This window comes from Solwaraspora sp. WMMD1047, assembly GCF_029626155.1.
Lineage (GTDB): Bacteria > Actinomycetota > Actinomycetes > Mycobacteriales > Micromonosporaceae > WMMD1047.
In genome coordinates this window covers 4,687,556-4,743,984 of sequence record NZ_JARUBL010000001.1, presented here as the reverse complement: position 1 = coordinate 4,743,984, position 56,429 = coordinate 4,687,556, and the positions used below count along the sequence as shown (strand labels likewise).

Genomic DNA, 56,429 nt, shown 5'->3' with positions numbered 1-56,429 from the left:
TGTGTCCCTCGCGTGGCCCCAGCCGGCACCCGGCAGCGCGTCAGCCCCCGCGCTTGCTCGGTACCCACCATCGCATCACGGATCGGCCGCCAGCGCAATAGGTCCACTTCGATGTTGCCGCGCTGGCTCCGACGGATCCGCCGGGGTCAGGCAGGATATGCACCGGAGGGTGAGGCGATGGAGGAGCCGATGGGATACGCGGTGGTGCTCGGCGAGGCGCTTGTCGACCTGCTCGACGGCGAGTGCGACGGGGAGCCGGTCTACCGGCAGGCGATCGGCGGGGCGCCCCTCAACGTCGCCGTCGGCGCGGCCCGACTCGGCGCCACCGTCGAGTTCGTCGGCTCGTTCGGCGACGACGCGCTCGCCGGCCGGCTCCGGGCCTTCCTGACCGGCGCGGGCGTCGGCCAGCGGGGAACCGTCACCGTCCGGGCGCCCACCACGCTCGGGGTGGCCACCTTCACCGGTGCCGAACCGGAGTTCCGCTTCTACGGCGAACCCCCCTCGTACGGGCTGCTCGACCCGGACGCCCTCGACGCCGACCTGGTCCGGGGCGCCGCGGTGCTCTACTGCGGATCCATCGCCCTGCTCCAGCCGCCGGTCCGGGCCGCCGCCCGGCGGGCCTGGTCGCTCGCCACCGGGCTGCGGGTCTTCGACCCGAACGTCCGGCCCCGGCTGCTCGACGGCCCGGACGCGGTGGCCGGCCTGCGGGCCGTGGTGGCCGAATTCGCCGCCCGCGCAGACCTGGTCAAGCTCAGCTCGGCCGACGCCGAGGTGCTCTACGACGGCGCGGCACCGGAGCGGGCCGCCGACCGGATCCGCGAGCTGGGCGCCCGTACCGTGGTGGTGACCTGTGGGGCGCGCGGCGCGCTGGTGGCCGACGACGCCGGCACCACGAGCGTGCCGGCGCCGCAGGTGCAGGCCGTGGACGCCACCGGCGCCGGTGACTCGGTGATGGCCGCCCTCATCGCCGACCTGCTCGCCGACGGCCTGCCGGACCGGGCCGGCTGGCCGGACCGGGTCGGGTACGCGCTGCGGGTCGCCGGGCTGGTCTGCGAGTCGCGCGGCGGCGCGGTGTCGATGCCGACCCGCGCCCAGGTCGCCGCCCGCTTCGACGGCTCCTGACCGCGGTCAACGCAGCAGGTAGCCGACGCCGCGCACCGTGTGCAGCAGCGGGGGCGGACCCAGCTTCCGCCGGAGCTGGGCGATCAGCACCTCCAGCACGTTCGAGTTCGGCGGCACCAGCTCGTCCCAGCCGGCCGCGATCAGCTCGGTGCGCGGCACCGGCGTACCGGCGTCGGCCAGCAGCCGGCCCAGCACGGCGAACTCCTTGGCGGTGAGCGGCAGCGGCGCGTCGCCCCGGCTGGCCTGGTGCCGGCCGGCGTCCAGGGTCAGGTCCCCGTGCCGCAGCACCGGCGGACGGTCCGCCCCGCCCCGGCGGCACAGACTGCCCACCCGGGCCGCCAGCTCCGCCACCGCGAACGGCTTGACCAGGTAGTCGTCGCCCCAGGTCAGCCCGTCGACCCGGTCGTGCAGCCCGTCCCGGCCGGTGAGGAAGAGGACCGGCACCCGCCAGCCGCCCCGACGTCGTGCCGCCACGTAGCGCAGCGCGTCCCCGCCGGGCAGAATCCGGTCGAAGACCGCGCAGTCGTACGCGTTGACGGCCAGCGCCTCGTCCGCCTCGTCCAGATCGACGGCGGTGTCCACGGCGAACCCGGCGTCGCGCAGTGCCACCGCCACCGCCAGCCGCAGGTTGTCGTCGTCCTCGGTGACCAGTACCCGCACGCACTCAAACTAGTGGCCGGACCGCCGCGGCGCGCGGCGGCAGGTGTTCGCGGCCCGCCCTGTCGTCCTGGCCCGTCCGTCGGGTCAGTCGGCCCGGTCAGTCGACCTGGTCGGTGAGCCAGCCGCGGTCGACGGCCTTGACGCCGGCCTGGAAGCGGCTGCGGGCGCCGAGCCGGTTCATGATGTCGGACATCATCCGGCGCACCGTCCGCACCGAGATGCCCAGCCGCGCCGCCGCCGACTCGTCGGTCCAGCCGGCCGAGAGCAGCCCCAGCAGTTCCCGCTCCCGCGCCGACAACCCCGGTCCGCGCGGGGCGGGCGCGGCCCGCAGCGGCACCGCCGCCGGCCACACCCGATCGAACAGCTCCCCGACGGTGGCAGCCACGCTGGGCAGCCGGAAGATGGCCACCCCGCCGGCCGGACCGCCGTCGCGGCCGCCGCCGGGCAGCACCGAGAAAGTCGCGTCCACGACGGTGGCGTCGATCGGCACCTCGTCCACGGTGCGGATCTCCGCGCCGGCGGCCGACAACTCGGTGAGCCGCGCCGCCAGCGTCGGCACGCACCGGGCCCGGTCCGGGAACAGCACCCGGTACCGCACCCCGCGGCGCAGCTTGCCCGGATCGATGTGCCGCAACATCGCGGCCGACTCGTCCAGACCGGTGCGCAGCGTCCGGGTCAGCAGGACGTCGTGGCCCGCGGTGGCGAGCAACGCGTCCACCGCGGCCAAGGTCGACAGGGCCACCGGCGGTCGGTTGCAGCTCGCCGGCATCGCCGGCCGGCCACGTCCGGGCGGCGCCGATCCGTCGGGTCGGGCGGGGGAGGTACGGGTGGTCATGACAGGTCCCCTCCGATCGGTGACGAGGCGGCCACGGCCGGGCCGTGCCGGCCGTCCAGTCGCTCCAGGTGCACGCCGAGTTCCCGGCCGAGCGGGCCGCACCGGTCCGCGGCCAGGTCGACGACCGGCGCGGTGCGGGCGGCCAGCCGGAGCACGCCGGTCAGCCCCGGCCGGTCGACGGCGACGGCGACGGTTGCCGCCGCCTGCGGTACCCCGGCGAGCAGCCGGTCCAGCAGCTCCGCCCGGCGTTCGGGCCGGACGTCCGGCCCGGACAGCGCCAGCCCGACCTGGGCCACCGGCCCGGCGTGCCAGTGCCGCCACTGTTCGTCGAGCCGGTCCCGGCCCGGGCCGGTGTGGGTGACCTCGGACAGCATCTGCAGCAGCTCCGCCGCCGGCAGCGGATGCAGGTCCAGCCCGGCCTGCCGGGACCGCCGCCGAAGCCGGCGGACGCCGTTGTCGAGCGCCGCCCGCAGCTCGTGGTCCTCGGCGCTGTCGGCGTCCCGCCGCACCCCGACCACAAGCCAGCACCGGGGCGCCCGCCCCTGGTCGCGGTGCAGCAGCAGGCGCAGCCCCGCCCGGGACGTCCGATCCTCCGGGTCGGGCCGCAGCGAGTCCGAGCACGCCAGGCGCATCAGGTCGCCGCCCCGGTCGGGGTCCGGTCGCAGCACCGTCAGCAGGCCCTCCGGCCGGCTGATCAAACCACCCGACGCCGCCAGGCCACCGCCTGCCCGGCCACCGCCCGCCGTGCTCCCGCTTGCCGTGCTCCCGATGGAAGTGCCCCCCGTGGACGCGCCCCCCGTGGACGCGCCCCCCGTGGACGCGCCCCCCGTGGACGCGCCCCCCGTGGACGTGTCCCCGATGGCCGGGTCGGCCGGGTCGCTGATCCGGGCGGCCGGTGCCAGCGCGGCCAGTAGTGCGGGCCGGTCGATGGTGCCCGGTAGCCGGTACCGGCGCCGCCGCCGCAGCAGCCGGGCACGCCGGACGGCCACGCTGGAGAGCCAGTGGCCGCGTACCCGGGCACCGGAGAGCGCGCCCAGCGCGGTGCCGGCGGCGACCAGCGGCACCGCGACCGGCCACGGCCGGCCGAGCGAGAGCAGCACCAGTACCGCGCAGAGCTGCCAGCAGGCGATCCTCGGCAGGTGGCCGATCAGACGGCGGGACAGCGGGACCGCGGCGACGCGCTGCTGCCGTCCTACCCGGGTCGCCGATCCGGGACGGACCGCGACCGCCGCCGGCCGCGCTGGGTGCGGAGCCGGCCGGGCCGGGTGCGGAGCTGCTGGGTGCGGAGCCAGCCGGGCGGCGGGCCGAGCCGGCTGAGCCGGCGGACGGCGAACGGGCGGGACCACCGGGCCGGGCCGGACCGCGGCCGTGACGATGTGCCGGGGCGCGGTCATGCGGCACCCTGCCGGACGGTCGGGTGCGCGCTCGCGGCGTTCGCGGCCGGCTCCTCGAACCGTCCGGCCAGCTCGCGGATCAGCACGTGGCTGCGGTACCGCCCCACCGGCCCGACCTCGAGCAACCCCTGGTCCACAAGCGCCTCCAACAGCGTCCGGGCCGCCGCCGGGCGCAGCCCGAGCACCCGCGCGGCGGCAGCCGGCCCGAACTCCTCCGGCAGGCCCGCGACGGCCCGCCAGGCCGCCAGCCCGCAGCTGTCGAGCGCGGCGACGGCGGCGCCGACCGACCGCCTCAGCCGGTCCGACAACACCCGGCAGGGATCGTCGGTCAGCTCCTCGACGAGCCGTGCCACCGGCCAACCCGGGCGGCTCAACAGCCGGCCGGCCGCGTCCCGCAGCGCGGCGGGCAGGCCACCGCAGTGCCGGACCACCGCGGCGACGGCCGCACCGTCGGCGTCGGTCACCCGGTCCACGGCCGCGGCGCGGAACAGGTCCGCGGCGGCCGGTTCGGCCAGCGGGGTCAACCCGATCCGCACCGCCGCGTCCGGATGCCAACCCCGGTAGCGGGTGGTGGCCAGGGTCAGGCAGCCCGGAGCCGCCGGCAGCAGCGCGGCGAGCTGCCCGCCGTCGCGCACGTCATCCAGGACCAGCAGAGCCCGACGACCGGCCAGGGCGGACCGCCACAACGCCGACCGGCCGGCCTGGTCGGCGGGGATCTCCGCCGCCGGTACGCCAAGTCCCCGCAGCAACCGCTCCAACACGGTCGCCGGCTCCGGACCGTCGCCGTGCCGGCCGGCCCGCAACGCCACGAAGAACTGGCCGTCGGGGTAGCGGGGCGCCAGCCGGTGCGCGGCGTGCACCACCAGGGCCGTCTTGCCGACGCCGGCCATCCCGTCGACGAGCACCACCGGCGCGGCGCCGGCAGCGGCCCGCCAGACCGCCCGCAGCGGTGTGCCGCGACCCACCAACGCCACGTCCCGGGGCAGCTCCCGCGCCGCCGACCGCCGGGCGGACGACCGCGGCCCGCCGCCGTACGACAGCCCGCCGGCGGCGTACGGGTGTCCGATGTCCACGCTGGTGCCGGCGGACGGCGGTCCGGTGTCGGTTGCCGGCCGGACCGGTCGGCACGGGCCGCGGCCGACCCCCAGCTCGGTCCGGATGATCTCCCGGGCCTTGCGCCGGGTCGCCAGCGCCGCCCCGGGCTGGCCGGCGGCGTGCAGGGCGCGTACCGTCAGCGCCCATGCGCTCTCCCGCAGCGGAGCGGTCGCCGTGACCGGCCGCAGGGCGGCCAGCGCCGGCCGGGGACGGCCCAGCGCCAGTTGCTGCTCGGCGAGCAGTTCCCGCAGGTCCAGGTGGAGTTGTTCCAGCCGGCCGATAGCCTCCGCGGCCCCGACGTGATCGGCCCAGTCGCCGGCTAGGTCCTCGAACGGGCGGCCCCGCCATAACCGCAGCGCCTGCTCACAGAGCGCGGCGGCGGTGCCGGCGTCACCGCCGTCCGCGGCCCGGCGCGCCCCACCGGCCAGCTCCTCGGCCAGCTCGGCGTCGAGCTCGCCGTCGGCGACCCGCAGCCGGTACGCGCCCGGCCGGCGTTCGATGCGGGCACCGCCGGGATGGGCCGGCAGACCGGTTCGGAGCTGCCAGACGTACGTCTTGAGGTTGGCCTGCGCCGACGCCGGCACCGGGCAGCCCGACCAGACGGCCGCGACCAGTCGGTCCCGGGCCACCCACGAGTTGGCGGCGAGCAGCAGGGCGGCCAACAGCCGGCCCGGTTTCCCGCCACTCACCCGCGTCGCCGGCGTGGCCGGGTGGTGGACGTCCAGCGGCCCCAGGATGTGGAAGAGCATGTCGATCTCCCCGTCGTCGGCGCCGGGTCAGCGACCCCGCGCGCCTCTACAATCCACACCCGTACCTGAGGTTTCGATGACACGTCCCGCGGGAGGACGCCGGTGCGGGTGATGGTGGTCGAGGACGACGCGGACCTGCGGCTGGCGTTGACCACCGAGCTCACCGGCGCGGGGCTGCGGGTCGACGCCGCCGCCGACCTCGCTGGCGCCGCCGAGGCGCTGGCCCGGGCCGACTACGACTGCGTGGTCTTCGACCGGATGCTGCCCGACGGGGACTCGGTGGTCGAGGTGCACCGGCGCCGGCAGCGGGGCTGGGCGGTGCCGGTGCTGTTCCTCACCGCGCGGGACAGCGTCGCCGACCGGCTGGCCGGCTTCGCGCACGGCGGCGACGACTACCTGGTGAAGCCGTTCGCGGTCGCCGAGCTGACCGCCCGGGTGCTGGCCCTGGCCCGGCGGGCCGGCACCGGGCGGCCCTCGGTGCTGCGCCACGCCGACCTGGAGGTCGACTCGGCGCGGCGGGAGGTACGCCGGGCCGGTGTGCTGCTGAGCCTGACCGCCAAGGAGTTCGCCGTGCTGGAGTATCTGATCGCCCGGCCGGACCAGGCCGTCGGCCGGGACGAGCTGATCGAGCACTGCTGGGACAGCAGCACCGATCCGATGTCCAACGTGGTCGACGTGGTGGTGCGGCGGCTGCGCGCCAAGCTGCGCGGACCGGAGCTGATCATCGCGGTCCGGGGCCGGGGCTACCGGCTCGCCGGGCCGGGGGAGGCGACCCGATGACGGTCCCGGCGGCCGCCCGACTGGAGGGGCTGCGCCGGCGGCTCACGATCGCGGTCGTCGTGCTGACGGCGGCCGGCTCGATCGGACTCGGCTGGCTGCTGGTGGACCGGGACGCCCGGCACCGGAACGAGGTGCTCGACGGGCAGCTCAGCCGGACCACCTGGACCGTCAAGCGGCTGCTCCAGTACGACACCGCCCTGATCACCAGGTACGTCAGCGGCGACGAGATCAACACCCAGTGTCCACAGTTCACGATCCTGCCCGGCGGCGGTGAGCCGTTCGCCGCCCACGTCAGCGCGAGGACCTGCGTGCCGGTGGACCGGGCCCGGCTGGACCAGCTGGCCGGTTGGGCGGTCGACAGCGGCAACGTGCTCAACACCGACCTGCGGGGCACCGGCGGGGAACTGGTCCGGGTGTCGGCCGACCCGTTCCGCAACACCAGCGGCCAGTACATCGGCGCCGTGGTCGCCGTCCTGGACGCCCGCCCGTCCCGGGCCGACCACCGCCAGCTGGTGTTGCTGGTGGTCGCCGCCGGGCTGGTGCAGGTGGCGGTCGCCGGCACCCTCACCAACCTGCTGTGCCGGCGGGCGATCCGGCCCGGCGTCACCGCGCTCGAACAGCAGGAGGTACTGCTCGCCGACACCGCGCACGACCTGCGGACCCCGGTGGCGGCGCTGCGGGCGCTGGCCGAGACCGCGTTGGGCAACCCGACCCGCAGCGCCGACCTGCTGCCCCGGACCGTCGCGTTGGCGGCCCGGATGGGGGGCGTCATCGACGCGCTGCTGGTCCGGGCCCGGCTGGCGGCCGGGGTCGAGCAGCTCGACATCCAGCCGGTCTGGCTGGACCAGCTCGTCAGCACGGTGGTGGAGGAGACCCCGACCGACGGCGCGCAGGTGACGGTCACCGCGGCGCCGAGCAAGGTCAACGTGGACGTCGGCCTGGTCCAGCGGGCGATCGGCAACCTGCTGGACAACGCCCTGCGGCACGGCCGCCGGCCGGGTGAGGCCGTCGCGGTCGTCCACATCACCGTGGCCGGCGGTCGGGTGATGGTGGCCGACCACGGGCCGGGCATCGATCCCGCGCTGGCCCCGGGCAGCTTCGACCGGTTCAGCAGCGGACCCGGCTCCACCGGCCTGGGACTGCCGATCGTGCGCTGGGTCGCCCAGGCGCACGGCGGGATGCTGCGGGTCTACAACGCCGAGTCCGGCGGGGCGATCTTCGAGCTGGTGCTGCCCGACGGCGGATCATGAGCCGGTTGTACCTTTCCTGTACTGGACTCCCTATTCTCGACGGTGTGTTCTCCATCCGGACTCCGGCCAGGCTGCGTACGCCGGGCCCGCTGAGCCGCCTGCGCGCGCTCGGCGGCCGGGCCTGGCGGCGACACCGCGCCGCCCCACCGGGTCGGCTGCCGCTGGCCCTGCTGCTCGGGGTCTGCCTGGTGGCGGTGACCGCGGCGGTCTCCGGCGCCAGCTCCTCCGTGCCGGGTCTGCGGTTCGCCCAGGCCGGGCACTGGGTGGCCAGTCCGGACCTGGGCGCGGTCTTCCACGTCAACGGCGCCGCCCGCCAGGTCGACGCGCAGTTCGCGCTCGACGAGATCGAGCCGGACAGCCAGGTGGTCCAGGGCGAGACGAGCGGGTACGTGGTGGGCCGGTCGCGGATCGTGGAGTTCGGCAAGTCCGATCTGTCCGTCGAGCGGACCATCACCGCACCGACAGGGGAACGGCCGGTGGCGATCGAGACCGTCGGCGGCCCGTACCTGATCTACCGGAACGCCGGCAGCGTGGTGCGGCTGGGCGCGGACGCCGCGGTCGTCCCGACCGGCGGGGCGGTCGGTGAACCGGTCGCCACCCCGGACGGCACCATCTGGCTGCACCGGCCCGACTCCGGCGCCATCTGCAGCCTGGCCCCCGGCGCCGACCGGATCTCCTGCCCGGCCGCCGCGCCGCCCGGGCACTCCGGCGCGCTCACCGTGGTGGGCGGACGCCCGGTCTTCGTCGACACCGTCGCCGACACGCTGACCCCGGTCGGCGCCACCGGCCTGGGCGAGGCGACGCCGGTCGGGGCGGACCTGCCGACCGGCGCCCGGGTGGCGCCGCAGGACGTCTCCGGCCGGGTGGCCATCCTGGACCCGGCGGCGGCCCGGATGTACCTGGCCGACGCCGCGGACCTCGGCGACCGGCGGGCGACGCCGCCGGTCGAGGTGGCACTGCCGCCCGGGGAGTACTCCGGGCCGGCTGCCACCGGCTCTTCCATCGTGCTGCTGGAACTGGAGCGCAACTCGGTGCTCACCTACAGCGGGACCGGTGCCCAGCAACGGGTCGCGAACGTCCCCAAGGAGATCGGTGAGCCCCGACTGCACCGCGGCGAGGACGGTCGGGTCTACGTCGACGGCGCCGAGGGACGGCACGTGCTGGTCATCGACCCCGGCGGCGGGGTCGGCTCGGTGCCGGTCGGCGGCGACCGCCCGACCCGCCCGGCGACGCCGGCACCGTCCGGCGCAGCGACGCCCGCACCGACCGGTACCGCCGAGGCCCCGGGCCGACCGGTGCGACCCGCCGGCGGCGGCGAGCAGCGCCCGCCGCGCGACCCGGACCCGCCGCGCCGACCCCCACCGGCCGCGGCGCCCGACCCGACGTCGGCCCCGCCGGTGCCGGCCAGCCCGCCCGGGATCCCCCGCAACCTGCGGGCCTCGGCCAGCGGCGCCAACCTGAACCTCAGCTGGGGGGCGGCCGCCGCCAACGGGGCCGCGGTGCGGGCGTACCGGGTCTCCTGGGTGCGGGTCTCCGGCGGCGGCGCCGGTTCGCTGAACCGGGCCGGCAGCGCCCGGTCGGCCACCCTGACCGGCCTGACCCGGGGCGTCGCCTACCAGGTGAGCGTGGTCGCCGAGAACAGCGCCGGACGCGGTGCGCCGGCCACCGTGCGGGCCACGGTGCCGGCGCCGACGCCGACGCGTACGGTCACCGTCAGCCGGGGCGCCGACACCACCCACGGCAGCGACTGCCGGGCGCCGGACTGCGCCTTCATGCGGGTGGTGCTGCGGGGCTTCGCCCCGAACACCACCTACAAGCTCCAGCCGTACGCCTCCGGCAACTACACGAACCCGGGTGCCCGGTTGAGCACCGACGGCAACGGCAATCTGACCACCGAGCGGTTCGCGTTCGGGTCGGCGGGCCAGACCGTCTGGGTCACCGTCGACGGGGTCACCTCCAACCGCTACCGCTGGCCGGCGGGATGACCGGGGTCGGGGCGGCGGAGGTCGCCGCGCGGATCGTGGCCAACGTGCAGCGGGTGCTGCACGGCAAGCCGGAGCTGGTCCGGCTCGCCGTGGCCGCCCTGCTGGTCGAGGGGCACGTGCTGATCGAGGACGTGCCCGGGCTCGGCAAGACCACGCTGGCCCGGTGCCTGGCCCGCAGCGTCGGCGGGCGGTGGAGCCGGATCCAGTTCACCCCGGACCTGCTGCCCGGCGACATCACCGGCGTCACCGTCTACCACCAGAGCCAGGAACGGTTCAGCTTCCACCCCGGCGCGGTCTTCGCGAACATCGTGGTGGCCGACGAGATCAACCGGGGTACGCCGAAGACCCAGTCGGCGCTGCTGGAGGTGATGTCCGAGCGCCGGGTCACCGCGGACTCGGCGACCCACGACGTCCCGCGACCGTTCATGGTGGTGGCGACCCAGAACCCGATCGAGATGGAGGGCACCTACCGGCTGCCCGAGGCACAGCTCGACCGGTTCCTGATCCGGCTGGCGGTCGGCTACCCGGACCTGGAGACCGAGATCGACGTGATCATCAACGACCGGGCCGGGGTGACCCCCGACGACCTGGCCCCGGTGGTGGAGCCGGCGGCGCTGCTCGCCGCCATCGCCGAGGTGCGGGCCTGCCACGTCGACCGGGCCGTCGTCGGGTACGCCGCCCGGCTCGCCGCGGCCACCCGCGAACACGCCGCCGTCCGGTTCGGCGCGAGCGTCCGCGGCAGCATCGCGCTGGTGCGGACCGCGCAGGCCGCGGCGGTGATGGCCGGGCGCGCCTTCGTCACCCCCGACGACATCAAGGACGTGGCCGCCGCGGTCCTCGGACACCGGCTGGTGCTCACCCCGGAGGCCGAGTTGAACCAGCGCGACGTGGCGGAGATCGTGGCCGGGGTGCTGGCCGCCACGCCCGCGCCGCTGGGCAGCCCGGGCCGCTGACCGTGCGCCTGACCGGGCGCGGGATCGCCGTCGCGGCGACCGGGGCGCTGCTGCTCGCCGCCGGCTGGTGGGCCGGCTACCCGCTGCTCTCCGCGCTCGGCGCCATCGGGCTCGGCGCGGTGCTGGCCGCGGTGGCGCGCACGGCGCCGGTCGCGCCGGTCGAGGTCGACCGGTCGGTGCACCCGGACCGGGTCGAGCGCGGTCGACCCGCCCTGGCCACCCTGCGGATCCGTAATCCGGGTGGCCGCCGCCGCGCCGGCTTCCTCGCCGTCGACCCGGCCGGGCCGACCAACCGGTCGGTCCGGGTCCGGGGCCTGCCCGCCGGCGGCGAGGCGACGCACCGCTACGAGCTACCCACCGGGGTCCGGGGCCGGCTGGTGGTGGGTCCACTCACCCTGGTTCGGGTCGACCCGTTCGGGCTGGCCGTCAACCGGGTCTGGGCCGGCCCCACGGCGACGCTGCGGGTGCATCCCCGGCGGTATCCGGTCCGGGTGGCGCCGGGTGCCTACCCACGGCATCACCACGAGGGCAGCGGCACCGACCGCGTCCTGCGCGGCTCGTCGGACCTGCAGGACGTACGCGAATACGTGCCCGGTGACGACCTGCGCCACCTGCACTGGAAGGCGACCGCCCGGACCGGGGCGCTGATGGTGCGCGAGCTGTCCGATCCGGACCAGCCCCGGTTCACCGTGCTGCTGGACACCCGCGCGGGGGTGCTCACCGTCGACGGTTTCGAGGAGGCGGTGGACCTGACGGCGTCGCTGCTGGGCGCGGCGGCCGGCGCCGGCCGCCGCAGCCGGCTGGCCACCTCCGCCGGGCTGGACCTGACCCTGGGCGGCGGCGCGGCGGCCACCCGACACCTGCTCGACCAGCTCTGCGAACTCGGCCAGGACGGGACGCCGGCCGATCCGGTGGTGCCGGGGGCGCTGGCCAGCGAGCGACCGGCGGGCGGAGCCCTAGCGCTGATCACCGCCGGTGCGGTGGGGCACGGCCCGCTGGCGCGACTGCGGCGGGCGTACCCGGAGGTGTTCCTGGTGGCGTTGGCGGGCGGACCCGGGCCGGACCTGCCGGCCGGCGTGCGGTTGATCACGGCCGACGGTGCCGGGCAGGCGGTCCGCCGGTGGAACGAGGCGATCCGGTGAGTCGGCGCACCGCGCCGGCGGTGCGGCCGGGGACCGCGGTCGGCATCGGCGCGCTGGTCGGCGCCGCGGCCGCCGCCGGGCTGTTCTTCGCGCCGGTGTTCGGCCTGCGGGCGCTGCTGGTGCCGGTCTGCGTACCGGCGGCGGTGCTGCTGGTGGCGGCGCTCGCCGGCACGTACCTGCGCGCGCTGGCCGGCTGGCGGCCGTGGCTGACCGCGGTGGCCGGGCTGGTGGCGGTGGTGCAGACCGCGCTCTGGTCCACCACGAAGGCCGGGCTGCCGACGGCGTCGACGCTGTCCGCGCTGGCCGCCGGGGTGACCGACTCGTGGCGGCTCGCGCTCCAGTCGACCTGGCCGGCCAGACCCGACCCGGACCTGATGCTGTTCGTCCCGTTGCTGGTGGTGGCCGCCGCCGTGCTCGGGGTGGAGCTGTGGCACCGCCGGTCGGCGCCGCTGCCGGCGCTGGTTCCGAGCTTCGCGGTCGCCCTCCTCAGTCAACTCTTCGCCCCGTTCGGCCCGGCACCGGCCGGGCTGGCCGCCCTCGGCTACGCCGCCCTCGCCGGGACCCTCGCCGCCGCGAGCGGCGTGGCCGGCGAGGACACCACGCCGGGCGGCGGCGCGGTGGTCGGTGCCCGGCCGGTCAGTGACCGGCCGCCCGGTGCGGGTGCCGGGTCGGGCTCGTCGGGGTGGCGGCGGGTCCCGGGTCTGCGGCCGGTCCTGCTGCCGGCGGCGGTCGCGGTGCTGGCCGCGGCGGGCGGTGGCCTGCTGCCGGCCGGGCCGCCCCGGTACGGGCTGGCGAAACAGCCGGCCGTGGTCACCATCGGACCGGTCAGCAACCCGCTGGACGAGATCGCCGACCGGCTCGCCCACCCCGCCCCGCCGGTGTTCCGGGTGTGGGGGGCGACCGACGTCGATCGCTGGCCGCTGGTGGTGCTGGACAACTTCGACGGAGCAAACTGGACCTCCGGTGACCGGTACCAGCGACTCGGCAGTTCGCTGCCGCCCGGCCCGCCGGTGACCGTCCGGGTCCAGCGGCGCACCGCCGAGATCGCCACCACCGGGGCCACCGGACCGTGGCTGCCCAGCCAGACCTGGCCGGCCGCGGTGCGGGGCGCCGAACCGCTGGTGGAGGTCGCCCACGGCACCCTGCTCCTGCCACCGGGCGCGGTCTCGGCCGCCCGCTACACCCTGACCTGGTGGCAGCCGCAGGTACCGGCCGAAGGACTGGCCGGGGCGGCGATCGACCCGGACGCGCCCGGTGGCCAGGGCGGAGTCGGGCCGGTGCCGCCGGGAGTGGCCGAGCTCGCCGCGGCGGCCGTCGGCCAGGTCCGACCCTCCTTCCAGGCGGCGCTGGCGCTGGAGCGGTTCCTCCGCGACAACTACCGGTTGGCGACCGGGCCACAACCGCCGACCGGGCACTCCTGGCCGCAGCTCACCGACTTCCTGCTGCACAGCAAGCGGGGCACCAGCGAGCAGTTCGCGGCCGGGTACGTGGCGCTGGCCCGGATCCTGGGCATCCCGGCCCGGCTCACCGTCGGCTACCGCACCCCGGCCGGGCCGGACCCGGACGGCGGCTACACGGTCCGCAACGGTGATGTGCTGGCCTGGCCGGAGGTGGCGGTGGCCGGCGTCGGCTGGGTGCCGCTGGACCCCGGCGGCCGACCGTCGACCGACCCGCCCGGTTCGGCCGGCTCGCTGGCCGCCGCGACCGCCCGGGAACGGGTCGACCTGCCCGCCCCGGAACGGCTGCGCGATCCGCCGGTCGCCGCGACGGCGCCGGACGGCCGGGACGGTGCCGCCGACCGGTTCCGGTTCCCGAGCTGGCCGCTGCTGGCGACCGGACTCGCCGTACCACTGTTTGGTTGGCTCGTGGGGGTGCCGACCGTCAGGGCCGCCCGAACCCGGCTGCGCCGGCGGCGGTCCGGCCCGGCCTCCATGATCGGCGCGGTCGACGAGGTGCGGGACCGGCTGCGGGCGTACGGCGTGCTGGTCTCGGCGGGGATGACGCCGCGCGACCTGGCGCGGGAGGCCGAGGCCGCAGCCGGCCCGGAGGCCGCGCGGGCCCTGCGCGAGCTCGGCACCGAGGTGGACCTGGCGCTCTGGTCCGGGCAGGCACCGGCGGGGACGACCGGGCGGGCCTGGGCGGCGGTCCGCGCGTTGTCGCGGGCACTGTCCCGCCGGGGCTGGCGGGCGCGGCTGCGGGCGGCGCTCGATCCGCGCGACCTGGTCCGGCCCGGCCGCTGATCAGCCGCCGACGCAGTTCGCGCCCCGGATCGGCTTGGGCGCGGTCTCGTAGACCCCGACGCCGTCGACGCCCTGGATCAGGAAGCAGTACCTGAGCACCGGATCCACCGGCAGCCGGTAGCTGGTGTTGCGGTGCACGAATACCGTCTCGGTGGGCTTGCCCTCGGCCGCGACGATGATGGCGAAGTCCAGCGGTTCGCTGCTGCGCCAGGAGAGCTCCACGACGTTGCCCCGGTCGACCGGGTCGATCAGCTCCAGTTGCACGGCCCGGGTCGGCGCGGGGGTGGGGCTGGTGCCACCGAACTGGGCCGGCGGGACGGCCGGCTCGGCCGGTTCGCGCAGCAGCAGCGCGGTGACGACAAGCGCGAGCAGGGCCAGGGCGCCGGCGGCGGCCGACACCAGCACCGGTCCGCGGAGCCAGGCCGGCCGCCGCCGCTCCGGCCCGAAGACCAGGATGGGTTCGCCGTCCGGCCGGGGCGCCGGCACCTCGACCGCCGACCCGGGCGCATCGTGGGGCCGGGCCTCCGCAACCGATTCGGCCAGCTCCTCCGACCCGCCCGGAGGCGGGGCGGTAGCGGCCGCCGGCTCGGCGGGGGCGGCGCGGGGCGCGATGCGGGCCAGCCGCCGGGCCACGGTCGCGGCGTCCTCGGGTCGTCCGGCCGGATCCTTGGCCAGCAACGCGGCCACCAGCCGGGCCAACTCCACCGGCAGGTCGGGCCGGTCCAGCGGCGGCACCGGCGTACCGAGCACCCGCAGCAGCCGGTCACCCTCCGGCTCACCGGGCGGCCCGTGATGCGGTGACCGACCGGAGAGCGCCAGGTACAGCACCGCGCCGAGCCCGTAGAGGTCGGTGCGTTCGTCGGCCGTCTGGTCGCGGACCGTCTCCGGCGCGAGGAAGTCCACCGCCGAGGCCGAACCGGGCGGAAACGCGTCCCGCAGGGTCCGACCGAAGTCGGCCAGCAGCGGCTCCCCGGAGGCCCGGAACAACACGTTGCCCGGGGTGACGGCGCCGTGCACCACGCCGGCCCGGTGCGCGGCGACCAGGGCCGCGCAGAGCGCGCTGCCCAGCTCCACCGCGTCCGAGACGGTGAGCGGCCCGAACGAGTCGACAAGCTCACGCAACGACTGCGCGCAGAGCTCCATCCGGAGCGCGCACCGGCCGTCGGCGAGCCGCTCCACCCGGTCGGCCACCAGCACCGGAGCGTCCACCCGCAGCGCCGCCAACCGGGCCAGCTCCCGGTCCAGGCCGGCCCGGCCACGCCGGTCCAGCCGGCCGGGAAAGACCTTGAGGGCGTACGCCTGCCCGGCCGGGTCGGTGCCCGCCAGCACGGTCGCCACCGGGCCCTCGCCCAGCGGTACGAGCTGTTCCTCGTCCGGGTTCGTCGTCATACCTCGGCCCGTCCTCGTGGTGGTGACGCGCCCGCCGGCCGCCCTGGGCACCCGCCGTCCACAGCGGATCGTGGCCGGTACCGGCCGTGCCGCTGGCCGCGACCGGGTCGCCGCCCCATCGTAGGGAGGTGCGCCGGACCGCCGCAGCCGGCGACAGGTTGCTGCCGCGCCGCGCGTCGCGTCCCGACGGCGCCAACGAGCGACCCGGCCGGGTCGGCGGGCGCGGCCAGGTCGGCCGGCACGGTCCGGTCGGCCGGCGCGGTCCGGTGGGCGCGACGAGGGTGGGGAAGGACCGGATGACGACCACAGCCCTGGTACGGGTGACCGTCGCGGCTCCGCAGCGGCGGATGGATCTGGCGCTGCCGGAACGCTCGCCGGTGGCGGAACTGCTGCCCGGGCTGCTGCGGCAGGCGGGCGAGAACCTGGCCGACGACGGGGTGACCGACGGGGGCTGGCTGCTGCGCCGCGCCGACGGGCGGGCCGTGGACGCCGCCCGCACTCTCGGCGGGCAGGCGGTCACCGACGGGGAGGTGCTGCACCTGGTGCCCCGCCGGCTCGACTGGCCGGAGCTGGAGTACGACGACCTGGTGGACGCGATCGCCGGCGGTGCCCGCCGGGCCGGTCGGGAGTGGGGACCGGCGCAGACCCGACTGTCGGGGTTGGCGGTGGCGGCCGGCGCGGTGCCGCTCGCGCTCGCCGCGTTGCTGCGGGCGGGTCCGCCCTGGCCGCTGCCCGCGCTGCTGGCGTTGGCGGTGGCCGGCGTGCTGCTGGTGGCGGCTACCGTGCTGGCCCGGGTGGTCGGTGACGCGCGGGCCGGGGCGGCGCTGGCCGCGCTCGCGTTGCCCTGCGCCGCCACCGGTGGCGCGCTGGCGTTCGGGGGCCGGCTGCCGCTCTCCGCGTTCGGCGCCCCGCACCTGCTGGGCGGCTGCGCGCTGCTGCTGGTCGTCGCCGGCCTCGGTTATCTCGCGGTGGCCGACCTGCTCGCCGTCTTCGCCGGCGCCGCCACCGCCGGGTTGCTCGGCGGGTCGGCCGGATGGGCGGTGACCGCCGGCCTGACCGACGGCACCGGCGCCGCGGCGGTGCTGGCCGGGGTCCTGCTCCTCTTCTCCCCGCTGTTCGGACCGCTGGCGGTAAGGCTGGGCCGGGTGCCGCTGCCGGTGCTGCCCCGCTCGGCCGCCGACCTGGTCCGGGACGACCCGCAACCGCCCCGCCGGGCGGTGTACGCCGCGGTGCTGCGCGCCGACGCTTGGCTGACCGGCCTGCTGACCGGCGCGGCGCTCGTGGCGGCCTGCTGCCAGGTGCTGTTGGCCCGGGCGCCCGGCTGGCCGGCGGTGCTGCTGCTCGGCGTACTCGCGTCGGGGTTCGGGGTTCGAGCCCGGCTCTATCCGGCGGTGCGGCACCGGGCTCCGCTGCTGGCGGCCGGCCTGACCGGGGCCGGTTGCCTGGCGGCCGGTCCGCTGATGGCCGATCCGGGCCGGGCGGTGGCCCTGGCGGTGCCGCTGCTGACGGTCGTCGCGGTGCTCGGCGTCCTGCTCGGCCTGCGCTACAGCGGTCGGCGCCCCGGCCCGGTGCTGGGCCGGTACGCGGAGGTGGCCGAGGTGCTGCTCGTGCTCGGCGCGGTGCCGGCGGTCTGCGCGGTGCTCGGCCTGTTCGCGCTGGTCCGCGGCCTGGGCGGCTGAGGTGGCGACCCGGCGGGACCAGGCCCAGTCCTGGCGGTTCCTCGGCCAGCGGGTGGTCTCGGCGCTGGTGATCCGGGACCCGGACCCGGAGCAGCCGCCGTTCCGGCGGCCGCTGGCCGCGGCCTTCGCCAGCCTGGCGATCACCGTGCTGCTGCTCGCCGGGGTCGGCGTCTACGGTCTGCTAGTGCCGGGCGGGAACCGGTCCTGGCGCGACGGTGACGCGGTCATCGTGGTGAAGGAGACCGGTGCCCGGTACGTCTTCGTGGACGGTCGGCTGCACCCGGTGCTCAACTACGCCTCCGCGTTGCTGGCGTTGGAACGGCACGCGCCGACCCGGACGGTGTCCCGCCGCTCCCTGCTCGACGTACCCCGGGGTCCCCGGCTCGGCATCCCGGACGCCCCGGACACGCTGCCGGGACCGGAGGCCGTTCTGGCCGACGGTTGGAGCCTCTGTTCCCGCCCGCCCGACGCCGGCATTCCCGCCGGCCGCAGCGTCCTGCTGGTCGGCGCGCCGGCGCGCGACGGTCAGCCCCTCGACGACCGGGCGCTGCTGGTGGAGGTGCCGGCCACCGGTGAGCGGCAGCTGATCTGGCGCGGCCACCGGCACGCGGTGGCGGAGCCCGAGACCGTCACCGCCGGCCTGGCGCTCGGCGTCGAGCCGTGGACCGCCGCCGACGCCGAGGTGGTCGACCAGATCCCGGCCGGGACCCCGATCGGGCCGATCCCGGTCGCCAAGGCCGGTCGACCGTCCACCGCCGTACCCGGGCGGTCCGATCTGCGGGCCGGGCAGCTCGTGGTGGCGAGCACCTCGGGCGGCGACAGCCAGCACTTCCTGGTGACCGCCGACGCGCTGCGCCCGATCACCGAACTCCAGTACGACATCCAGCTGGCGTACCCGCGCACCACGGCCGCGTACGGCGGAACCGAACCGGTCGGCATCGCCCTCGGACCGGCGCTGGCGTCGCGGGCGCGGCTGGCCCCGGCGGCCGATCCGGGGCCGGGCGCCCCGCCGGCCAGCCGGCCGGAGTTCGCCGCGCCGGGCCGCGGTCCGGCCGGGGTGTGCGTGACGTTCCGTGGCGGCGAGTTCGTTCCGGAGGTCCGCATCGACGTCCGGCTGCCGGCCGTCGACCCGTTCGGCGACACCGGCGGTCGCACCGCGGCCGGTCTGCCGCTCGCCGACGAGGTGCACGTCCGGCCCGGACACGCGGCGCTGGTGCTGGCGCTGCCGAATCCGCAGGCCACCACCGGTGCTCTGGTTCTCGTGACCGACCAGGGGCGGGGACATCCGCTGTCCGGGCCGGGGGTGCCGGCGATGCTCGGATACGAGCGGGCCGTGCCGGTCCGGCTGCCGGCCGGCCTGGTCGCCCGGGTGCCGATGGGTGCCGGCCTCGACCCGGTGACGGCGCGGGCGGTCGACCCGCCGGTCGGCGCCGCCGGCGGCTGAACCGGCGGGTCAGAACCGGGCCGTGATCGGGTTGGGCAGCGCCCGCCGCTCCGGCGGGATCATGATGTCCAGCAGCAGCAGGTCGAACGGCTCCGCCGCGTGCAGACGCGACAGTGCGATCGTCGGCGCGACGATCCACGGTTGGGTCGGACCGCAGCAGTTGCGCAGTCGGTCCAGGGCCGAGTAGGCGAGCAACGCCAGCCGGCCGTCCTTTGTCGTCCGCATGACGATCCGCGCGTCGGCGGCGTCGGTGACCTCCGCCAGGCAGGGCAGGTAGACAACCGGCGGGAAGTCGTGCGGTAGGCGTCCCGCCGGCCCGAGGTCGTCGAAGGGCGATCCGGTCATCGATTCTTCCTCTGGTCTGGTCGGGCTAACCGAAGATCTGGTGGTAGACCCATTCGGCGCCGTCGCCGATGGCCTCGCCGGCACCGGCGGCGGCGTCGGCGACGGCGGCCGCCCCGTCGTGGATCGCGGCGTTGATGCCGTCGGCGTTCTCGTAGAGTGCGTCCACCGCGCCGCCGGCGAAGAGCCCGGCAACCAGGCCGACCCCGGCTCCGACCACGGTGCCGATCGGGCCGCCGATCGCCGTACCGATCAGCATGCCGGTGCCGGTCGAGGCGAGGAACCCGGCGCTGTTGGAGACGATCGCCTGGTCCAGCGACTCGCCATTGGCCATGTCGACGGGAATCGCAGCCAGGCTCAGCAGGCCGCCCGCGCCCCGCCCGACCATGGTGGCCGTCCGGACGAACTGCGCGTTGTGCCGCGCGTCCGGCAGGAAGTCGTTGGCGATGCTCGGATACAGCGGGTCGTGCGTGTGCCAGCGGGACAGGACTCCGGCTCCGCCGTTGATGGCGCTCGCGGTGACCAGGTACCACTTGTTCTGCAGGGCCTGGGCGACGTTCTCCAGCGTGTCGCCGGTGAAGTTCAGCAGGTGGTCGATGGGGCCGCCGGTCGGTCCCTGCGCGACGATCTGCGCCGTCCCCTCGGTGAGCGTGTTGACCCCGTCCGCCAGCACCTGCACGAACTCGGCCTGGGCGGCCTCCCGGACGCCGTCGGGAAGTGTGAAGGTGCTTGCGTAGCCGGCGACGTTCTGGTCGATCAGCTGGTGAATGCCGGTCTTGACGTGGGTCACCGCGTCGGCGAAGTGCTCGGCCCGGGCGGCCATCTCCCGCATCGCGGCGGCGTTCGCGCCGGCCACGGTGCCGATCTGGCCGGCGCTGTCCTGCATCGCCGCCCCGGCGGCATCCGGCCAGGCGGCGTCGACGCCGGTGGCGCCGGCGCCGGCGGCGGTTTCGAAACCCTGGGCCGAGTTCGCCCAACCGGCGGCGAGCGAGCGGATCGCGTCCTCGTCGGAGTCCGGCCAACCACTGAGCGCCCGCACCTGCGCCCAGAGGCCGGTGGCGTCCGACGGTTCGGGGATCGGCATCTCACCCCACCTCCGGGCCGGCGCCCGGCACCCCGGCCGTCGCGTTCGCCTCGGCGGTCTCGTACCCGCCCACCGCCTGCATGGCGGCGTTGCTGAGGCCCTCGTACATCGGTGGTATCTGGGCGGCGGTCCGCCGGACGGACTGGCTCGCCGCCGTGTACCAGGAGGAGAACGCCTGCCCGAGTGGCCCGCCACCGATGCCGCTCTCGGCGGCCGTGGCCGCCTGCTGGGCCGCCGACCAGGTGTCATTGAGGGTTCGGCCCACGGCGGCGAACTGGCCGATCGCCGCCGCGGCGGAGGTTGTCTCGACGGCCGCGAAGCTGCCGTCAACGGGGCTGGTCATGGCGGTCCTCCTGGCTCATCTCCCGTTCGAGTTGCCGGAGCACCACGTCGAAGCCGAGGTCGGTGTCCGCCCGGTTCGCGCGCGGCGCCAGCACCGCCCGGGACAGCGCGAAGACCTGGTCCGCGGCGAGTGCCCCGGCCCGGCGGATGGTCTCGGTGATCAGCCGGGCCAGCAACCGGGAGTCGGGGTCGCGGTACACCCGGGGATCGAGGGCCAGCTCGACGAGTTCGCCGCGACCGCCGACCGTCGCGGTGACAAGTCCGTCGTCGGATTCGGCGGTGACCCGGACCTCGCCGATCCGGCGCTGGATGGTGAGCAGGTCGGCGTGCAGCCGCTTCCGGTCCGGGCCGACCGGCAGGGGTACCGATGTCACGTCGCGCATGACGTCCCGGCCGTCCGCGACCGGGCGTCGTCCGGTGCTGGCCGCCGGACCTGCCACAACTCGTCGTCGAGCACCTGGTCGGCGTCCTCGTCAGCGGCCGCGGGGCGGCCGAACGGCAGCGACCCGACCGGTGGGCCGGCCCGGCCACCGAGCCGGGGCGGTACCCCGGGCACGGTACGAAGTGGCCGGTCGCGGTGGCTGCGGGACCGGTCGTCCGCGGTACCCGCCGTCGGGGTGCCGCCGCCGGCACCGAGGCCGGCGGCGAGCGGCGGCACCATCCCGAGCGGTGGCCGGACAAAGCCGCCGCCGGTCGGACCGGTCGTCGCCGCACCGGCGGCACCACCGGCGCCGGCGGCGGGTGGGGTGCCGGCACCGGTCGGCGGGACGGCTCCGACCGGCGCGGCGGCGCGGGGAATCGTCGTCGCCCCGGTGTCCGCGACGCCGGCTCCGACGCCGAGGCCGCCCGGCCGGCCGCCGCCTCCGCCGATGGCGCCCGGCAGCACCGGGCGGGGAGTTCCGGCGCCCGGCAGCACCGGGCGGGGAGTTCCGGCGCCGGGCAGCACCGGGCGGGGCGTTCCCGCGCCGGGTACCAGACCGCCGCCGGGCACCGGTGCGATGGCGGGTGGTCGACCGGCGGGCGGGATGACCGGAACCGGCCCGGCCGCCCCGGCCGCTGGTGGGGGTACGCCCGCCCCGCCGATGGTGCCGGGGGACACCCCGGTGACCGGTGCGGGTGGCGCGGCGGCCCGGGCCAGGCCGGTCGGGTCGCCGGCCGCCCCCGGCGCGGCCGCTCCGGCCGGACCTGCGGCCCCGCCCGCCGCCGGTACGGCACCACCGGCCGCTCCGGCGCCGCCGGTCGGCGCGCCGGCCGCGCCGAGGTCCGCCGGCACGGGCTGCCCGCCGGCCACGCCCGCCACGCCGGCCGCCGGGCCGGCAGCCGTGGTCTGCGCCGCGCCGCCAGCGCCCGGACCGGCCGCGCCGCCCCCCGCCGGACCGGCTCCGGCGGCGCCGCCCGGCAGGCCCATCGTGGTCGCCGCGTCGCCCGCGCCGGCGGGTCCGTCCCAGGCCACCCCGGCCGGGGTACGGGCGACCACCCCGGCCGCGTCCCCGAACGCCTGATCGAGGGCCGCCAACGCCGCTCTCGCCTCCGCCACGGTGTTCTCCAACTGGCCGATGTACACCGAGGCCAGCAGCGTCATGTTCCCGGCGGTGACCGGATCCGGATAGGGTCCGGCGATCGAGGCGAGCTGCCCCACCAGAGCGTCGGCGGTCTGCCGGAGTTCCCGGACCCGGGTCACCGTCGCGTCGATCTCGGCGGCCAGGCCGGTCATCGACTCCTGGACGCCGCTGTCGGCCAGGGTCGCCTGCCAGGCGCGCACCACCGCGGTGCTCACCTCCATCCGGTCCAGATAGGACTGTCCGGCGACGTCCGTCCAACCCGGTTGGATCTGCCCGGCGGTGTTCCACAACAGTGCTTCGGTGTCGCGCAGGCCGGTGGCCATCGCGGTCCACGACTCGCGGCTGGCCAGGATCGGGTCGCGGTGCGCGAGCTGCGCCTCGGCCCGGCGGTGCAGTTCGCCGAGTTCGGCCAGGAGCGCGGTCAGGTCAGGCATGGGGGATCCTCGGTCCGGTGGCGGGTGCGGCCGGAATCGCCTGCCCGGCGGCGGCGTCCCGGTCGGTGTAGACGGCCGCGGCGCCGGTGGCGACCGAGGCGTACGCCTCGACGCCCTGCCGGGCCTCGGCCAGGAACGCGGCGAACCGGCCGGCCGCGGTGTGCACCTCGGCGATGTACTGCCGGCAGCCGGGTAGCGCGTCGGCGCAGTCGACGGCACCCGCGTCGAGCTGGGCGGCCGCCGTCTCGGCGGCGGTGGCGGCGGTCGGCTCCAGCTGGGCCGCCCCGCCCTGCAGGATCTCGGTCACGCCGTGCAGGAACGGTCCTGGTGCGGTCACGGCACTCCTTCCGGTTGCGTCGATGTCGGGTCGGGGATCGGTCTCGGGTCGGTCGGTCGGGTCGGGTCGGTCGGGTCGGTCGGTCAGCCGGTCGGCGGCAGCCAGGCCAGTTGCAGCAGCTGGGCCGGTTGCCCGCGGCTGATCAGGCGGCCCCGTCCGGGCGGCAGCGGCTCGGCCTTGAGACCGCCGAGCAGCGGCCCCTCGTCCCGGCTGCCGGCCAGTTGCAGGCCGGGCGATCCGACGTCGCGCAGCCGGGCGAGGAAGGTCTCGTACAACGCCCGCCCGGCGCCACCGCTGCGCCGGGTGACCACGACGTGTAGACCGAGTTCGTGACCTCGCGGCAGGTAGCCGAGCAGCGGCTGGAACGGGTTGTCGCCCGGCCCGATGACCAGGTCGTAGTCGTCGACCAGGAGGAACAGCTCCGGTCCCCGCCACCAGGAGCGGCGGCGGACCTGCTCGGTGGTGACGTCGGGGCCGGGCACCCGCTCGGCGATCGCCCGGGCCGTCTCGTGGATCAGCCGGCGGCTGCTGTCCGGGTCGGTGCCGTGCCCGAGCAGGTGCTCGGCCGGTAGCTCGCCGAGCAGGCTCCGGCGGTGGTCGATCACCACGAAGCGCGCCCGGCCGGGCGGCTGGGCGACCGCGATCCGCCGGGCCAGCAGCCGCAGGAAGCCGGTCTTGCCGGAGCGGGTGTCGCCGAGCAGCAGCAGGTGCGGATCGGCGTCGAAGTCCAGTTCGACCGGGGCCAGGTCCTGCTCGCCGATGCCGATGCTGACCCGCAGCCCGTCGCCGGCGGCGGCCGTGGGCGCCGGCAGGTCGGCGTCGGCCACGACCGCCGGCAGCAGGCGTACGCCCGGGGCCCGCCGGCCCGCCCACCCGGCGCTGACGCCCGCGGCCAGCGCCGTCACCGCGTCGGTCAGGTCGGCGGTGCGGGCGATGCCGTCCGCGCGCGGCAGGGCCAGCAGCATCTGCTGCCCGCCGGCGGTGATCCCGCGTCCCGGCGCGTCCTTCGGCACCCGGGCGGCGGCCGCCCGGTCGATCGCGCTGTCGATCGACTCGGCCAGCCGCAGCTCGATCCGGCTGCCGAACATGTCCCGTACGGCGGGTCGCAGGTCCATCCAGCGCGAGCAGGCCACCAGCAGGTGGATCCCGTAGCCGAGCCCGCGGGCGACCAGGTCGGCGACGGCCGTCTCGACCTGCTCGAAGTCCTTGCGCAGGGTCTGCCATCCGTCGACCACCAGGAACACGTCGCCGTACGGGTCGTCGGCGAACTCGCCCCGGTCCCGGGCGGCCCGGTAGCCGCTGATGCCGTCCACCTCGTGTTCGGCGAACCGCCGTTCCCGCTCGGCCAGCAGCGCGGTGAGCTGGGCGACGGTCCGTTTCACCGCGCCGGCGTTCTGCCGGCCGGCCACCCCACCGAGGTGCGGCAGCCCGCGCAGCGCCGCCAGCCCGCCGCCGCCGAGGTCCAGGCAGTAGAACTGCACCTGCCGTGCGCTGTGGGTCAGGGCGAGGCCGGCGATCACCGTCCGCAGGGCGGTGCTCTTGCCGCTGCGCGGCCCGCCCACCACCGCGAGGTGTCCGGCACCCGCCGACAGGTCGAACTCCAGCAGGTCACGCCGCTGCTCCAGCGGTCGGTCGACGATCCCCACCGGGACGCGCAGCCGGCCGGCCGGCGCCCGGCCCGGCCCGCTGCCGGGTGGGCCGAGCAGCTGGTCCAGGGTGGGCGGTTCGCCCAGCGGGGGCAGCCAGATCTGGTGTGCCGGGCTGCCCTGCCCGATGAGGCGCTCCACCAGGATGTCCAGCAGGGAGTCGCCGTCGGGCTCCGGATCGGTGCCCGGGTCCGGGCCGCTGGGCGTGGCCGCCGGGCCGGGCGGAAGCTGCTCGGTGGTGTAGCTGAGCAGCCGTACCCCGCCGGCCTCGGCCGGGTCGTCGCCGGCCGGGCCGCGGTGGGTGCCGGACACGTACGCGGCCCGGAACCGGATCGGCGGCTCCGCGCCGTAGGTGAGGAAGCCGTGCCCGGGTGCCCGGGGAAGCTGGAAGGCGTCGGTGACCCCGAGCACGGTGCGGCTGTCGGCGGCCGAGAAGGTCCGCAGCCCGATCCGGTACGACAGGTGCGCGTCCAGGCCGCGCAGCCGGCCCTCCTCCAGCCGTTGGCTGGCCAGCAGCAGGTGCACCCCGAGCGACCGGCCCAGCCGTCCGATCTGGACGAAGGTCTCGATGAACTCCTGCTTCTGGGAGAGCAGCTCGCTGAACTCGTCGCAGATGACCAGCAGGGTCGGCACCTCCGGCAGGTCGGCGCCCGCCGCCCTGGCCCGTTCGTAGTCGCGCAGCGAGGAGAAGCCGCCGGCCGCCCGCAGCAGTTCCTGCCGGCGGGTCAGTTCGCCGTTGAGGGCGTCGGCGGTCCGGTCGACGAGCGGCAGCTCCTCGGCCAGGTTGGTGATCACCGCACTGGTGTGCGGGAGGGCGTCCAGCCGGGTGAAGGTGGCGCCGCCCTTGAAGTCGATGAGCGCGAAGTTCAGTGAGCTCGGCGGGTGGGTCACCGCGAGGGCGAGGACCAGGGTACGCAGCAGCTCGCTCTTGCCGGAGCCGGTCGCGCCGATGAGCAGGCCGTGCGGACCCATGCCGTCCTGCGCCGACTCCTTGAGGTCCAGCTCGATCGGGGTGCCGTCGGGTCGCAGCCCGAACATCACCCGCAGGCGTTCCCGCTCCGGGCGGGGGGTCCAGCCGGCGGCGACGTGGTAGCCGCGGGGGTCGCCGAGGTCCAGCAGTTCGGCGAGCGTCAGGTCGGTGGTCAGACCGGGGTCACCGCCGGTCAGGCGTAGCGGCGCGAGCTGGCGGGCCAGCGCTTCCGCGGTCGTCGCGTCGAGCGCGTCGGCCCGGCCGAGTCGGGTCGCACCGTCCCGGGTGGCGGCGGTGAGCGTTCCGTCGGCGTCCAGTTCGAGGACGACGGCCAGCCGGCCCAGCGCCCGGGGTGGGGTGGCGGTCAGGTCGATGACCAGGACCCCTTCGACGCCGCCGGGGCTGGCCAGGTGCTCGGAGCCGGTCCGGTCGCCGCCGTCGATGACGACGACGAGTTGCGGGCCGGTGGCGCGACGGCCGTCGGGGTCGAACCGGGGCCGGGAGGTGAGCGACTCGGCCAGCAGCTCCTCCAGGTCCTGCAGGTCCGCGGTGACCAGCCGGACCGGCCCGGCGGCGTCGGTCCGGTCCGGGTGCAGGGCGTGCGGCAGCCACTTCACCCAGTCCCAGTCGGCTCGCCGCTGGTTCGCGACGCAGACCGCGATCCGCAGGTCGTCCGGGGCGTGCAGGGTGGCGAGCTGGGCGAGCATGGCGCGCGCCAGCGGCACCGTGCCGGTCCGTGGGCCGCGCAGGTACAGCCGGGCGAATCCGGTGAGCGGCAGCGCCAGCGGCAGGTCGGCGACGGCGTGGTAGGCGCGGACGAATCGGCGCAGCGCGAGCGCGGAGAGGGGTTCGAGCTGTTCCATCGGCTGGGTGTCCGGCGGTACCAGCGTCATCGCCGGGGCCTGCGGGCCGACGCCGATCCGGGTGACCGCGAAGTCGGCGTCGTCCGGGCGCCGCTCCCAGAGCCGGTAGCTGCCGACCAGCGACCAGAGCGCGTCCGGCTCGGGGTGCAGGTACTGCAGGGCGGCCCGCTGCCGTCCGATGGCGCGGCGCAGCCGGATCCGCCGCTGGGCGAGCCCGCGCAGGTACAGCCGGCGGGCGTACGCCATCTCGCGCCGGCCGGCTCCGCCGCCGCCGAGCAGGGCGAACACCACCACGCCGATGACCACCACGCCGAGCACCGCGAAGATCACCAGGCGCACCGTCGAGGAGAGCGACCCGGAGAAGACCACAAGCATCACCGCCATCACGGCGAAGAGCGGCAGGATGCCGAGGAACTGGGTCCACTGCCGACCGGCCGGGGGCGGGATCGCGGGCGGGGCCTCCAACAGCAGTTCGCCGGCCGGCAGTTCCGGGGCGGGCTGCCGTGGTTGCCGGCGTACGACGACGATCGCCACGTGCCCTCCCTGCGTGCCCGCTCCGCCCGGCGCGCACCGCGCCCGAGGTGGATCGTGTCGCACGGCGGCGCCGCCCGGCGCGGCCGTGGCAGGAAGGTGCCGGTCCGGGCCGGGTGCCCCGACGCGTGGTTAGCGTCGTGGTGTCCGCCGACGGTCGGCCGGACGCATCGACGCCGTCGCGGCGCGGGCCGCCGACGGGGAGGGAGAGCGGCCATGGGCGCAGAGCAGCTCCACGGCGTAACCGAGACGCTCAGTCAGACCGCCGGCACCGCGGGCACCGTCACGGGGAACATGGTGGGGCATCAGACGACCCTGCGGGGACTGGTGGAGACGATGCGTGGGCAGTGGGAGGGCACCACGCGCCCGGCCTTCGAAACCGCCTACGCCGGCTGGGAGGACGGCGTCACCCGGTTGGTCACCGCGCTGACCGAGCTGGGGGACAACACCCGGACGTCAGGCGTCATCTACGAGGGTGCCGACCAGGGTGCCACCGCCGGTTTCAACGGGCTGCAGGGCGGGGCGCCGTTCGGCGGCGCGACGCGGGCCTGACACGAACGCGGCGACGCGAGAAGGGATCGGGACAATGGAGATCAGGGCCAACTTCGTTGCGCTGGAGGATCTGGAAGGGCGGATCCGGCGCACCGTCGAGGCGGTCGGGGAGGAGATGGCGACCTGGCAGCAGGCCACCGGCGTCGCCCTGACCGACTGGCAGGACGTCGCGGGCACCGAGTTCGAGGGTGTGTCCACGGCGTGGCTGCGGTTGACCGAACTGCAGAACACGTTCCTCACCGAGCTGGGATTTGCGGTGGGCAACGCCAACAACGAGATGCAGGGCGCCCTCCAACAGGCGCGAGCGCTGGTAGGTGGCACCGCGTTGTGATCGGGGGTACGCCGGAGGGGACGACCACCAGGTCGTCCCCTCCGACGTCGCGGGCGATCAGCGGTCGGGTTGTGCTGGCGGTGGGGCGAAGAGCTGATCGGACTCCAGAAACTCGTCGTCGGGTCCGGGGTCCGACGCCACGGCGACCCGCCGGGCCTGCCACCGTTCGCGCCGTCCCCGCCGGATCACCCAGCCGGCCAGCGCCGCCAGCGCGACCAGCAGGACCGAGGCCACCAGCAGCACCCGGGCTGAGGTTCCGGCGGCGTGCCAGGAGGCCGCGGCCCGCACCGCCGCCGGGTCCGCGGTCGGCAGCACAACCGGACGGGGTACGCCCACCGCGGCGACGGTGAGGCCGTCGGTGACCGCGCGGTACGGGTCGACGAGTCCCGCCCCGTAGCCGGGTCCACCGGGTGCCGGGTTCGCGGTGGCGACGATCCGGGCGGCCACCTCGGCCGCGGTCAGCTCCGGCCAGGCCGCCCGGACCAGCGCCGCCGTCGCCGCCACGAACGGCGCGGCGAAGCTGGTGCCGTCGTAGTAGCGGTGCCCGCCGGCCCGGGCCGCCGCCAGCACCCCGCCGCCCGGTGCCACCAGGTCCACCTGCGGACCGGTCCGGGAGCTCGGTAGCCGCAGGCCGTCGGGGTCGACGGCGCCGACCCCGAGTACCCCGTCGTAGCCGGCTGGGAAGACCGGTCCGCCCTGGTCGGACCCGGTGCCGTTGCCGGCGGCGGCGACCACCACAGCGTCGCGGGCCACGGCGTGGGCGACGGCGGCGCGTACCTCGGGGTGGTCCACCCCACCGGCGAGCGACAGGTTTATCACCTTGGCGCCGCGGTCGGCCGCGTACCGGATGCCACCGGCGAGCACGCGCGGATGGATGCCCTGGATCTGTCCGTCGTCGGTCAGTTCGCGTTCGCTCACCCGGACCGGCAGGATCCGGGCGCCCGGCGCCAGCCCGGCGAAGCCGATCCCGTCGGCGGGTCGGGCGGCGATGAGGCTGGCCACCGCGGTGCCGTGCGAGACGCAGTCGAAGTTGCCGGGCAGGTCCCCGATCAGGTGGAAGTCCTGCCCACGCAGCACGGTCCCGGCGGCCTTGAGCTGGGGATGGTCGCTGTCCACTCCGGAGTCCACCACGGCCACCAGCACCCCGGCGCCGGTGCTGTGCCGCCACACCGACGGCGGGTCCAGTGCCCGCTGCGCCCAGGGCAGTGCCGCGACCGGCGGCAGCGGCGGATCCGGCCGCGCGCAGGCCCCGGCCGGCGGCGCCACCCCCCGACCCGTCCCCGCCGGAAGCCGCACGGTCTCCGCCGCGAGCCGCACCGGCCGTGCCGGTTCCGCCGTGGGCTGCGTCGGTCCTGCCGGGGGCCGCGCCGGGCCGGGGATCGCTGTGCCAACTGACGCCAACGCCAACGCCGCGCCGGCCGCTGCCAGCGCCCGCGCCGGGGCGGACGGTCCTGCCTGATGTCGCACCACCCCGTCGAGGCTGCCCGGCCCGACCGCCCGGGACCGGCGGCTGACCGGTTGCGGCCATCCCCGGCCGCCGACGCGTCAGCAGTGGGTGCGGGCGGCCAGCTGGGTGTAGCCGCGGCGGATCGCGGGCAGCGCCGGTCCCGGCCCGAACGGCGCGCGGGCCGCCAACCGCGGCGCGGGTACCCGGTCGGCGTACCCGTCGCGGATCAGCCGGGCCAGCGTGGCAAGGTCGTGGTGCTGGGCGCGTACCCGCGCGGGGTCCAGCGGCGCGCCGTGGCCGGGTACCACCACCGAGCCGGCCGAGCAGCGGCGCAGCAGCGCGGCGACCGTCGCGGGCCACCGCAGCGGGTACGACTCGGCGAAGTCGGGCGGGCCGCTCTCCTCGACCAGGTCGCCCGCGATCAGCACCTCCGCGTCCGGCACCTCGACGACGAGGTCGCCGGCGGTGTGGCCGAGCCCGAGGTGACGCAGCACGACCGGCCGGCCGCCGACGTCCAGCTCGACGGCGTCACCCACCGGGTGGTCGGGGGCCAGGATCGGGGTGTCGAGCAGTTCCACCGCCAGCGCGGGCTCGGTGGGCCGCATCTCGTCGTACGCCTGCCGGCGTACCTCCTCGGGGTGGTCCCGCAGCAGCCGCAGGGTCTCCCGGTGGGCGTGGACCGGTGCGGGTGGGTCGCCGGCCACGGTGGCGTTGCCGAAGCAGTGGTCGAAGTGGTGGTGGGTGTTGACCACCGACCACGGGTGCCGGGTGATCCGGCGGGCCGCGGCGACGAGCTCGGCGGCCTGTGCTGCGGTGGCGAGGGAGTCGACGAGCAGCGCCGCGCCGTCGCCGACCACGAGCGTGACGTTGACGTCGAGGACCGGGTACCGCAGCACGTGGACCCGGTCGCCGACCTCGACGAAGGAGACGGTCACGGGGTCCGCAGGGCCCGCTCCACGAACTTCTGGCGGTCCACCAGCACCCGTTCCACGCGCCCCTCGGCGACGGTGACCGGGCCGGCGGCGGCCTGCTGGGCCGCCGAGCCGGCGACCTCGGCCACGGTCACCTCGAAGAGCAACCGGCGGCCGTCGACCTTGGCCAGCCGGACCAGCGCCGCGACGGTACGCCCGATCGGGGTGGCGGCCCGGTGCTCCAGCTCGATCCGGACCCCGACCGTGGTCGTCCCGGCGGGCAGCCGGGCGGCGGTGGCCGCCACCGTGGCCGCCTCGGCCAGCGCCAGCACCCGGGGCGTGCCGAGCACCGGCACGTCACCGGAGCCGACGGCCTGGGCGGTGTCGGAGTCGGTGACGGTCAGCTCCACCCGGGCCGTCAGGCCGGGACTGAGCCCGTGGCCCGGCCGCTGCTCCGCCCCCGACCCGGCCGGCTGGGCCTGTTCCGGGCCAGGCGGCTGGGTCTGCTCCAGGTTGCTCGGCTGGCGCTGCCCCACCGGTCCCCGCTGCTGCTCCATGGGAACAGGGTAGGCGGTCGGATACGGTCGGACCATGAGCGGTGTCAGCTCCGACCGGGCGGCCGAGGCCGGCCAGCAGGCGACCGATCCGGCGGCCGTCGACCGGGCCGCCGGCTGGCTGGCCTCGGCCGGCCGGGTGGTCGCACTGACCGGGGCCGGGATCTCCACCGACTCCGGGATACCCGACTTCCGGGGGCCGGCCGGGGTCTGGACCAGGGACCCGGCGGCGGCCCGGATGTTCACCCTCGACGCGTACCTTGCCGATCCGGCGCTGCGGCGGCGGGCCTGGCAGGGCCGCCGCGACCACCCGGCCTGGTCGGCCCGGCCGAACGCCGCGCACCGGGCGCTGGTCGAGCTGGAACGCGCCGGCCGGCTGCGCGCGATCGTCACCCAGAACATCGACGGCCTGCACCAGCGGGCCGGCAACTCGGCCGACCTGGTGATCGAGATCCACGGCACCCTCTACGAGGTCGAATGTCTGGACTGCGCCGGCCGGGGCCCGATGGCCGAGACGCTGGCCCGGGTCGACCGGGGCGACGAGGACCCGGCCTGCCTGGACTGCGGTGGCATCCTCAAGGCGGCGACGATCTCGTTCGGCCAGTCGCTGGACCGGGACACCCTGCGCCGGGCCGGCCTCGCCGCGGCCGACTGCGACCTGCTGCTCGCGGTCGGCACCTCGCTGACCGTGCAGCCCGCCGCCGGCCTGGTCGAGGTCGCCGCCCGGGCCGGCGCCCGGGTGGTGATCGTCAACGCCAGCTCCACGCCGTACGATCCGATCGCCGACGCGGTGTTGCGGGAACCGATCGGCGCCGTGCTGCCCCGGCTGCTCTTCGGGTCGCCGCCCGGCTGACCGGCCCCCGGCCGGCGCCGGTTCACCGGGCGGGTGGTCGGCGTTAGGGACCCGGACCGCCGTCGTTAACCTGGATCGCGATGGCCGCCACCACCGCTGAACCCAGCCCGGCTGAGCCCAGCCCAGCCGAACCGCCGACCGGTCCCGCCGACGCCGGCCGGCGCCGCCGGATCGTCGCCATGTCGATCTGGTCGGTGGCGTTCGTCGTCGGCTGGCTGCTGATCGGGCTCCCCACCGACCCGCTGTACGCCTTCGCCTGGCTCTGGACCGCCACCATCGCCTGGCGCAGCGACCGGCCGTGGCGCAGCCATCTGGGCTTCGCCCGGGACTGGTTGCCGGTGGTGCTGCTGCTGACCGCGTACAACCTCTCCCGGGGGTTCGCCGACAACGGCGCCGTGCCGCACGCCTTCGAACTGATCGCGGCCGACGTCTGGATGTTCGGCTGGCTCACCGACGGGCAGGTGCCGACGATCTGGCTGCAGCAGCATCTCTACGACCCGACCGGCGTGCGCTGGTGGGACGTGGCGGTGAGCTGGGTCTACTTCTCGCACTTCGTCGCTGCGCTGGCGGCCGCCGTGGTGCTGTGGCTGACCGAGCGGGCCCGCTGGGCGGCGTTCATGCGGCGGTGGGCGTTCCTGTGCGCCAGCGGGCTGGTCACCTACTTCCTCTATCCGGCGGCACCGCCCTGGTGGGCGGCCCAGTACGGGATGCTGGAGGAGGTGGTCCGGATCTCCACCCGGGGTTGGCGGGCGTTCGGCATGCACGGCGCCGGCAACCTGCTCAACGCCGGCCAGATCGCCTCCAACCCGGTGGCGGCGATGCCCTCGCTGCACACCGCGTTCGCGCTGTTCGTGGTCGTCTTCTTCCTGGCCGGGATCCGGCGCCGGTGGTGGCCGCTGCTGCTGTCCTACCCGCTGGCGATGACGTTCACCCTGGTCTACGCCGGCGAGCACTACGTGATCGACGTTCTGGTCGGCTGGGCGTACGTGGGTTTGACCTTCGCGGTGGTCGGCTACGGCGAGCGGTGGTGGGCGGCCCGCAAGGCCCAGCGCGCCGTCGCCGGCCCGGATTCGGGTGAGCCGCCCGCCCCGGCCGCCCGTGAAGCACAGGACGAGGAGGTCCCGGCGACGACCCGGTGACGGTCAGCCGGTCTGCTGCCGGGCCGCGCGGGCCCGTTCGGTCAGCTCCGCGGCCATCGCCCACGCCTCCGCCAGGTCCCGGTCCTGGGCCGCCGCCCCGGCCCCGCCGGCCGTGTCGGCGTGCACGGTGGCCAGGCCGAGTCGCCGCTGGACGGGGCCGCGGACCACCCGGACGCTCTGGATCCGGGCGTACGGCACGACGGTGAGCTGGCGGGTCAGCACGCCTTCCCGGACCGCGAACACCGTCGGGGTGAAGCCGGCGCCGAGCCGGCGCAGGGCGAACGGGTGCAGCCAGCGGGCCCGGGCCGGCGGCGCGGCCAGCGGCAGCGACACGTCGACGCCCGGCAGCACCTCGGCCATCACCTGCCCGGCGGCGGCCAGGTCACCCACCGGCAGGAGCCGGTCGGCCTGGCTGCCGTTGCTCTGGTCGGCTCCCGAGTAGCCGGCGATCGCCAGCCGGATTCGCAGCCATCCCTTCAGCCGCCACAGCAGCGGCCAGGTCACGGTTATCGACTGCACCCGGTTGAGCGGGACGGTCTGCGAACGGGTCTCCAACAGGCCGTGCCGGACCCGCAGGGTGGTCTCCTCCCGGGCCAGCACGAACCGCCAGTCCTCCAGCACCCGACGGATCGGCTGCAGGATCACGCCGGCCATCGCGGTGATGGTGCTGGCGACCGCGATGAACGACCAGGAGCCCTCGGAGAAGAACTGGAACAGCACGAACACCACCCCGAACGGCAGCAGGAACGCCTGCGGGGTGAGGAGCTGGCTGATCAGCAGGTCGTTGTTGCGTACCGCGTGGACGAGGTGTTCCGGCGCGACCGCGACGGCGCCCGGCTCGGCGGCGTCGTCGCCGGCCTCGGCCTCGGGTGCGCCGGTGGCGGCCGGTGCTGCCGTCCGTCCGGCGATCCGCAGCAGCCGTTCGCGCAGCGTGGTCGCGTCGGCGACGGTGATGTACGCCAGCGGCGCCTCGGTCTTGCCCCCGCCGACCACCTCCAGCCGCAGTTCGGCGAGGCCGGTGAGCTGGGCGAGCAGCGGGCGGACCACCTCGACCGACTGGAGGCGTTCCAGCGGGATCGCCCGGGTGCGCCGCCAGAGCAGTCCCTCGTGGATCCGCAGCTCCCGGCCGACCACGTGGTAGCCGGTGAAGTACCAGCTCACCACCGACAGCACGACCGTGCCGAGCAGCATCACCACGACCATCACGGTGAACCAGGCCAGCCCGACCCGGCCGAGGGTCTGCCAGGAGAGCGCCGCGATGATCACGACGAGGGTCTTCGCGGCGTGCAGCACCGGGCTCAGCGGGTGCAGTCGCTGGCGCGGCTCGGGCGCCGCCGGGTACCCGGTGGCGACGCCGTCGCCGCCGGGTTCGGTGACCGGGTTCACAGCCCCTCCGCGCGATCCTCGCCGAGCGCGGTCAACCGGTCCCGCAGCCGGGCCGCCTCGGCCGGCCGCAGCCCCGGCACCCGGGCGTCGCTGGCCGCGGCGGCGGTGTGCAGTTGCACGGTGGCCAGGTTGAAGGCGCGTTCCAGCGGGCCGGCGGTGACGTCCACGAACTGCATCCGGGCGTACGGCACGATCGACAGCCGGCGGACCAGCAGTCCGTGCCGGACCAGCAGGTCGTTGTCCCGTTCGGCGTAGCCCCAGGCCCGGACGGCCCGGATGATCACCGGAATCCGCCAGCCGAGGAGCAGCAGCAGGCCGGCCATCGCCAGGCCGAACAGCCAGTGCCCGACCAGCGCCCAGCCGATCGCGACCCCGCCGATCAGGACGACCATGGTGACGCCGAGCTGCACCAGCTCCACCCAGATCAGGTCGCGGGAGACGGGCTGCCAGCTCACGGTGTCCGGCCACGGCTCCAGCGGGTCGGTCGGGCCGACCGGCTCGGCGGCGGCTTGTTGGCCCTCGGTCACGTCGCGTCCTCGCTGTCGTCGATCACATGTCGAGCGTAGGCGATCCGGGCACAGGTACCACTTCGCGGAGAAATCCCCGCGCGCCGAGGAACCCGCCGAGGCTTTCCCGGTGACCGGCGCAGGCCGCCCAGGTCTTGCGGCGCTCCGCGGTGTGCAGCCGGGGATTGTTCCACCGGAGCAGGAACTCGGCCGGGAGCCGACAGCCGCGGGCGGAGCAGATCGGACGGGACTCGACACCGCGGGGACGCGTCACACGGGGGAGTTTAAAGCGCCGGGCGGCCACGGGGGGAGCCGCCCGGCGACGGCTGAATGGTACACACGGGAAACCCCCCCATGTCTACCCGCGAGCGACGTTTTCTGGACTGGTGATGGGTCCGAGGCGATTTTCAGGTTCTCCCTGTCCGACCTTTCAGCTTGGCGTGCGAGGCTTGGGGCGGCGTGCCCTCGCCGAACGACCCGATTTCGTGACCCCGCTGTGGAGGACCGGTGGCCCAGCCGACGATGCCCGACGCCCCGACGCCCGCCGAGGGCGGCGGTGGTGGCTCACCCGCCGCGGCCACCACCCCGGCGGAGGATGCCGGCCTGCTCGAACGCGCGTTGTTCGAGATCAAGCGGGTGATCGTCGGTCAGGACCGGATGGTCGAGCGGATGTTCGTCGCGCTGCTGGCCCGGGGGCACTGCCTGATCGAGGGCGTGCCCGGCGTGGCCAAGACGCTCGCCGTGGAGAGCCTCGCCAAGGTGGTGGGCGGCACCTTCGCCCGGGTCCAGTTCACCCCCGACCTGGTGCCGGCCGACCTGGTCGGCACCCGGATCTACCGGCAGTCGAGTGAGAAGTTCGACGTCGAGCTGGGTCCGGTGTTCGTGAACTTCCTGCTCGCCGACGAGATCAACCGGGCGCCGGCGAAGGTGCAGTCCGCCCTGCTGGAGGTGATGGCCGAGCAGCAGGTGTCGATCGGTGGGCAGACGCACAAGGTCCCGCATCCGTTCCTGGTGATGGCGACCCAGAACCCGATCGAGCAGGAGGGGGTCTATCCGCTGCCGGAGGCGCAGCGGGACCGGTTCCTGATGAAGATCCTGGTGGGCTACCCGTCCGACGTCGAGGAGCGGGAGATCGTCTACCGGATGGGGGTGCAACCGCCGGAACCGTCCCCGGTGTTCAGCCCCACCGAACTGGTCGCCCTGCAGCGCAAGGCCGACCAGGTCTTCGTGCACAACGCGTTGGTGGACTACACCGTGCGGCTGGTGCTGGCCACCCGGGCGCCGGCCGAGCACGGCATGCCGGACGTCGCCCAGCTGATCCAGTACGGGGCCAGCCCGCGCGCCTCGCTGGGCATCGTCCGGGCGACCCGCGCCCTGGCCCTGCTGCGCGGACGCGACTACGCCCTGCCGCAGGACGTCCTGGACATCGCCCCGGACATCCTGCGGCACCGGCTGGTGCTCAGCTACGACGCGCTGGCCGACGACATCCCGGCCGACCACATCGTCGGCCGGGTGATGTCCACCATCCCGATGCCCTCGGTCGCCCCCCGGCAGAACGCCAACCCCGGTCCCGGTTCACCCGTGCCACCCGGTCCGGGCGCCGGGTGGCCCGGACGGATGCCGTGAGACTCGGCCCACGCAGCGGCCGACGCGGCTCCGACCCGGCCGGCCCCGCTCCGGCCGGCCCCGCTCCGGGCAGCCCAGCTCCGCCCGGCGCCACCGCGCCGGACGGCGCGGTGCCCCGCACTGCGACCGGGGGCGTCCGGCCCGGGGGCGGCGGGGCCTCGGCGGCCCGGGCCGAGGCGGTGCTGAGCCGGCTGCAGATCACCGTCACCCGCAAGCTGGACGGCCTGCTGCAGGGCGACTACATCGGCCTGCTGCCGGGGCCGGGCAGCGAGGCCGGGGAGTCCCGGGAGTACCGCCCCGGCGACGACGTACGCCGGATGGACTGGCCGGTCACCGCCCGCACCACCGTGCCGCACGTGCGGCGTACGGTGGCCGACCGCGAGTTGGAGACCTGGCTCGCGGTGGACCTCTCGGCCAGCCTGGACTTCGGCACCGGCCGGATGCTCAAGCGGGAACTCGCGGTGGCCGCCGCGGCGGCGATCACCCACCTGACCGTGCGGGGCGGCAACCGGATCGGCGCGGTGGTCGGCAGCGGTGGGGCCGGTGCCGGCAACGTCGTGCGGCTGCCGGCCCGACCCGGTCGCAAGGAGGCCCAGGGGCTGCTGCGGTCGATCGCCGGCACCGAGATCCGGTCCGGCCGGGCCGACCTGGGCGCGCTCGTCGACATGCTGAACCGGCCGCCCCGCCGGCGCGGCGTCGCGGTGGTGATCTCCGACTTCCTGGCCCCGCCGGAGCAGTGGCGCCGGCCGATCCGCAAGCTTGCGGTCCGGCACGACGTGCTCGCGGTGGAGATCGTCGACCCGCGCGAGCTCGAACTGCCCGACGTCGGGGTGCTGACCCTGGTCGACCCGGAGACCGGTGAGCTGCACGAGGTGCAGACCGCCGATCCGGGGCTGCGCCGCCGGTACGCCGAGGGGGCAGCCGCCCAGCGGGCCGCGATCGCCGGCGCGTTACGCGGCGCCGGTGCGGCCCACCTGAGGCTGCGGACCGACTCCGACTGGCTGCTGGACATCGTGCGCTTCGTGGCCGCGCGCCGGCACGCCCGAACCCGTGGAACGACTAGCCGCCCGGCCCGTGTCCCCCGGCCGGGAAGCGAGGGATCATGATCCGCTTTCTGCAACCCTGGTGGCTGCTGGCCCTGCTGCCGGTGCTGGCGATCGCCGGCGCCTACGTCTGGCGGCAGCTGCACCGCAAGTCCTACGCCCTGCGCTTCACGAACGTCGAGCTGCTGCGCACCCTCGCCCCGCGCGGGCTCGGCTGGCGCCGGCACGCCGCCGCCGGGGCGTTCCTGCTCAGCCTGATCGCGCTGGCCACGGCGATGGCCCGCCCGTCGATCGATCGGGAGGAGCCGCTGGAGCGGGCCACCATCATGCTGGCCATCGACGTGTCGCTGTCGATGGAGGCCGACGACGTGGCCCCGACCCGGCTGCAGGCCGCCCAGGAGGCGGCGAAGCAGTTCGTCGCGGAGCTGCCGGAGAGCTACAACCTGGGGTTGGTGGCCTTCGCCAAGTCCGCGAACGTGCTGGTCCCGCCGACCAAGGACCGGCCGGCGGTGACGCAGGCGATCGACGGGCTGGTGCTGGCCGAGGCGACCGCCACCGGCGAGGCGGTCTTCACCAGCCTGGAGGCGATCCGGACGGTGCCGGCCGACGGCGCCGCCGGCATCCCCCCGGCCCGGATCGTGCTGCTCTCCGACGGCTTCCTGACCGCCGGGCGGTCGGTGTCGGAGGCCGCCGCGGCGGCCCAGGCGGCGAACGTGCCGGTCTCCACCATCGCGTTCGGCACCGACTCCGGCCGGGTCACCATCGGCGGCCAGTCGCAGCGGGTGCCGGTCGACCGGTACGCCCTCGCCGAGCTGGCCGAGACCACCCAGGGCCACTTCTACGAGGCCAGTTCGGTGACCGAGCTGCGCGAGGTCTACGAGGACATGGGCTCCTCGATCGGGTTCCGCACCGAACCCCGCGAGATAACCCACTGGTACGCGGGAATCGCGCTGCTGCTGTCCCTCATCGCGGGCGCGATGAGTCTGCTGTGGACCTCCCGGCTGCCGTGACCGGCCGGCCGGCTGCGCCGGTCACGGTGTGCTGCTGACCAGGACGAAGACGACCACCACCCACATGGCGGCGAGGGTGAAGCCGAGCGGGGCGACGTAGCGGTTCATCGGGTTCTCCGGCGGCTCGACGGCCGACCGGTCCGGCGCGTGGGCGCCGGCCGGTGGCCGAGCGGAACGACAGGGGGCGGACGGTGTCGTGACCGGGCCGGGGCTCCGGCCGCCCAGGTGGACGGTCGGGCGCGGCTCGCCGCACCGCGCGGGGCGCCGCGCCGGCCGGGGCCGGGCGGTCGAGCGGGTGCGGTGGCGGGGCGGGACCGGGTCAGTTCACCGGCTGCGTCGTGGCCTCAGTGGAGCGACGACTCAGCGGGACCGGAGGCCGGCCCGGCCACGACTGGGAGGATCGCTATCTCGCACAGCGATCACCTCCACAGCTCGGCCGGATCCGGAACGCGAGTCATCGTACACCCGCCACAGCACGAACCCGAGCACGGCCGCCAGCACCGGGAACCAGCCCAGCCGGGCGGCGATCCAGGCCGGTCCGTCCGGCTCGGCCAGCAGCCCCGGCACGGTCACCGCCCCGCCGACACCGTCGGCCCCCACGCCGCCGACCCCGCTGTCGGCCGGGACGCCGCCCGTCGGGCCGTCGGTCCGGCCGACGACGAAGAGGGCGAGCAGGGCCAGCCCGACCAGGACGGGCTGATGGCACAGGTAGCTGCCGGCGGCCGCCCGGTTCAGCCGGCGTACCGGGTTCCACCAGGCCGGCCGCCGCATCAGCCCGGTCAACCGGTCGCGCAGCAGCAGCGCCACCCCGATCTGGGCGACCGCCAGGCTGACCGCCGCTAGCGACGGCGGGCTCAGGTTCGACGCACCGGCGCCGGGCACCCCCACCGCGCTGGCCGGATAGCCGGCCAGCGTCACCAGCGCGACCAGGCCGGCGGCGCCGCCGAGCGCGAGCCACCAGGCCGTCCGCCGGCGGTCGAGTCCGCCGCCGGCCAACACCAACCCCAGCAGGTACGGCACCAGCCAGGCGGCGAGCAGCGCCACCGGGGTACGCCAGCCGTTGGCGGCCGGCCCGGCGAGACGGCCGACCAGGTCGCTCGCGGCGACCACGGCGATCGCCGGTGCGGCCACCGCGACCGGCCCGAACCGGCGTACCGCGGCCAGCAGCGGCCCGGTCGACGCCGCCAGGGCCGCGAACGCCAGCAGGAACCACAGCGGGCTGACCGCCAGCATGCCGGCCGTGCGCAGGGTGCGCCCGGGCACGCCGAGGGCGTCGGCCGCGACCAGGACGCCGGCCCCGGCGGCGAGCAGCGCACCCGCCGGCAGCGCCAGCCGCCGCAGCCGGTGTACCAGCCAGGTCCGCTGGTCGGTGCCGCGCTCGCCGGCCCGGCGCAGCGAGCGGGCCGAGGCGTACCCGCCGGTGAGGAAGAACAGGCCGAGGGCCTGCAGGAACCAGGTGGCCGGGGCCAGCGCCGGCATCGCGGTCAGCGGGCTGGCCTGGCCGAGGCTGCCGTCCGGGGCGACCACCAGCCCGGTGACCAGCCAGTGCCCGACCACCACGGCGACAATGGCGTACGCGCGCAGCCCGTCGATGCTCCGGTCCCGCGCCGTCGGGTCCCCGGCGGCGGTGTCCCGGTCCGTCGGCCGGTTGACGCCCGGCGACCGGCTGACGGTCGAGACGACGGCCCGGTGCCCGGTCACGGTCGGGCCGGCGGCCTGGTGCCCGGTCACGGTCGGGCCGGCGGCCTGGTGCCCGGTCACGGGCGGGCCGACCGCAGGACGACGCCTGCCAGGGCGTCCAGGGTCGGGCTGCCGGGCACCAGGTAGTCGTCGTGGCCGGCCCCGGCGCCGGTGGGCAGCGGTCTGGCCCCGAACGCGGGATCGGCGGGTCGCACGCCGTGCCCGAGGCCGAACAGCCGCACCGGCGGCAGCCAGCGGATCCAGTCGTCGGCCGCCTGCGCCGCCCAGACCCGGGCCGGGCTGCCCAGGCCGGCGACCTCGGCCGCGCCCATCCCCACCCCGCCGAGCGAGACCAGGTCGGTCACCTGGCAGGGCAGTCGACCGGCGGCCAGCCCGACGACGACGGCGCCGTAGCTGTGCCCGACCACGGTGATCGCCGCGGCCGGCCGGGCCGCCGCCAGCGTCCACACCAGGTCGACCAGCTCTTCGGAGCCGGTCCGGGCGCTGTCGGAGCGGGCCGCTGACCAGCCGATGCCGTCTGGCGGGTCGTAGCCGAGCCAGGCCAGCACGGCGACCCGCGCCCCCGGGTCGGCGATCCGCAACTGCCGGTGCAGTGCCCGCGCCTGCGCCGCCGGTGCCCGCCGGCGGACGCCGCCGAGACCCCGGTCGAAGTCGCGCAGCCTGCTGGCCACCCCGGGAACCAGGATCACGATCCGGTCCGCGGTGTCCGGGTCGCCGAGCGCCTCCACCGCCCGTCCGTCCCCGCGCGGGTCGAAGGCGAGAAACCTCCGGCCGTCGGCCACCCAGTCCGCGTACGGCCCGCCGGCGGCCCGCATCGCGGCCGCCACCTCCGTGCCGGCGGCGGTGTCGGTGGCGGTGTAGGTGCTGCTGCCGATGTCCGCCCGGGCCGCCCCGGTGCCCGCGGCCGCCCGGGCCGCCGCCGGCCCGACCAGGCCGACCAGCACCAGCAGCACCGTGGCGCCCCGCCCGGCCAACCGGGTCCGTCGTCGACTCATCCTGTGTCCTCCGTCCGCCAGGCCGGTTGCCTGCGACGGAAGGATGTGGTTCCGGACGGTGCCGGGGCGTCACCCCACGGGCCCGTTTCCGGGGTGCCTCCGTGGGGCTACTCGCCGGCCGCGACCAACCCTGACTCGTACGCGGTGACCACCGCCTGCGCCCGGTCGCGCAGCCCCAGCTTGGCCAGGATCCGGCCCACGTGCGTCTTCACGGTCTGCTCGGCCACCACCAGATCGGCGGCGATCTCGGTGTTGGAGCGGCCCCGCGCGATCAGCCGCAGCACCTCGGTCTCCCGGGCGGTGAGCGCGGCCAGCGAGGTGGGCCGGGGCCGGTCCCGACCCGGCCGGGCGGCGAACTCGGCGATCAGCCGCCGGGTGACCGCCGGGGCCAGCAGCGCGTCGCCGGCCGCCACCACCCGGACGGCGTGCACCAGGTCGGCCGCGGGCGCGTCCTTGAGCAGGAAACCGCTGGCCCCGGCGCGCAGCGCTTCGTACACGTAGTCGTCCAGGTCGAAGGTGGTCAGGATGAGCACCCGGGGACGGTCCGCGTCGGGTCGGCCGCCGAGCAGTTGCCGGGTGGCGGCCAGCCCGTCCAGGACCGGCATCCGGACGTCCATCAGCACCACGTCCGGATCGAGCCGGCGGGCGGCGGCCACCGCGTCGGCGCCGTTCGCCGCGTCGCCGACCACGAGCAGGTCGGGCTGGGCGGCGAGCAGCGCGCCGAAGCCCTGCCGGACCATCGCCTGATCGTCGGCGATCAACACCCGGATCATCGCCGTCCACCGTTCCGGCGCGGCCGTTCGACCGCGTCGGTGTCCGTACCCGATGATCCGGCGTCCGTACCCGACGAGCCGGTGTCCGTACCCGGTGGGTCGGCGTCCGCGCCTCGCGGGTCGGTCGCGGCGAGCGGCTGGGCGGTCCCGTACGGCAGGTGCGCCACGACCGCGAAGCCGCCGCCGTCGACCGGGCCGGCGCTGAAGGTGCCGGCCAGCAGCCGGGCGCGTTCCCGCATGCCGGTCAGGCCGTGCCCGGCGGGTCCGGCCGGTCGGGCCGGGGCCGGGTGGGCGCCGTTCTCCACCCGCAACGCCAGCTCGCCCACGCCCGGGCGCAGGCTGACCCGGACCGACGTCCCCGGCGCGTGCCGGGCCGCGTTGGCGAGGGCCTCCTGCACGATCCGGTACGCGGTCAGCCCGACCGCCTCGGGCGGGGTCGGTGCGCCCGGCGGTGGCCGGTCCTGTTCGAGGGTGACGGTCATGCCGGCCCGCCGGGCGGCCTCGACCAGGTCCGGCACGTCGTCGAGGCCGGGCTGCGGCGCGGTCTGCGCGGTGCTGGTCTCGCTGCGTAGCACCCCGAGCAGCCGGCGCATGTCGGTGAGGGCTTCGCGGGCCGAGGCGGCGATGGCGGTGAACTCGTCCCGGGCCGGGTCGGGCAGCGCGGCCAGCCGGTAGGGCGCCGTCTCCGCCTGCACCGCGATCATCGACATGTGGTGGGCGACCACGTCGTGCAGCTCGCGGGCGATCCGGGTGCGTTCTTCCAGTACCGCCCGCCGGGCCTTCTCCAGCTCGCTCACCTCGGACTGCACGGCCAGCGCCTGCTGGCTCTGCCGCTGCCGGCGCACCTGGTCACCGAGGATCACGACCACCGCGAGCAGCACGGTGACGCCGTACGCGTTGGCGCGGGTCGGCACCACCAGGAACACCGGTGCCAGGGTGAGCACCGCGGCCCAGACCACCACCCCGGTGTCGGTCCGGACGGCCAGTGAGGCGAGTACCACCAGGAAGCCGAGGATCTGCACCGGGTTCCACGGCCAGGACTCGGTCGGCAGCGCGGAGACGGCGCCAGCGAAGAGCATCGGGTACGCCAGTCGCCAGCCCCACAGCGGGCTGCGCGCCGCCACCGCCACCGGCAGGGTGGAGCCGACCGCCAGCACCGTGGGCATCCCAGGTGGCAGGTGCCGCACGTCGAGCAGGTACTCGTAGGCGGCGAAGGTCAGGCTGAGCAGCACGAAGAGACCCACCGGCACGATCAGCGGCAGCAGCCGGCGCCACCGGGCCGGGGGGTGACCGGCGGGCCGCGGCTCGTCCAGCCCGACCAGCAGTCGGCGCAGGTCACGCAGGGCCGCACGCGGCAGGTCGGTACGGTCGTCCATCATCCGCAGCGTACGGATCGGGCGGCGTGCGGTCGTGCCGCTGCGGAGCCATTGGCTGTCATACCTGGGTAGGGGGTGGCTGGTTTCTGGATACCTGCCGGTAGCGCCTAGTCTGCAACGCGCACCGTCCGCACGCGTCCAGGCGGGTCGCACCCGGTGTGGACCGGCCCGCGATGAGGGGGAGAAGTGGCTCGAACTGTGCTGGTGACCGGTGGTAACCGGGGGATCGGCCTGGCCATCGCCCGGGCCTTCGCCAAGCAGGGCGACCGGGTGGCGATCACCCACCGGGGTAACAACCCGCCGGCCGACCTCTTCGGTGTCACCTGCGACATCACCGACTCGGCGGCGGTCGACGCCGCCTTCGACGCGGTCGAGGCGGAGCTCGGGCCGGTCGAGGTGCTGGTCGCCAACGCCGGCATCACCGCCGACACGCTGCTGATGCGGATGTCGGAGGAGCAGTTCACGGGCGTCATCGACACGAACCTGACCGGTGCGTACCGGGTGGCCAAGCGGGCCGCCCCGAAGATGCTCCGGGCCAAGTGGGGTCGAATGATCTTCATCTCCTCGGTGGTCGGCCTCTCCGGCGGTCCCGGCCAGGTCAACTACTCGGCGAGCAAGGCCGGGCTGGTCGGCGTCGCCCGGTCGATCACCAGGGAACTCGGCAGCCGTAACATCACCGCCAACGTGGTCGCACCCGGCTACGTCGAGACCGACATGACCGCTGGCCTCGCCGACAAGCTCAAGGACGAGTACCTCAAGGGCATCCCGGCCCGCCGGTTCGCCACCGCCGACGAGGTCGCCGGCGTGGTCACCTGGCTGGCCGGTGACGCCGCCGGCTACGTCACCGGCGCGGTCATCCCGGTCGACGGTGGCCTCGGCATGGGCCACTGACGTGCTGCGCAACGCGAACAGTTGGAGGATCTGACCGTGTCTGGACTGCTGGCCGGCAAGCGGCTGCTCGTGACCGGGGTCATCACCGACCAGTCGATCGCCTTCTCGGTGGCGAAGCTGGCCCAGGAGAACGGTGCCCAGGTGGTGCTCACCGGCTTCGGGCGGCTCTCCCTGGTCGAGCGGATCGCCCGCCGGTTGCCCACCCCGCCGCCGGTGATCGAGCTGGACGTGACGAACCCCGAGCATCTGGCCGGCCTGGCCGACCGGGTTCGCGAGCACGTCGACGGCCTTGACGGGCTGGTCCACTCGATCGGCTTCGCGCCGGCGAGCTGCCTCGGCGGCGGCTTCCTCGACGCGCCGTGGGAGGACGTGGCGACCGCCGTGCACGTCTCGACGTTCTCGTACAAGTCCCTGGCGATGGCGGCGTTGCCGCTGATGGAGCGCGGCGGCGCGGTGGTCGGGCTCACCTTCGACGCCAGCAAGGCGTGGCCGGTGTACGACTGGATGGGGGTGGCCAAGGCGGGGCTGGAGTCCACCTCCCGCTACCTGGCGATGCACCTGGGGCCGCGGGGCATCCGCAGCAACCTGGTGGCGGCCGGCCCGCTGCGGACCATGGCCGCCAAGTCGATCCCCGGGTTCGAGGCGTTCGAGGACGCCTGGGCGGAGCGTTCCCCGCTCGGCTGGGACCTGGCCGACCAGGAGCCGGCGGCCCGGGCCTGCCTGGCGCTGCTGTCCGACTGGTTCCCCGCCACCACCGGCGAGATCGTGCACGTCGACGGCGGCTACCACGCGCTGGGGTCGGCTCGCTGAGGTAACCGAGCTCACCCGGGGCGGATTCGGCCCGCCGGGGCCGGCCGGCAAGAATGGCACCATGTCCTACGACGCCGTTGTGCTGGTCTCCTTCGGCGGGCCCGAACAGCCCGCCGACGTGCTGCCGTTCCTCGCGAACGTGACCCGGGGGCGCGGGGTGCCGCCGGAACGGCTCGCCGAGGTGGCCGAGCACTACCAGCACTTCGGCGGGGTGTCACCGATCAACCAGCAGTGCCGGGACCTGCTCGCCGCGATCCGGGCCGACCTGACCGCGCACGGCATCGACCTGCCGGTCTACTGGGGCAACCGGAACTGGCATCCGATGCTCGCCGACACGGTGGCCGAGATGCGCGACGACGGGGTGCGGTCCGCGCTCGCCTTCGTCACCAGCGCGTACGGCGGCTACTCGTCGTGCCGGCAGTACCGGGAGGACATCGCGAACGCCCGGGCGGCGGTCGGCCCGGACGCCCCCCGGATCGACAAGCTGCGCCAGTTCTGGGACCACCCCGGTTTCGTCGAGCCGCACGCCGACGCGGTCCGGGCGGCGCTGGCCACCCTCGACCCGGCCCGGCGCGCCGGCACCCGGCTGGTCTTCACCGCGCACTCCATCCCGACCAGCATGGCGGCCACCGCCGGGCCGGACGGCGGCCGGTACGAGGCGCAGCTGGCCGAGACCGCCCGGCTGGTCGCCGCCGCGGCCGCCCCCGAGTTGCCGTACGACCTGGTCTGGCAGAGTCGGTCGGGGCCGCCGCAGGTGCCGTGGCTGGAGCCGGACGTCAACGACCACCTGGAGCGCCTCGCCGCCGACGGGGTGACCGCGGTGGTGGTCAGCCCGATCGGATTCGTCTCCGACCACCTGGAGGTGGTCTGGGACCTGGACACCGAGGCCGCCGAGACCGCCAAGCGGCTGGGACTGGGCTTCGCGCGGGCCGGCACCCCGGGCACCGACCCGCGGTTCGTGGCGATGGTGCGGGAACTCGTCGTCGAGCGGCTCGACGCAGCCGGATCGGTTAACCCACCGGACACGGCCGCGCGACGTCGGCTCGGTACGCTCCCGGTCTGGGACGCCTGCCCGGCGGACTGCTGCCTGCCGGCCGGCCGGCGTTGACCGTGCCGGCCCGACCGGCTCCGCCGGCCCGACCGGACGACCGCCATGTCAGGAGAGCGATGAACGAGCCCGCCGGAGTGCTGCCGTGACCGACCGGAAACCGGTGGAGTGCTGGCTGACCGACATGGACGGCGTGCTGGTGCACGAGGGCCAGCCGGTGCCCGGCGCGCCCGAGTTCATCAGCCGGCTGCGCGCCTCCGGCAAGCCGTTCCTGGTGCTCACCAACAACTCGATCTACACCCCGCGCGACCTGCACGCCCGGTTGACCCGGATGGGGTTCGAGGTGCCCGAGCAGGCGATCTGGACGGCGGCGCTGGCCACCGCCCAGTTCCTCGCCGACCAGCGGCCCGGCGGTACGGCGTACGTGATCGGGGAGGCCGGCCTGACCACGGCGATGCACGCGGTCGGCTACGTGCTCACCGACTTCGCCCCCGACTACGTGGTGCTCGGCGAGACCCGCACCTACAGCTTCGAGGCGATCACCAAGGCGGTCCGGCTGATCGACGGCGGGGCCCGGTTCATCTGCACCAACCCGGACGCGACCGGCCCGTCGATCGAGGGGGCGCTGCCGGCGGCCGGGTCGGTGGCGGCGATGATCTCGAAGGCGACCGGGGTCGAGCCGTACTTCGTCGGCAAGCCGAATCCGATGATGATGCGCTCGGCGCTGAACACCATCGACGCGCACTCCGAGACGACGGCGATGATCGGCGACCGGATGGACACCGACATCCTCTGCGGCCTGGAGGCGGGGCTGCAGACGGTGCTGGTGCTGACCGGCATCAGCACCCGGGCCGAGGCGGAGCGCTACCCGTACCGGCCGTCGCGGATCGTGGCGTCGGTCGCCGACCTGACCGACGAGATCTGACCCGGGACGGTCAGGGCGCGAGCGGGGCGTTGCAGGCGGCCACCAGCGCCCGCCGGCAGGCGACCGTCAGCGGCCGCAACGCGGCGTCGCGCTGCTGCGCCTCGTAGCCGTTGACCGCGCCGCCGGGCGCCACGTGCTCGGCCAGCGCCAGCACCCGGTCGAGCACGCTCGCGCGGGCGAACAGCCGGCGGGCCCGCGGGTCGAAGCCGGGCGGCAGATCGATGCCGCTGTCCGGCCGGCGCAGCGCGGCCAGCGCGCCGGCCAGCTCGGGCCGCCACTGGGCGACGTCCAGCCGGGTCAGGGCCGCGGTCGCCTCGGCGAGCGCGGTGGCCAGGTCCGCCTCGGCCTCGGCCGCGCCCGGCTCGGTCAGCCCGGCCGGCGGCAGGTCCGCTGGCAGCGGGTAGACCCGCCAGAGCACGGTCTCGAAGGTCACCCCCGAGCCGGAGGTGTGGTTGCGGACCTCCGGGATGACGCCGAGGTCGCGGGCCACCACCGCCTCGCCGGCCAGCAGCGCGGCACCGGCGAAGGCGCCCGGCCCGGGCAGCCCGCGTGGGTCGCCGGGGGCCGGCAGCACCAGCCGGATCTCGTCGGGGGAGAGCTTCGACAGGGCCGACAACGCGTCCCGCAGGGGGATGTCGGTCCAGGCGCCGGGCGCGTCGGCGACGAGGTGCTCCTCGCCGGCGGCGATCTCGTCGGCCACCTCGTCGTAGGGCACCAGCCCGGCGCGCCACGCGCGGACCCAGGCGACGAAGCGGCTTGACCTGCGCGCGGACAGGGTCGCCGCGCCCGTTGCGGGGGACATGAGGGCAAGGGTACGGGTTAGCCGCGCTGCTGTCTCGACTGCCGAGCCGGCGGCGCGTCTGCCGGATTCGGCGCCGGAATCCGGCTAGCGTCGATCGGATGGGCAGAATCTACGGCGACGATGTGCTGTCCGGCGACTGGCGGCGCCGACCGGTGGTCCGCCCGGACGGCGCGGTCCGCGGCCGGCGGGCGGTGCCGGAGGTGGACGCCGAACCGGAACTGGTCGTCGAGGACGCCGACTCCGGCTTCTGCGGCGCGGTGGTGGGTTTCGAGTCCGGTGCGGTGGTGCTGGAGGACCGGCACGGGCGGCGCCGCAACTTCCCGCTGCTGCCGGCGGCGTTCCTGCTCGACGGCGAACCGGTGACGCTGCGCCGGCCGGCGCCGGTGCCGTCCCAGCCGACCCGGCGGCGGACGGCGTCCGGGTCGATCGCGGTGGCCGGCGTCCGGGCGCAGGTGGCGAAGGCGAGCCGGATCTGGGTGGAGGGCGTGCACGACGCCGCCCTGGTGGAGCGGATCTGGGGCGACGACCTGCGGATCGAGGGCGTGGTGGTGGAGCCGCTGGACGGCATCGACGCGCTCGCCGACGAGGTGGCCGGCTTCGCACCCGGCCCGACGCGGCGGCTCGGGGTGCTCGTCGACCACCTGGTGCCGGGCTCCAAGGAGAGCCGGATCGTGGCCGCGGTGAACTCGCCGTACGTGCTGGTCACCGGCCATCCGTACGTGGACGTCTGGCAGGCGGTGAAGCCGGCCCGGCTGGGCATCGCGGCGTGGCCGGTGGTGCCGCCGGGGCGGCCGTGGAAGGAGGGGGTCTGCGCCGCGCTCGGGGTGGCCGAGCCGGCGCAGATGTGGCGGCACATCCTGTCCCGGGTGTCCGGCTTCCAGGACGTCGAGACGCCCCTGATCAACGCGATGGAGCGCCTGATCGACTTCGTGACCGTCGAGCCGGACGCCGGCTGACCCGGTCCCGGTTCAGCCGACGTCGTCGGGGTGCCGGGTGAAGACGAAGGTGGCGATGTCCAGGGCCCGGACCCGGCCGGCGGCGTCCCGGCGTACCAGCAGGTTTTCGCCGTTGTTGATGCCGGAGTGGCCGCGCCAGCGGTCCGGTCCGGTCGCGGTGAACCGCCACACCTCGGTGCCGCCCGGATCGACGTGCCGCAGCACCAGTTCACCGTCGGCCCAGTCGGCCTGGTGTTCGCGCCCCATCCACCACCAGCGGCCGGTCAGCTCGGCGTACTCCGGCGGCGCCGGGGTGGCTGGCCGCCACGGCGCCGGCGCCGGGGTCTCGCCGTCGAGCACGGCGGCGAGCAGCCGCAGCCCGAGCGCGCGGATCGAGTCGCCGCGCAGCCCGTACGCGTTGGCGTAGCCGACCACGGCGGTGCGGGTCGGCCGGTGCACCAGCAGGGTCGCCACATAGCCGGGCATCGAGCCGCCGTGCCCGGCGTACACCCGGTCGCCGTGCCGGATCAGCTCCAGGCCGAGGCCGTGCCCGGCGGTCCAGGATTCCGGGTCGGCCAGCTGCACGGTGGCGCACATCTCGATCAGCGTGTCGGCGTCGAGCACGGCCGGGTCCGGCTCGGCGAGGAAGGCCGCCCAGCGGGCCAGGTCGGCGGTGGTGGACCAGAGCTGCCCGGCCGGGGCCATCGCGCCGGTGTCGGTGCGCGGCTCCTCCCGCAGCGTCTGGTGCCAGGGATGCACGACGTAGCCGCGGGCGTACGGTTCGGCCGGGTGGTAGGTGGTGCGGGTCAGGCCGAGCGGGTCGAGCACCCGGGTCCGCAGCAGCGGCCACCAGGGCTGCCCGCCGACCCGCTCCGCGACGGCGCCGAGCAGGCCGTACGCCAGGTTCGAGTAGTGGTGCCGGCGGTACGGCCGGTGGGCCAGCTTCGCACGCGTGAGCCCGGCCAGCAGCCCGGCCAGGTCGGTGCCGGCGGACCGTTCCCACCACTGATCGCTGTCCGGTTCGCGCTGCAGGCCGCTGCCGTGGCTGAGCAGCTGTCGCAGGGTGACGGCGCCGACCGGGGTGCCGGGCAGGTGCGCCTCGAGCGGGTCGTCGAGCGCCAGCCGCCCCTCGTCGCGGAGCCCGAGCAGCAGCACCGCGGTCATGGTCTTGGTGATCGAGCCGATCCGGTACTGGATGTCCGGATCCGGCGTCGGATGATCGCCGGCGGCGGCCAGGTGGGCCAGCTCACCGTCGCGGACCACTCCGGCCACCAACGACGGGGTACGCCCGGCGCGCTGCGCCTCGGCGACCAGCGCGTCGAGCCGGCGCGCGAGCTCCGGAGCCACCATCACGATCCTCCCGCCAGGCCGTTGGTGATCTTCAAGATTAGCGGTGCGTGCATGGGCGTGACAGGATCGTTTATGTGGAGCCACTGCTGTGGATCGTATTGGGCGTCGTGCTGGTGATCGCCGAGATCTTCACGACGACGCTCTTCCTGATCATGTTCGGTGCGGGGGCGTTCGCCGCCGCTGGCGCCGCGGCGCTCGGCGCTCCGATCGGCATCCAGGTGCTGGTCTTCGCCGCCGTCTCGGCGTTGACCCTGGTCGCGGTCCGGCCGACCATCCAGCGGCACCGGCTCTCCGCGGCGCAGAGCGGTGACCAGCCGTTCGGCGTCGAGGCGATCGAGGGCTCGACCGCGCTGGTGTTGGAGCAGGTCGACAGCGATGCCGGTATGGTCAAGATCGACGGCGAGCTGTGGTCGGCCCGGGCGTACGACGGCACGCAGGTGCTCGCGCCGGGGGAGCGGGTCCGGGTGATCGAGGTCCGAGGCGCCACCGCGATGGTCTGGCGTGACGAGTTCGCCGCCCCCGACGAACTGCCCGGCCCGGCGGCCGGCTCCTAGGCGTACCCCCGGTTCTGCATTTTGGATCTTCCGGTTTCGACATAGAAAAGGTGGGGCGGTATGGATCTCGTTTTCGCGGTGCTGTTCGGCGCCCTGGCGTTGATTGTGGTGATAACGCTCGTCCGGGCGGTGCGGATCGTGCCGCAGCAGCGGCAGGACGTGGTGGAACGGCTCGGCAAGTACAAGCGCACCCTGCAGCCCGGCCTGAACCTGCTGGTGCCGTTCATCGACGCGGTGCGTACCAAGGTCGACATGCGCGAGCAGGTGGTCAGCTTCCCGCCGCAGCCGGTGATCACCTCCGACAACCTGGTCGTCTCCATCGACACGGTGCTCTACTTCAAGGTCAACGACTCGGCCAAGGCGACCTACGAGATCTCCAACTTCCTGCAGGCGATCGAGCAGCTCACCGTCACCACGCTGCGGAACGTGATCGGTTCGCTGGACCTGGAGCGGGCGCTGACCAGCCGCGACGACATCAACCGGCACCTGTCCGGGGTGCTGGACGAGACCACCGGCCGGTGGGGCATCAAGGTCACCCGGGTCGAGATCAAGGCGATCGAGCCGCCGCCGAGCATCCGCGACTCGATGGAGAAGCAGATGCGCGCCGAGCGGGACCGGCGGGCCGCGATCCTGACCGCCGAGGGGCACAAGCAGTCGCAGATCCTCGCCGCCGAGGGTGAGAAGCAGGCGTCGGTGCTGCGCGCCGACGGTGACCGGCAGGCCCGCATCCTGCAGGCCGAGGGTCAGGCGAAGGCGATCCGGACCGTCTTCGACGCCATCCACCAGGCCAACCCGAGCCAGAAGGTGCTCGCCTACCAGTACCTCCAGGCCCTCCCGCAGATCGCCAACGGGCAGGCCAACAAGGTCTGGATCGTGCCGGCCGAGATGACGAAGGCCCTGGAAGGGCTCGGCGGGGCGCTCGGCGGGCTGGCCCGGGCGGCCGGCGACGAGCCGAGCGCGTCGGTCGACTCGGGCGCCGTCGAGCGCGAGGCCGCCGAGGCGGCGGAGGCGGCGGCCGCCGCGGCCGCCGACGTCAACAACGAGGTACGCGCGGCCGAGGCGCAGGTCAACTCCCGGTCCGGCCCGCAGGGGCTGCCCGCCCCGGAGCCGGTGTCGCCGGCCAGCCTGCTCGGCGACCCGGCCACCGACCGGCGACCCGAACAGGCCTGAGCTCCGGCCGGGCGTGCAGCCCGGCCGGCTTCCGGATTCGTCCACGCGACGCCCCGGTACCTGCCACGATCGCCTTAGCGGCGACGGTTGGTCGGGTACCGGGGCGTCGACGCTGTTCGCCCCTCTCTTGCGTGGTTCCACGTGTCGGTCCGTCGCCGCTCCACGACCGGATCGAGGTGACGGCATGACCCAGCTCTCCAGGGCCCGACGAGCCGGCGGTTTCTTCCTGCTGCCGTTCATCCCGGACCGGCCGCCACCGCCGCCGGCCACCGACGCCAGTTGGGCGTGGTCGCTGCGCCGGATCGCCCGGCACGCCCTGTGGCTGCTCCCCGGGTACGCGGTCTGGCTGGGCATCCTCAGCCTGGCCAGCGCCGACGGCGCGAACCCGGCGGCCTACCTGGCCAGCGACCGGCCGCTGCACCTGGTCGGCTGGGTGCTCGGGGTGTGGCTCGGCCTGCTCGCACTGCTGGCCCTGACCGGGCTGCTGGTGGTCACCCGGACCCGCCGGACCGCGTTGACCGGCTTCCTGCTGGCGCTCGGCGGCACCCTGCTGACGCTGCCGTTCGCCGGGGTCTCCGAGCAGAGCCCGGCGTACGGGGCGGACGCGCGGGTGCTGGCGGTGATCGGCGCGATCGGTTACAGCGCGGGTTGGATGGTGACCGGCTGGGCGGTGATCCGCTCCGGGGTGCTCACCTACGGCGACGGGTTGCTGCTGATGATGGCGGGCCCGCTGGTCGGGGTGGTGGGGCTCTTCTCCGACCAGTTGCAGACCCTCGGGGCGATGCTCGCCCTCGCCGCCGGCATCGGCATCGCCTGGCGCAGCGGCCGCCTGCTGCCGGCGGTGCACCGGGCTGCCGAACCGCCTCCTGCGGAGACCATCGGCTCGCCGGAAACCGGGACGCCGCCCGCACCCCAGGTCGGGTAGCTCCCGGTGGCAACCTGCGTCGGGCTAGCCCGGCGGGAACCCGTAGATCACCTGTTCTCCCGGCGGCACTGATCGGACGTAGTTGACGTACTGCAGGTACGGGCTGTCCGCGGGTAGCTCGCCCCGGCGGGAAAGGGCGTAGTAGTCGGCGACGATGTCGCCCTGCTGCTCGTAGTTGAAGGAGAGGAAGCCCCGGCCTTCCGCCGCCGCCTGGGCGAGGCCCGCCGGACCGCCGTAGTCGTAGTTGCCGACGATGGCATGCGGCAGCAGGTTGAGAATGTTGGCTCCGTGCTGGTACTGCCACTGGTGGGTCAACTCGTGAATCAGCCAGTGTTGGAAGTTCAGATTGTTGGTGTCCTGGCTCAGGGTGCCGGCGGGGAAGGTGACCCAGCCGGGCGTCGCACGGGCTCTGTCGTCGAGATCGGCGAGCAGCCCGTCGTCGGTAACCATGATCAGGCTGAGGTCCAGCGAGTCGCCGAACACCCGGCGGGCGATGGCGATCTCCGCTGGGGTGAGTCCGCGTCGGATGGGCGGGGGTTCCTGGCCGGCGGCGAGTGGTGCTGCCCCGGGGGAGTCGACCGGGTAGGCGCGTAGTGCGGCGGCGCGTTCGGCGACCATGGCCTGTAGGGAGGTGGCGATCTGGGTGGCGAAGGCGGTGCGCGCGGCTGGGCCGCCGGCGGCGAGTTGCGGGTCGTTGAGCCAGGTGTTCTCGTTCTGCGCGATGGTGTTGATGATGGCGTTCTTGACCGCGGTCAGTTCGGCGCCGTAGTACTCGGCGTGTGCGGCGCGGTTGGCCACGTACTGCTGGAGGCGGCCGGTGTCGGCGGCGAAGGTGCCGACCCGTCCGTGGAACTCCTCCCCGGCCAGGTCGGGCCAGGCGGCAAGTGACGCGTCGCCGGCCTGGCCGGCGCGGTTCGCCCCTTCGCCGAGCACGGTGCCGCCGGTGCGCCAGGCACCGGCGACCTCGGCGGCGTCCACCTCGTCATCGGCGGGCCAGGGGTCGTACACGGCCTTGACCGCTGCCCACAACGAACCGGTCGGTTCCGGGATCCCCATCTCGCCTCCCAGGGCCTCATCGGAGGGCCGATGCTAGGCAACCGCGGTCCTGCTCCGGGTGGCCCTGACCGCATCCGGCCACCGACGGTACTCACGCCTGGCACAGCAGCCGACTGGTGCCGCCGGTGGACACCATCGGCCCCCCGGAAACGGCGAGGCCGCCGGCACCCCAGGTCGGGTTCCTCCCCAGTAGGATAAAAGTATGACCGTCAAGCTGAGCATCAGCGTCCCGGACGATGTGGCTGCCTATCTTCAGGGGCGCGGTAACGTCTCCGCCGCCGTGACGGAGGCTGTACGTCGCGTGCTGCCCGAGGCGCGTCGTGCCCGTCAGCGTGCGGCCGCGCAGGCGTACGGCGAGTACCTACGTGGACTGACCGCGCAACAATTGGCGGACGACCGGGCGCTTGTCGAATCCAGTAACGAGGTCGCGCTTCGCGATGCGCAGTGGTGAGGCGGGGACAGATCTGGACGCTGTTGCGTGGTGGCAGTCAGTACCGGGTACTGGTCATCAGCAACGATGAGTACAACAGCGTCGAGGAGTTGGCGATCTGGGCACTCACCGTGGTACGCGAGGTCCCGCACCCCAACCACCTGGTGGTTCGGCTCGCCGGCGACGATCCGCTCGCCGGCGCGTTCGTCAGGATCCACAGCGTCGTTCAGATCCTGGACCGCAGCGCGTTGCGGGACAACCACGGATTCGTCTCGCATGCGACGTTGAACGCGGTGGAGGACGCACTCCGAGAGTTCCTGGAGTTGCCGTGACCGGCCCGGCGAGCCCGCTGGGGGAGGCCCCGTTAGTTCTGCGGGTCTGGCGGGAGCCCCAGATACAGTTCCTTACCCACCGGTTGTGATCGGACATAGTTGGCGTACTGCAGGTACGGGTCGCCCTCGGGCAGCTCGCCGCCCCGGGAAAGGGCGTAGTAGTCGGCAACGATGTCGGCCTGCTGCTCGGTGCTGAAGGAGAGGTAGCTTCTGCCCTCGGCCGCGGCCTGGGCGAGGCCTTCCGGGCCACCGTAGTCGTAGGTGCCGGCGATGGCGGCCGGCAGCAGGTTGGTGATGTCGGCTCCGTGCTGGTACTGCCACTGGTGGGTCAGCTCGTGAATCAACCATTTCTCGAAGCGCAAGGTGTTCGTGTTCTGGCTCAGTGTGCCGGCGGGGAAGGTGACCAGGCCGGGCGTCGCGCGGGCGTTACGGTCGAGATCGGCGAGGAATCCGTCGTCGGTAATGGTGATCTGGCTGAGGTCCAGCGAGTCGCGGAATACCCGGCGGGCGATGGCGATTTCGGCTGGGGTGAGTCCGCGTCGGATGGGCGGGGGTTCCTGGCCGGCGGCGAGTGGTGCTGCCCCGGGGGAGTCGACCGGGTAGGCGCGTAGTGCGGCGGCGCGTTCGGCGACCATGGCCTGTAGGGAGGTGGCGATCTGGGTGGCGAAGGCGGTGCGCGCGGCTGGGCCGCCGGCGGCGAGTTGCGGGTCGTTGAGCCAGGTGTTCTCGTTCTGCGCGATGGTGTTGATGATGGCGTTCTTGACCGCGGTCAGTTCGGCGCCGTAGTACTCGGCGTGTGCGGCGCGGTTGGCCACGTACTGCTGGAGGCGGCCGGTGTCGGCGGCGAAGGTGCCGACCCGTCCGTGGAACTCCTCCCCGGCCAGGTCGGGCCAGGCGGCAAGTGACGCGTCGCCGGCCTGGCCGGCGCGGTTCGCCCCTTCGCCGAGCACGGTGCCGCCGGTGCGCCAGGCACCGGCGACCTCGGCGGCGTCCACCTCGTCATCGGCGGGCCAGGGGTCGTACACGGCCTTGACCGCTGCCCACAACGAACCGGTCGGTTCCGGGATCCCCATCTCGCCTCCCAGGGCCTCATCGGAGGGCCGATGCTAGGCAACCGCGGTCCTGCTCCGGGCGGGCCTGACCGCATCCGGCCACCGGCGTTGACCGGGCCGGCCGTCCGCGCACACTCCACGCAGGACCGACGACGAAGGGGCACCGGCATGGACGGCGTCAGCATGGAGACCGACGGGACGACCGGCGCGATGGATCTGATGGACGAGGCGGGTCGGATGTTGAACACCGGCTGGGGTGAGGTCAGCGAGCGGTTGACCATGATGGCCGGTCGGCTCGGTCAGGGCGAACTCGGCGCGGCCTACCTCGAGCGGTACCAACCGGCGGCGACCGAGACGACGGCTGCTGTCGAGGCCCACTGCCGGCAACCCGGCCGGCTCGCCGCGGTGGGTCACCAGTGCGTCGACCTCTACCGGACCGCCGACCAGCGGATCGCCGGCACCTTCACCTCCGTCGACCCCGCCGCCCCGACGGCCGCCCCGCCGGCCGATGCGACCTTGGCCTGATCGCCGGGGTTGACTTTGTCGCATGCTATGACTCATGCTCATGAGACAAAGCTTGCGACATTGGAGGTGCGGTATGCGCGAGGCGGAGCACACGGAGGTCGGCCGGTGGCTTGCCCAACACGGTCTGGAAGGCACCGAGCCGACACAGCTGCTCGCGGCGCGGCTGGCGGTGCGGCGGCGGGCCAAGCTCCTCGACAGCATCCTGCTGGCCGCGTTCCTGATCGGCGCGGCACTCACGCACGCCTGGAAGGGCTTCCCCGCCGGCTCCGCGTCCCGGCTGCCGCTGCTGGTCCTGGTGGCGCTCGCGATCGGATTGCTGGTGGGGCAGTGGCTGCTCGGCTGGTGGGTGCGGCGCGTCGACAGGCGGGCCGGCGCGCGACTGCCCCGGCGGGTCGCCCACCCGGCAGAACTCGGCTGGCCGGCGGTGCTGGGCCGGCCGTACGCCGCCTTCACGGTCGCCACCTACACCGCCGCGCTGCTGCTCACGGTGAGCGTGCTGCCGATCCGCGACCCGGACCTGCGCTTCGGCGCGATCGTCGTGCTGATCGGCCTGGCCGCCGCCGCGACCAGCCTCATCATGCAGCTCCGGCAGG

At 75.3% G+C, this 56,429-nt stretch carries 53 protein-coding genes (1 of these 53 cut by a window edge); 28 read left to right on the top strand and 25 right to left on the bottom strand.

What is annotated here, in order from left to right; translation table 11 throughout:
• Nucleotides 1–189 precede the first annotated feature (189 nt).
• The gene (locus O7627_RS21530) at nt 190–1,122 is read left to right on the top strand and encodes a carbohydrate kinase (protein WP_278098366.1); all 933 of its coding nucleotides are present in this window, start codon (nt 190–192) and stop codon (nt 1,120–1,122) included.
• 6 nt (nt 1,123–1,128) lie between these two features.
• Here O7627_RS21530 and O7627_RS21525 read toward each other — a convergent pair whose 3' ends face one another.
• From O7627_RS21525 to O7627_RS21510, 4 genes are all read right to left on the bottom strand, one after another.
• On the bottom strand, nt 1,129–1,782 hold the full coding sequence (locus tag O7627_RS21525; protein ID WP_278095304.1) for a response regulator transcription factor: 654 nt from the start codon (nt 1,780–1,782) through the stop codon (nt 1,129–1,131).
• A gap of 97 nt (nt 1,783–1,879) precedes the next feature.
• The gene (locus O7627_RS21520) at nt 1,880–2,617 is read right to left on the bottom strand and encodes a helix-turn-helix transcriptional regulator (protein ID WP_278095303.1); all 738 of its coding nucleotides are present in this window, start codon (nt 2,615–2,617) and stop codon (nt 1,880–1,882) included.
• Nucleotides 2,614–4,011, bottom strand: a complete 1,398-nt coding sequence (locus tag O7627_RS21515; RefSeq protein ID WP_278095302.1) for a type VII secretion protein EccE — start codon at nt 4,009–4,011, stop codon at nt 2,614–2,616. The genes O7627_RS21520 and O7627_RS21515 overlap by 4 nt, the downstream gene beginning before the upstream one ends.
• Nucleotides 4,008–5,855: an AfsR/SARP family transcriptional regulator gene (locus O7627_RS21510; protein WP_278095301.1), complete on the bottom strand. Its 1,848-nt coding sequence runs from the start codon at nt 5,853–5,855 to the stop codon at nt 4,008–4,010. Before O7627_RS21510 ends, O7627_RS21515 begins: the two co-directional genes overlap by 4 nt.
• 111 nt (nt 5,856–5,966) lie before the next feature.
• Between O7627_RS21510 and O7627_RS21505 the strand changes: the two genes are divergently transcribed.
• Genes O7627_RS21505 through O7627_RS21480 form a run of 6 tightly spaced genes read left to right on the top strand, consistent with a single transcriptional unit; the run spans nt 5,967 to nt 14,205 of the window.
• Nucleotides 5,967–6,635, top strand: a complete 669-nt coding sequence (locus O7627_RS21505) for a response regulator transcription factor (protein ID WP_278098365.1) — start codon at nt 5,967–5,969, stop codon at nt 6,633–6,635.
• On the top strand, nt 6,632–7,885 hold the full coding sequence (locus tag O7627_RS21500; protein WP_278095300.1) for a HAMP domain-containing sensor histidine kinase: 1,254 nt from the start codon (nt 6,632–6,634) through the stop codon (nt 7,883–7,885). Before O7627_RS21505 ends, O7627_RS21500 begins: the two co-directional genes overlap by 4 nt.
• Nucleotides 7,886–7,929: 44 nt before the next feature.
• A complete protein-coding gene (locus O7627_RS21495; protein WP_278095299.1) occupies nt 7,930–9,870 on the top strand; it encodes a fibronectin type III domain-containing protein in 1,941 nt (646 codons plus the stop codon).
• Nucleotides 9,867–10,823: a MoxR family ATPase gene (locus tag O7627_RS21490; RefSeq protein WP_278095298.1), complete on the top strand. Its 957-nt coding sequence runs from the start codon at nt 9,867–9,869 to the stop codon at nt 10,821–10,823. Before O7627_RS21495 ends, O7627_RS21490 begins: the two co-directional genes overlap by 4 nt.
• Before the next feature lie 2 nt (nt 10,824–10,825).
• Entirely contained in the window at nt 10,826–11,965 is a 1,140-nt protein-coding gene (locus tag O7627_RS21485; RefSeq protein WP_278095297.1) for a DUF58 domain-containing protein, read from the top strand.
• Nucleotides 11,962–14,205, top strand: coding sequence for a transglutaminase domain-containing protein (locus O7627_RS21480; RefSeq protein ID WP_278095296.1), 2,244 nt, complete (start codon nt 11,962–11,964; stop codon nt 14,203–14,205). The genes O7627_RS21485 and O7627_RS21480 overlap by 4 nt, the downstream gene beginning before the upstream one ends.
• On the opposite strand, the gene O7627_RS21475 is transcribed toward O7627_RS21480, so the two are convergent.
• On the bottom strand, nt 14,206–15,594 hold the full coding sequence (locus tag O7627_RS21475) for a serine/threonine-protein kinase (protein WP_278095295.1): 1,389 nt from the start codon (nt 15,592–15,594) through the stop codon (nt 14,206–14,208).
• A gap of 128 nt (nt 15,595–15,722) precedes the next feature.
• Between O7627_RS21475 and eccD the strand changes: the two genes are divergently transcribed.
• Nucleotides 15,723–17,273 (top strand): type VII secretion integral membrane protein EccD, encoded by a 1,551-nt coding sequence (gene eccD, locus O7627_RS21470; protein WP_278095294.1) that lies wholly within the window; start codon nt 15,723–15,725, stop codon nt 17,271–17,273.
• 1 nt (nt 17,274) lies between these two features.
• Nucleotides 17,275–18,717: a type VII secretion protein EccB gene (gene eccB, locus O7627_RS21465; protein WP_278095293.1), complete on the top strand. Its 1,443-nt coding sequence runs from the start codon at nt 17,275–17,277 to the stop codon at nt 18,715–18,717.
• A gap of 9 nt (nt 18,718–18,726) precedes the next feature.
• On the opposite strand, the gene O7627_RS21460 is transcribed toward eccB, so the two are convergent.
• The 7 genes from O7627_RS21460 to eccCa all read right to left on the bottom strand — a co-directional run bounded on the left by O7627_RS21460 (nt 18,727) and on the right by eccCa (nt 26,831).
• Entirely contained in the window at nt 18,727–19,062 is a 336-nt protein-coding gene (locus O7627_RS21460; protein ID WP_278095292.1) for an SAV_915 family protein, read from the bottom strand.
• 25 nt (nt 19,063–19,087) lie between these two features.
• Nucleotides 19,088–20,143, bottom strand: a complete 1,056-nt coding sequence (locus O7627_RS21455) for a hypothetical protein (RefSeq protein WP_278095291.1) — start codon at nt 20,141–20,143, stop codon at nt 19,088–19,090.
• Nucleotide 20,144: 1 nt separating this feature from the next.
• Nucleotides 20,145–20,486, bottom strand: coding sequence for a hypothetical protein (locus O7627_RS21450; RefSeq protein ID WP_278095290.1), 342 nt, complete (start codon nt 20,484–20,486; stop codon nt 20,145–20,147).
• Nucleotides 20,470–20,859 (bottom strand): YbaB/EbfC family nucleoid-associated protein, encoded by a 390-nt coding sequence (locus O7627_RS21445; RefSeq protein WP_278095289.1) that lies wholly within the window; start codon nt 20,857–20,859, stop codon nt 20,470–20,472. Before O7627_RS21445 ends, O7627_RS21450 begins: the two co-directional genes overlap by 17 nt.
• A complete protein-coding gene (locus tag O7627_RS21440; protein ID WP_278095288.1) occupies nt 20,856–22,481 on the bottom strand; it encodes a hypothetical protein in 1,626 nt (541 codons plus the stop codon). Before O7627_RS21440 ends, O7627_RS21445 begins: the two co-directional genes overlap by 4 nt.
• Nucleotides 22,474–22,818, bottom strand: a complete 345-nt coding sequence (locus O7627_RS21435) for a hypothetical protein (RefSeq protein ID WP_278095287.1) — start codon at nt 22,816–22,818, stop codon at nt 22,474–22,476. The genes O7627_RS21440 and O7627_RS21435 overlap by 8 nt, the downstream gene beginning before the upstream one ends.
• 83 nt (nt 22,819–22,901) lie before the next feature.
• On the bottom strand, nt 22,902–26,831 hold the full coding sequence (gene eccCa / locus O7627_RS21430; protein WP_278095286.1) for a type VII secretion protein EccCa: 3,930 nt from the start codon (nt 26,829–26,831) through the stop codon (nt 22,902–22,904).
• 213 nt (nt 26,832–27,044) lie between these two features.
• On the opposite strand from eccCa, the gene O7627_RS21425 reads away from it, so the two are divergent.
• A complete protein-coding gene (locus O7627_RS21425; protein WP_278095285.1) occupies nt 27,045–27,380 on the top strand; it encodes a WXG100 family type VII secretion target in 336 nt (111 codons plus the stop codon).
• Between the two features lie 34 nt (nt 27,381–27,414).
• Nucleotides 27,415–27,711, top strand: a complete 297-nt coding sequence (locus O7627_RS21420; RefSeq protein WP_278095284.1) for a hypothetical protein — start codon at nt 27,415–27,417, stop codon at nt 27,709–27,711.
• A 57-nt stretch (nt 27,712–27,768) separates the two neighbouring features.
• On the opposite strand, the gene mycP is transcribed toward O7627_RS21420, so the two are convergent.
• From mycP to O7627_RS21405, 3 genes are all read right to left on the bottom strand, one after another.
• Nucleotides 27,769–29,007, bottom strand: a complete 1,239-nt coding sequence (mycP, locus tag O7627_RS21415) for a type VII secretion-associated serine protease mycosin (protein ID WP_278095283.1) — start codon at nt 29,005–29,007, stop codon at nt 27,769–27,771.
• Between the two features lie 249 nt (nt 29,008–29,256).
• Nucleotides 29,257–30,093 (bottom strand): MBL fold metallo-hydrolase, encoded by an 837-nt coding sequence (locus tag O7627_RS21410; RefSeq protein WP_278095282.1) that lies wholly within the window; start codon nt 30,091–30,093, stop codon nt 29,257–29,259.
• On the bottom strand, nt 30,090–30,491 hold the full coding sequence (locus O7627_RS21405; RefSeq protein WP_278098364.1) for a thioesterase: 402 nt from the start codon (nt 30,489–30,491) through the stop codon (nt 30,090–30,092). Before O7627_RS21405 ends, O7627_RS21410 begins: the two co-directional genes overlap by 4 nt.
• 169 nt (nt 30,492–30,660) lie before the next feature.
• Here O7627_RS21405 and O7627_RS21400 point away from each other — a divergent pair, with 169 nt between their 5' ends.
• A complete protein-coding gene (locus O7627_RS21400) occupies nt 30,661–31,476 on the top strand; it encodes a Sir2 family NAD-dependent protein deacetylase (RefSeq protein ID WP_278095281.1) in 816 nt (271 codons plus the stop codon).
• Between the two features lie 80 nt (nt 31,477–31,556).
• Nucleotides 31,557–32,615, top strand: coding sequence for a phosphatase PAP2 family protein (locus O7627_RS21395; protein ID WP_278095280.1), 1,059 nt, complete (start codon nt 31,557–31,559; stop codon nt 32,613–32,615).
• A gap of 3 nt (nt 32,616–32,618) precedes the next feature.
• Here O7627_RS21395 and O7627_RS21390 read toward each other — a convergent pair whose 3' ends face one another.
• Both O7627_RS21390 and O7627_RS21385 read right to left on the bottom strand, forming a co-directional pair.
• On the bottom strand, nt 32,619–33,926 hold the full coding sequence (locus O7627_RS21390) for a PH domain-containing protein (protein ID WP_278098363.1): 1,308 nt from the start codon (nt 33,924–33,926) through the stop codon (nt 32,619–32,621).
• A 71-nt stretch (nt 33,927–33,997) separates the two neighbouring features.
• A complete protein-coding gene (locus O7627_RS21385; RefSeq protein ID WP_278095279.1) occupies nt 33,998–34,528 on the bottom strand; it encodes a PH domain-containing protein in 531 nt (176 codons plus the stop codon).
• Nucleotides 34,529–35,014: 486 nt separating this feature from the next.
• On the opposite strand from O7627_RS21385, the gene O7627_RS21380 reads away from it, so the two are divergent.
• From O7627_RS21380 to O7627_RS21370, 3 genes are all read left to right on the top strand, one after another.
• Nucleotides 35,015–36,133, top strand: coding sequence for a MoxR family ATPase (locus O7627_RS21380; RefSeq protein ID WP_278095278.1), 1,119 nt, complete (start codon nt 35,015–35,017; stop codon nt 36,131–36,133).
• Between the two features lie 179 nt (nt 36,134–36,312).
• Complete coding sequence (locus O7627_RS21375) at nt 36,313–37,239, top strand: DUF58 domain-containing protein (RefSeq protein ID WP_278098362.1); 927 nt, start codon at nt 36,313–36,315, stop codon at nt 37,237–37,239.
• Complete coding sequence (locus O7627_RS21370) at nt 37,236–38,186, top strand: VWA domain-containing protein (protein WP_278095277.1); 951 nt, start codon at nt 37,236–37,238, stop codon at nt 38,184–38,186. Before O7627_RS21375 ends, O7627_RS21370 begins: the two co-directional genes overlap by 4 nt.
• Nucleotides 38,187–38,546: 360 nt before the next feature.
• Here the strand turns inward: O7627_RS21370 and O7627_RS21365 are convergent, their stop codons facing one another.
• From O7627_RS21365 to O7627_RS21350, 4 genes are all read right to left on the bottom strand, one after another.
• Nucleotides 38,547–39,947, bottom strand: a complete 1,401-nt coding sequence (locus tag O7627_RS21365; protein ID WP_278095276.1) for an acyltransferase — start codon at nt 39,945–39,947, stop codon at nt 38,547–38,549.
• Nucleotides 39,944–40,882, bottom strand: a complete 939-nt coding sequence (locus O7627_RS21360) for an alpha/beta hydrolase (RefSeq protein WP_278095275.1) — start codon at nt 40,880–40,882, stop codon at nt 39,944–39,946. The genes O7627_RS21365 and O7627_RS21360 overlap by 4 nt, the downstream gene beginning before the upstream one ends.
• 107 nt (nt 40,883–40,989) lie before the next feature.
• On the bottom strand, nt 40,990–41,655 hold the full coding sequence (locus O7627_RS21355) for a response regulator transcription factor (RefSeq protein ID WP_278095274.1): 666 nt from the start codon (nt 41,653–41,655) through the stop codon (nt 40,990–40,992).
• Nucleotides 41,652–43,031 carry a histidine kinase gene (locus O7627_RS21350; protein WP_278095273.1) on the bottom strand — a complete coding sequence of 460 codons (1,380 nt, stop codon included), beginning with the start codon at nt 43,029–43,031 and terminating at the stop codon, nt 41,652–41,654. The genes O7627_RS21355 and O7627_RS21350 overlap by 4 nt, the downstream gene beginning before the upstream one ends.
• A gap of 186 nt (nt 43,032–43,217) precedes the next feature.
• On the opposite strand from O7627_RS21350, the gene fabG reads away from it, so the two are divergent.
• The 4 genes from fabG (at nt 43,218) to O7627_RS21330 (ending at nt 46,705) form a co-directional block, all read left to right on the top strand.
• Entirely contained in the window at nt 43,218–43,922 is a 705-nt protein-coding gene (fabG, locus tag O7627_RS21345; RefSeq protein WP_278095272.1) for a 3-oxoacyl-ACP reductase FabG, read from the top strand.
• A 36-nt stretch (nt 43,923–43,958) separates the two neighbouring features.
• The gene (gene fabI, locus O7627_RS21340) at nt 43,959–44,732 is read left to right on the top strand and encodes an enoyl-ACP reductase FabI (protein WP_278095271.1); all 774 of its coding nucleotides are present in this window, start codon (nt 43,959–43,961) and stop codon (nt 44,730–44,732) included.
• A gap of 61 nt (nt 44,733–44,793) precedes the next feature.
• On the top strand, nt 44,794–45,840 hold the full coding sequence (locus tag O7627_RS21335; protein ID WP_278095270.1) for a ferrochelatase: 1,047 nt from the start codon (nt 44,794–44,796) through the stop codon (nt 45,838–45,840).
• Between the two features lie 85 nt (nt 45,841–45,925).
• Nucleotides 45,926–46,705 (top strand): HAD-IIA family hydrolase, encoded by a 780-nt coding sequence (locus O7627_RS21330; RefSeq protein ID WP_278095269.1) that lies wholly within the window; start codon nt 45,926–45,928, stop codon nt 46,703–46,705.
• Nucleotides 46,706–46,715: 10 nt separating this feature from the next.
• On the opposite strand, the gene O7627_RS21325 is transcribed toward O7627_RS21330, so the two are convergent.
• Complete coding sequence (locus O7627_RS21325) at nt 46,716–47,507, bottom strand: hypothetical protein (protein ID WP_278095268.1); 792 nt, start codon at nt 47,505–47,507, stop codon at nt 46,716–46,718.
• 98 nt (nt 47,508–47,605) lie between these two features.
• Between O7627_RS21325 and O7627_RS21320 the strand changes: the two genes are divergently transcribed.
• Complete coding sequence (locus tag O7627_RS21320) at nt 47,606–48,463, top strand: DUF3097 domain-containing protein (RefSeq protein ID WP_278095267.1); 858 nt, start codon at nt 47,606–47,608, stop codon at nt 48,461–48,463.
• A gap of 12 nt (nt 48,464–48,475) precedes the next feature.
• Here the strand turns inward: O7627_RS21320 and O7627_RS21315 are convergent, their stop codons facing one another.
• Nucleotides 48,476–49,795, bottom strand: a complete 1,320-nt coding sequence (locus tag O7627_RS21315) for a serine hydrolase domain-containing protein (protein WP_278095266.1) — start codon at nt 49,793–49,795, stop codon at nt 48,476–48,478.
• A 71-nt stretch (nt 49,796–49,866) separates the two neighbouring features.
• Between O7627_RS21315 and O7627_RS21310 the strand changes: the two genes are divergently transcribed.
• The 3 genes from O7627_RS21310 to O7627_RS21300 all read left to right on the top strand — a co-directional run bounded on the left by O7627_RS21310 (nt 49,867) and on the right by O7627_RS21300 (nt 52,441).
• The gene (locus O7627_RS21310) at nt 49,867–50,346 is read left to right on the top strand and encodes an NfeD family protein (RefSeq protein WP_278095265.1); all 480 of its coding nucleotides are present in this window, start codon (nt 49,867–49,869) and stop codon (nt 50,344–50,346) included.
• 60 nt (nt 50,347–50,406) lie between these two features.
• On the top strand, nt 50,407–51,516 hold the full coding sequence (locus O7627_RS21305; protein ID WP_278095264.1) for an SPFH domain-containing protein: 1,110 nt from the start codon (nt 50,407–50,409) through the stop codon (nt 51,514–51,516).
• Between the two features lie 184 nt (nt 51,517–51,700).
• A complete protein-coding gene (locus tag O7627_RS21300) occupies nt 51,701–52,441 on the top strand; it encodes a hypothetical protein (RefSeq protein ID WP_278095263.1) in 741 nt (246 codons plus the stop codon).
• Nucleotides 52,442–52,465: 24 nt separating this feature from the next.
• On the opposite strand, the gene O7627_RS21295 is transcribed toward O7627_RS21300, so the two are convergent.
• Nucleotides 52,466–53,497: a hypothetical protein gene (locus O7627_RS21295; RefSeq protein ID WP_278095262.1), complete on the bottom strand. Its 1,032-nt coding sequence runs from the start codon at nt 53,495–53,497 to the stop codon at nt 52,466–52,468.
• A gap of 202 nt (nt 53,498–53,699) precedes the next feature.
• Between O7627_RS21295 and O7627_RS21290 the strand changes: the two genes are divergently transcribed.
• Both O7627_RS21290 and O7627_RS21285 read left to right on the top strand, forming a co-directional pair.
• Nucleotides 53,700–53,948, top strand: coding sequence for a hypothetical protein (locus O7627_RS21290; protein ID WP_278095261.1), 249 nt, complete (start codon nt 53,700–53,702; stop codon nt 53,946–53,948).
• Entirely contained in the window at nt 53,945–54,259 is a 315-nt protein-coding gene (locus O7627_RS21285) for a type II toxin-antitoxin system PemK/MazF family toxin (RefSeq protein ID WP_278095260.1), read from the top strand. Before O7627_RS21290 ends, O7627_RS21285 begins: the two co-directional genes overlap by 4 nt.
• A gap of 32 nt (nt 54,260–54,291) precedes the next feature.
• On the opposite strand, the gene O7627_RS21280 is transcribed toward O7627_RS21285, so the two are convergent.
• Entirely contained in the window at nt 54,292–55,332 is a 1,041-nt protein-coding gene (locus O7627_RS21280; RefSeq protein ID WP_278095259.1) for a hypothetical protein, read from the bottom strand.
• A gap of 147 nt (nt 55,333–55,479) precedes the next feature.
• On the opposite strand from O7627_RS21280, the gene O7627_RS21275 reads away from it, so the two are divergent.
• The gene (locus O7627_RS21275; RefSeq protein WP_278095258.1) at nt 55,480–55,836 is read left to right on the top strand and encodes a hypothetical protein; all 357 of its coding nucleotides are present in this window, start codon (nt 55,480–55,482) and stop codon (nt 55,834–55,836) included.
• A gap of 73 nt (nt 55,837–55,909) precedes the next feature.
• On the top strand, nt 55,910–56,429 hold the 5' portion of the coding sequence (locus O7627_RS21270) for a hypothetical protein (protein WP_278095257.1). The gene runs 260 nt beyond the window's last position; the window shows 520 of its 780 coding nt (coding positions 1–520); its start codon is at nt 55,910–55,912; its stop codon lies beyond the right edge, outside the window.

What these genes read in the sequence shown, in the direction of transcription:
- O7627_RS21530 (WP_278098366.1), top strand. Translation starts at nt 190, where the DNA reads ATGGGATACGCGGTGGTGCTCGGCGAGGCGCTTGTCGACCTGCTCGAC.
- O7627_RS21520 (WP_278095303.1), bottom strand. Translation starts at nt 2,617, where the DNA reads ATGACCACCCGTACCTCCCCCGCCCGACCCGACGGATCGGCGCCGCCC.
- O7627_RS21515 (WP_278095302.1), bottom strand. Translation starts at nt 4,011, where the DNA reads ATGACCGCGCCCCGGCACATCGTCACGGCCGCGGTCCGGCCCGGCCCG.
- O7627_RS21510 (WP_278095301.1), bottom strand. Translation starts at nt 5,855, where the DNA reads ATGCTCTTCCACATCCTGGGGCCGCTGGACGTCCACCACCCGGCCACG.
- O7627_RS21505 (WP_278098365.1), top strand. Translation starts at nt 5,967, where the DNA reads ATGGTGGTCGAGGACGACGCGGACCTGCGGCTGGCGTTGACCACCGAG.
- O7627_RS21500 (WP_278095300.1), top strand. Translation starts at nt 6,632, where the DNA reads ATGACGGTCCCGGCGGCCGCCCGACTGGAGGGGCTGCGCCGGCGGCTC.
- O7627_RS21490 (WP_278095298.1), top strand. Translation starts at nt 9,867, where the DNA reads ATGACCGGGGTCGGGGCGGCGGAGGTCGCCGCGCGGATCGTGGCCAAC.
- O7627_RS21475 (WP_278095295.1), bottom strand. Translation starts at nt 15,594, where the DNA reads ATGACGACGAACCCGGACGAGGAACAGCTCGTACCGCTGGGCGAGGGC.
- O7627_RS21460 (WP_278095292.1), bottom strand. Translation starts at nt 19,062, where the DNA reads ATGACCGGATCGCCCTTCGACGACCTCGGGCCGGCGGGACGCCTACCG.
- O7627_RS21455 (WP_278095291.1), bottom strand. Translation starts at nt 20,143, where the DNA reads ATGCCGATCCCCGAACCGTCGGACGCCACCGGCCTCTGGGCGCAGGTG.
- O7627_RS21450 (WP_278095290.1), bottom strand. Translation starts at nt 20,486, where the DNA reads ATGACCAGCCCCGTTGACGGCAGCTTCGCGGCCGTCGAGACAACCTCC.
- O7627_RS21440 (WP_278095288.1), bottom strand. Translation starts at nt 22,481, where the DNA reads ATGCCTGACCTGACCGCGCTCCTGGCCGAACTCGGCGAACTGCACCGC.
- O7627_RS21425 (WP_278095285.1), top strand. Translation starts at nt 27,045, where the DNA reads ATGGGCGCAGAGCAGCTCCACGGCGTAACCGAGACGCTCAGTCAGACC.
- O7627_RS21420 (WP_278095284.1), top strand. Translation starts at nt 27,415, where the DNA reads ATGGAGATCAGGGCCAACTTCGTTGCGCTGGAGGATCTGGAAGGGCGG.
- O7627_RS21400 (WP_278095281.1), top strand. Translation starts at nt 30,661, where the DNA reads ATGAGCGGTGTCAGCTCCGACCGGGCGGCCGAGGCCGGCCAGCAGGCG.
- O7627_RS21395 (WP_278095280.1), top strand. Translation starts at nt 31,557, where the DNA reads ATGGCCGCCACCACCGCTGAACCCAGCCCGGCTGAGCCCAGCCCAGCC.
- O7627_RS21370 (WP_278095277.1), top strand. Translation starts at nt 37,236, where the DNA reads ATGATCCGCTTTCTGCAACCCTGGTGGCTGCTGGCCCTGCTGCCGGTG.
- O7627_RS21360 (WP_278095275.1), bottom strand. Translation starts at nt 40,882, where the DNA reads ATGAGTCGACGACGGACCCGGTTGGCCGGGCGGGGCGCCACGGTGCTG.
- O7627_RS21355 (WP_278095274.1), bottom strand. Translation starts at nt 41,655, where the DNA reads ATGATCCGGGTGTTGATCGCCGACGATCAGGCGATGGTCCGGCAGGGC.
- O7627_RS21350 (WP_278095273.1), bottom strand. Translation starts at nt 43,031, where the DNA reads ATGGACGACCGTACCGACCTGCCGCGTGCGGCCCTGCGTGACCTGCGC.
- O7627_RS21335 (WP_278095270.1), top strand. Translation starts at nt 44,794, where the DNA reads ATGTCCTACGACGCCGTTGTGCTGGTCTCCTTCGGCGGGCCCGAACAG.
- O7627_RS21325 (WP_278095268.1), bottom strand. Translation starts at nt 47,507, where the DNA reads ATGTCCCCCGCAACGGGCGCGGCGACCCTGTCCGCGCGCAGGTCAAGC.
- O7627_RS21320 (WP_278095267.1), top strand. Translation starts at nt 47,606, where the DNA reads ATGGGCAGAATCTACGGCGACGATGTGCTGTCCGGCGACTGGCGGCGC.
- O7627_RS21305 (WP_278095264.1), top strand. Translation starts at nt 50,407, where the DNA reads ATGGATCTCGTTTTCGCGGTGCTGTTCGGCGCCCTGGCGTTGATTGTG.
- O7627_RS21300 (WP_278095263.1), top strand. Translation starts at nt 51,701, where the DNA reads ATGACCCAGCTCTCCAGGGCCCGACGAGCCGGCGGTTTCTTCCTGCTG.
- O7627_RS21295 (WP_278095262.1), bottom strand. Translation starts at nt 53,497, where the DNA reads ATGGGGATCCCGGAACCGACCGGTTCGTTGTGGGCAGCGGTCAAGGCC.
- O7627_RS21290 (WP_278095261.1), top strand. Translation starts at nt 53,700, where the DNA reads ATGACCGTCAAGCTGAGCATCAGCGTCCCGGACGATGTGGCTGCCTAT.
- O7627_RS21280 (WP_278095259.1), bottom strand. Translation starts at nt 55,332, where the DNA reads ATGGGGATCCCGGAACCGACCGGTTCGTTGTGGGCAGCGGTCAAGGCC.
- O7627_RS21275 (WP_278095258.1), top strand. Translation starts at nt 55,480, where the DNA reads ATGGACGGCGTCAGCATGGAGACCGACGGGACGACCGGCGCGATGGAT.